Annotated in this window: 41 protein-coding genes and 1 riboswitch; of the genes, 7 read left to right on the forward strand and 34 right to left on the reverse strand. The window is 40.9% G+C overall.

From position 1 onward, the window contains the following. The 7 genes from SOS22_RS09770 to SOS22_RS09800 all read right to left on the reverse strand — a co-directional run. Positions 1–500: ABC transporter ATP-binding protein (locus tag SOS22_RS09770; protein ID WP_320597057.1), on the reverse strand; the 500-nt coding region annotated here is incomplete at its 3' end. Continuing rightward, positions 493–1359 carry an ABC transporter permease gene (locus tag SOS22_RS09775; RefSeq protein WP_320326058.1) on the reverse strand — a complete coding sequence of 289 codons (867 nt, stop codon included), beginning with the start codon at positions 1357–1359 and terminating at the stop codon, positions 493–495. The genes SOS22_RS09770 and SOS22_RS09775, both read right to left, overlap by 8 nt. A 12-nt stretch (positions 1360–1371) precedes the next feature. Then, positions 1372–2340: an ABC transporter substrate-binding protein gene (locus tag SOS22_RS09780; RefSeq protein ID WP_320597058.1), complete on the reverse strand. Its 969-nt coding sequence runs from the start codon at positions 2338–2340 to the stop codon at positions 1372–1374. Positions 2341–2614: 274 nt separating this feature from the next. Further along, complete coding sequence (locus SOS22_RS09785; RefSeq protein WP_320326060.1) at positions 2615–3409, reverse strand: ABC transporter ATP-binding protein; 795 nt, start codon at positions 3407–3409, stop codon at positions 2615–2617. Continuing rightward, entirely contained in the window at positions 3402–4328 is a 927-nt protein-coding gene (locus SOS22_RS09790) for an ABC transporter permease (RefSeq protein ID WP_320326061.1), read from the reverse strand. Before SOS22_RS09790 ends, SOS22_RS09785 begins: the two co-directional genes overlap by 8 nt. A 3-nt stretch (positions 4329–4331) precedes the next feature. Next, the gene (locus tag SOS22_RS09795; RefSeq protein WP_320326062.1) at positions 4332–5306 is read right to left on the reverse strand and encodes an ABC transporter substrate-binding protein; all 975 of its coding nucleotides are present in this window, start codon (positions 5304–5306) and stop codon (positions 4332–4334) included. Between the two features lie 78 nt (positions 5307–5384). Beyond that, a complete protein-coding gene (locus tag SOS22_RS09800; protein WP_320597059.1) occupies positions 5385–6758 on the reverse strand; it encodes a sodium-dependent transporter in 1374 nt (457 codons plus the stop codon). A 99-nt stretch (positions 6759–6857) separates the two neighbouring features. Here SOS22_RS09800 and asnA point away from each other — a divergent pair, with 99 nt between their 5' ends. After that, entirely contained in the window at positions 6858–7865 is a 1008-nt protein-coding gene (gene asnA / locus SOS22_RS09805) for an aspartate--ammonia ligase (RefSeq protein ID WP_320326064.1), read from the forward strand. A gap of 12 nt (positions 7866–7877) precedes the next feature. Here asnA and SOS22_RS09810 read toward each other — a convergent pair whose 3' ends face one another. From SOS22_RS09810 to SOS22_RS09825, 4 genes are all read right to left on the reverse strand, one after another. Then, the gene (locus SOS22_RS09810; protein WP_320326065.1) at positions 7878–8162 is read right to left on the reverse strand and encodes a hypothetical protein; all 285 of its coding nucleotides are present in this window, start codon (positions 8160–8162) and stop codon (positions 7878–7880) included. A gap of 33 nt (positions 8163–8195) precedes the next feature. Continuing rightward, complete coding sequence (gene rpoC, locus SOS22_RS09815) at positions 8196–12029, reverse strand: DNA-directed RNA polymerase subunit beta' (RefSeq protein ID WP_320597060.1); 3834 nt, start codon at positions 12027–12029, stop codon at positions 8196–8198. Then, the gene (locus SOS22_RS09820) at positions 12026–16402 is read right to left on the reverse strand and encodes a DNA-directed RNA polymerase subunit beta (protein WP_320597061.1); all 4377 of its coding nucleotides are present in this window, start codon (positions 16400–16402) and stop codon (positions 12026–12028) included. The genes rpoC and SOS22_RS09820 overlap by 4 nt, the downstream gene beginning before the upstream one ends. Before the next feature lie 114 nt (positions 16403–16516). Continuing rightward, positions 16517–16996, reverse strand: coding sequence for a hypothetical protein (locus SOS22_RS09825; RefSeq protein WP_320326068.1), 480 nt, complete (start codon positions 16994–16996; stop codon positions 16517–16519). Between the two features lie 55 nt (positions 16997–17051). Between SOS22_RS09825 and SOS22_RS09830 the strand changes: the two genes are divergently transcribed. Continuing rightward, positions 17052–17762: a hypothetical protein gene (locus tag SOS22_RS09830; RefSeq protein ID WP_320326069.1), complete on the forward strand. Its 711-nt coding sequence runs from the start codon at positions 17052–17054 to the stop codon at positions 17760–17762. Between the two features lie 31 nt (positions 17763–17793). On the opposite strand, the gene SOS22_RS09835 is transcribed toward SOS22_RS09830, so the two are convergent. The 18 genes from SOS22_RS09835 to glyA form a co-directional block, all read right to left on the reverse strand. Further along, positions 17794–18438, reverse strand: a complete 645-nt coding sequence (locus SOS22_RS09835) for a CBS and ACT domain-containing protein (RefSeq protein ID WP_320326070.1) — start codon at positions 18436–18438, stop codon at positions 17794–17796. 1 nt (position 18439) lies between these two features. After that, the gene (locus SOS22_RS09840; RefSeq protein WP_320326095.1) at positions 18440–19144 is read right to left on the reverse strand and encodes an ABC transporter ATP-binding protein; all 705 of its coding nucleotides are present in this window, start codon (positions 19142–19144) and stop codon (positions 18440–18442) included. Positions 19145–19151: 7 nt separating this feature from the next. Beyond that, a complete protein-coding gene (locus SOS22_RS09845; protein ID WP_320326071.1) occupies positions 19152–19934 on the reverse strand; it encodes an ABC transporter ATP-binding protein in 783 nt (260 codons plus the stop codon). After that, entirely contained in the window at positions 19934–20881 is a 948-nt protein-coding gene (locus SOS22_RS09850; RefSeq protein ID WP_320326072.1) for a branched-chain amino acid ABC transporter permease, read from the reverse strand. The genes SOS22_RS09845 and SOS22_RS09850 overlap by 1 nt, the downstream gene beginning before the upstream one ends. A 3-nt stretch (positions 20882–20884) precedes the next feature. Next, positions 20885–21784: a branched-chain amino acid ABC transporter permease gene (locus SOS22_RS09855; protein WP_320597062.1), complete on the reverse strand. Its 900-nt coding sequence runs from the start codon at positions 21782–21784 to the stop codon at positions 20885–20887. Positions 21785–21834: 50 nt separating this feature from the next. After that, on the reverse strand, positions 21835–23007 hold the full coding sequence (locus SOS22_RS09860; RefSeq protein WP_320326074.1) for an ABC transporter substrate-binding protein: 1173 nt from the start codon (positions 23005–23007) through the stop codon (positions 21835–21837). 182 nt (positions 23008–23189) lie between these two features. Next, the gene (locus SOS22_RS09865; protein ID WP_320326075.1) at positions 23190–23813 is read right to left on the reverse strand and encodes a site-2 protease family protein; all 624 of its coding nucleotides are present in this window, start codon (positions 23811–23813) and stop codon (positions 23190–23192) included. 5 nt (positions 23814–23818) lie between these two features. Further along, positions 23819–24922, reverse strand: a complete 1104-nt coding sequence (gene ychF / locus SOS22_RS09870) for a redox-regulated ATPase YchF (protein WP_320597063.1) — start codon at positions 24920–24922, stop codon at positions 23819–23821. A 2-nt stretch (positions 24923–24924) separates the two neighbouring features. Beyond that, a complete protein-coding gene (locus tag SOS22_RS09875) occupies positions 24925–25125 on the reverse strand; it encodes a DUF951 domain-containing protein (RefSeq protein WP_128519413.1) in 201 nt (66 codons plus the stop codon). A gap of 5 nt (positions 25126–25130) precedes the next feature. Then, positions 25131–25985, reverse strand: a complete 855-nt coding sequence (gene folD, locus SOS22_RS09880; RefSeq protein WP_320597064.1) for a bifunctional methylenetetrahydrofolate dehydrogenase/methenyltetrahydrofolate cyclohydrolase FolD — start codon at positions 25983–25985, stop codon at positions 25131–25133. Then, positions 25982–26434, reverse strand: a complete 453-nt coding sequence (gene dtd / locus SOS22_RS09885; RefSeq protein WP_320597065.1) for a D-aminoacyl-tRNA deacylase — start codon at positions 26432–26434, stop codon at positions 25982–25984. The genes folD and dtd overlap by 4 nt, the downstream gene beginning before the upstream one ends. Continuing rightward, positions 26422–26907, reverse strand: coding sequence for a 2-C-methyl-D-erythritol 2,4-cyclodiphosphate synthase (ispF, locus tag SOS22_RS09890; protein ID WP_320326096.1), 486 nt, complete (start codon positions 26905–26907; stop codon positions 26422–26424). The genes dtd and ispF overlap by 13 nt, the downstream gene beginning before the upstream one ends. A 122-nt stretch (positions 26908–27029) precedes the next feature. Continuing rightward, the gene (locus tag SOS22_RS09895) at positions 27030–28169 is read right to left on the reverse strand and encodes a hypothetical protein (RefSeq protein WP_320597066.1); all 1140 of its coding nucleotides are present in this window, start codon (positions 28167–28169) and stop codon (positions 27030–27032) included. A gap of 168 nt (positions 28170–28337) precedes the next feature. Beyond that, positions 28338–29087 (reverse strand): triose-phosphate isomerase, encoded by a 750-nt coding sequence (tpiA, locus tag SOS22_RS09900; RefSeq protein WP_320326080.1) that lies wholly within the window; start codon positions 29085–29087, stop codon positions 28338–28340. A gap of 23 nt (positions 29088–29110) precedes the next feature. Further along, positions 29111–30298: a phosphoglycerate kinase gene (locus SOS22_RS09905; RefSeq protein WP_320597067.1), complete on the reverse strand. Its 1188-nt coding sequence runs from the start codon at positions 30296–30298 to the stop codon at positions 29111–29113. Between the two features lie 107 nt (positions 30299–30405). Further along, the gene (locus SOS22_RS09910) at positions 30406–30594 is read right to left on the reverse strand and encodes a hypothetical protein (RefSeq protein ID WP_320326082.1); all 189 of its coding nucleotides are present in this window, start codon (positions 30592–30594) and stop codon (positions 30406–30408) included. Positions 30595–30655: 61 nt separating this feature from the next. Continuing rightward, entirely contained in the window at positions 30656–31126 is a 471-nt protein-coding gene (locus tag SOS22_RS09915; RefSeq protein WP_320326083.1) for a 23S rRNA (pseudouridine(1915)-N(3))-methyltransferase RlmH, read from the reverse strand. Then, on the reverse strand, positions 31126–32352 hold the full coding sequence (gene glyA, locus SOS22_RS09920; RefSeq protein ID WP_320326084.1) for a serine hydroxymethyltransferase: 1227 nt from the start codon (positions 32350–32352) through the stop codon (positions 31126–31128). Before glyA ends, SOS22_RS09915 begins: the two co-directional genes overlap by 1 nt. A gap of 152 nt (positions 32353–32504) precedes the next feature. On the opposite strand from glyA, the gene SOS22_RS09925 reads away from it, so the two are divergent. After that, the gene (locus SOS22_RS09925) at positions 32505–33170 is read left to right on the forward strand and encodes an N-acetylmuramoyl-L-alanine amidase (protein ID WP_320597068.1); all 666 of its coding nucleotides are present in this window, start codon (positions 32505–32507) and stop codon (positions 33168–33170) included. On the opposite strand, the gene SOS22_RS09930 is transcribed toward SOS22_RS09925, so the two are convergent. From SOS22_RS09930 to SOS22_RS09950, 5 genes are read right to left on the reverse strand one after another with little or no spacing between them, the layout of a single operon-like run. Continuing rightward, positions 33167–37456 (reverse strand): PolC-type DNA polymerase III, encoded by a 4290-nt coding sequence (locus SOS22_RS09930; RefSeq protein WP_320597069.1) that lies wholly within the window; start codon positions 37454–37456, stop codon positions 33167–33169. The two genes, SOS22_RS09925 and SOS22_RS09930, sit on opposite strands and share 4 nt — an antisense overlap. A 9-nt stretch (positions 37457–37465) precedes the next feature. Then, positions 37466–38152 carry a ribonuclease III gene (rnc, locus tag SOS22_RS09935; protein WP_320326087.1) on the reverse strand — a complete coding sequence of 229 codons (687 nt, stop codon included), beginning with the start codon at positions 38150–38152 and terminating at the stop codon, positions 37466–37468. Beyond that, positions 38136–38624 (reverse strand): pantetheine-phosphate adenylyltransferase, encoded by a 489-nt coding sequence (gene coaD, locus SOS22_RS09940; protein ID WP_320597070.1) that lies wholly within the window; start codon positions 38622–38624, stop codon positions 38136–38138. The genes rnc and coaD overlap by 17 nt, the downstream gene beginning before the upstream one ends. 2 nt (positions 38625–38626) lie before the next feature. Then, positions 38627–39172, reverse strand: coding sequence for a 16S rRNA (guanine(966)-N(2))-methyltransferase RsmD (gene rsmD / locus SOS22_RS09945; protein WP_320326089.1), 546 nt, complete (start codon positions 39170–39172; stop codon positions 38627–38629). Next, entirely contained in the window at positions 39169–40341 is a 1173-nt protein-coding gene (locus SOS22_RS09950) for an FtsW/RodA/SpoVE family cell cycle protein (RefSeq protein WP_320597071.1), read from the reverse strand. Before SOS22_RS09950 ends, rsmD begins: the two co-directional genes overlap by 4 nt. A 105-nt stretch (positions 40342–40446) precedes the next feature. On the opposite strand from SOS22_RS09950, the gene def reads away from it, so the two are divergent. From def to SOS22_RS09970, 4 genes are all read left to right on the forward strand, one after another. After that, complete coding sequence (gene def / locus SOS22_RS09955) at positions 40447–40998, forward strand: peptide deformylase (protein ID WP_320326091.1); 552 nt, start codon at positions 40447–40449, stop codon at positions 40996–40998. A 58-nt stretch (positions 40999–41056) separates the two neighbouring features. Beyond that, on the forward strand, positions 41057–42856 hold the full coding sequence (locus SOS22_RS09960) for a ribonuclease J (RefSeq protein ID WP_320597072.1): 1800 nt from the start codon (positions 41057–41059) through the stop codon (positions 42854–42856). A 48-nt stretch (positions 42857–42904) separates the two neighbouring features. Next, positions 42905–43747 carry a metallophosphoesterase gene (locus tag SOS22_RS09965; protein ID WP_320597073.1) on the forward strand — a complete coding sequence of 281 codons (843 nt, stop codon included), beginning with the start codon at positions 42905–42907 and terminating at the stop codon, positions 43745–43747. Between the two features lie 22 nt (positions 43748–43769). Then, positions 43770–43867, forward strand: a riboswitch (TPP riboswitch). 31 nt (positions 43868–43898) lie between these two features. Next, entirely contained in the window at positions 43899–44411 is a 513-nt protein-coding gene (locus SOS22_RS09970) for an energy-coupled thiamine transporter ThiT (RefSeq protein ID WP_320326094.1), read from the forward strand. The last annotated feature ends 171 nt before the right edge of the window (positions 44412–44582 follow it).

Consider the following 44582-nt stretch of genomic DNA (forward strand, 5'->3'; position numbering starts at 1 on the left):
GGTGGATTTAAAACCGCCATCATCAAAGCTACAGCCTGTCGTTGACCACCTGATAATAAACCAATCGGCGTCTTCATTCGATCTTCCAATCCCATATTCAACGTTTTTAACTTTTCTGCAAAGAAAGCACGATCCTGTTTATTGACAGCCATCGAAAACAAGCCACGATTGGAACGAGAATATGCCAATGCCAAGTTTTCTTCCACACTCAAATGACTCGCCGTCCCCATGGAAGGATCCTGAAATAATCGACCAATATTTCGAGCACGCACATGCTCTTTTTCATGGGTGATATCTTTACCACCCAAAATGATCTTACCCTCACTAACGGATAATTTTCCAGCAATGACATTAAAGAAAGTAGATTTACCTGCTCCATTGCTTCCTAAGATCGTAATAAAATCACCATCATTGACATCTACGCTGACATGCGACAACGCTTTCTTTTCTAATGAAGTTCCTTGATTAAACGTAACCGATACATCTTGTAGACTAAGCATTTTCTGGCCCCTTTCTTTTACGTAAATATGGAATCGAAATGGTAATGGCAACTAAGATAGCAGAAATCAAGTTCATATCGCCAGATGGAACACCAAACTGCAAAGCCAACGTATATAAGAACCGATAAATACAAGCCCCTAAAATTGCTGCAAACAAACCAAAACCAATGGTATGTTTTTGTAAGATGGCTTCACCAACAATGATACCAGCTAAACCAATGACCATCATTCCGGTACCACCAGTCACATCCGCAAAATGATTGTATTGCGCAAACAAAGCACCCGATAAAGCAACCAATCCATTGGATAACGCAAAACCAATGATCTTCATCGTATCCGCATTAATCGAACTGGAACGAACCATCGCTTCATTGTTTCCCGTAGCGCGAATGGCCAGTCCCAAATTGGTCTTAAAAAACCAATACAGCAAGAAACCAATCAAGGCAACGATTGGGATCAATGCCAACAAAGGCTGATCGATCTTATCGAAAATGGTTGCATTGGCCGGATCTAAAGAAATCAAAGGCATATTGGGTAGATTGCCCATGATACGCAAATTGATGGAATACAACCCAGTCATTGTAATGATACCCGCTAATAAAGGCTGAATATGCATCTTGGTCTGCAACAAGGCCGTAATGATCCCACAAACGCATCCTGCCAAAAAAGCCGCAAATAAACCAATCATCGGTGCTCCTGCCATCGTCATGATGGCTACTGTCGCTGCACCCGTTGAAAAAGACCCATCCACGGTCAGATCGGGAATATCTAAGATACGAAACGATATATATACACCCAAAGATAATACCGATAAAACCAATCCCAATTCAATTGCTTTTAATATAACTGCACTTGACATATTTTCTCCCCTCTATCCTACAATTTGTAGCTTCTTATTCTGCGCAACGGAATCCGGCAAAGTGATACCCAATTGTTTTAACGTCTTTTTATTCACATAAATAAATAAATCCTTTTTATAGACTTTTACCGGAATATCACCCGCTTTTTTGCCTTTTAAGATCTGATCGACCATATCGGCGGTTTCTTTTCCCAATTGGGCATAGTCAATCCCGACCGTGGCCAATCCTCCATCTTTTACCATTGAATCGGCACCAACATAATAAGGAATTCCTGCATCCGTAGCCGTCTTGGAAAGAGAAGGCATGGCACTAGCCACCGTATTGTCATTGGGTGATAAAAGCACATCCACCTTTTGACACAAAACCGAAGCCGATGTCTCTAATTCGGTGATGTCTTTTCCGGTTCCTTCAATCAAGGTCAATCCATGACTGGCACAATACGACTTTGCCTTTTTTAAGTTTGCCACACTATTGGTTTCTGAAGCATTGTACAAAAAACCAACCGTTTTCATATTTGGCATTAGCGTCTTGGCTAATTCCAAGATTTGATCGATCTGTACCTCATCACTTGTCCCTGTGATATTTCCACCTGGATGTTTTAGATTGGAAACCAATTGAGCCCCAATCGGATCGGAAACAGCAGAAAATACCACCGGGATATTTTTCGATACACGCGCGGCCATTTGTGCGGTTGGTGTCGCAATGGCCACGATCACATCACTTTGTTTATCTTCAAATTGATTCACGATCGAATTCAAATTGGCCACTTGACCCGAAGCATCGGCATAATTCAATTCAATGTTCTTGCCATCAACATAGCCCAATCGCTTCATTTCTTTTTTGAAATTATCACGAATCAAATTAAGTGATGGATGCGAAACCAATTGAGCAACCGATACGACCGGTTTATCATGTGCCATGGATTGACAACCACTCAAAGATAAGCTCAATGCCAATATGGCAGCTAATATTTTCTTCATACACACCCTTCTCTCTAATAAAAAAGCCTGTATGTAAAAACATACAGGACAAAATACAAATTCTGCGGTACCACCTGAATTGATATCATTCGATATCCACTCATCCATTTAACGCATGGCACGTCTTGGCTACTCTATTCACCTCGCCCTCGGAAGTCCATTTGCGAAATTGTTACCATCTGGCTTGCACCATCCCAGACTCGCTTCGGCACATCTTTTCGTTTGATCTCTTCTTCAACGGTTTGTTTTATCATACCGGATGGTTAAGCGAAAATCAACCCAACATCATCCGATCATTCGCAAATTCATCGCCATGTGCTTCGGCAAATTTTTTCAACAAATCATTCACTGATAATTTTTGTTTCTCTGCACCACGCACATCATAGATGATCTTACCTTCATGCATCATGATCAAACGATTGCCAATCGCAATCGCATCCTTCATATTATGCGTGATCATCAATGTCGTTAAATGTTGGGATTCGACAATTTCGACCGTTAGATCCAATACCTTCTTTGCGGTACGAGGATCCAAAGCCGCCGTATGCTCATCCAGCAACAACAATTTTGGCTCAATCAAAGTGGCCATCAATAAAGTCAAAGCTTGTCTTTGGCCACCCGACAACAAGCCCACTTTACTGGTCAGACGATCTTCCAGACCGAGACCCAGTCGTTTCAATTCTTCTTTAAACTGACTTTCTTCCTCTTTGGTCACGCCCCATTTTAAAGAACGTGATTTACCACGACGATTGGCCATCGCCAAGTTTTCCAGAATGCTCATATTCGAAGCTGTTCCCATCATTGGATCTTGGAAGACACGACCAATCAAAGACGCTCGTTTGTATTCTGGTGCCAAAGAAATATCTTTTCCGGCCACATAGATATGACCACAATCAATCGGATATACTCCCGCAACCATGTTCAACATCGTGGATTTTCCGGCACCATTGCCACCAATGACCGTCGCAAAATCACCAGGTTCTAAATGTAAGTTGAGATCATTCAATGCTTTTTTTTCATTGATGGTTCCCATATTGAACGTTTTAGAGACATGTTCGATCCTAAGCATGATCACCCATCTCCTTTCCGGTCAATTTTTTATACATGGCCAATTGTTTTCGATGATCTAAGATCACCGGAACAGTCAAAGCAATACCAACTAAGATGGCTGTAAATAATTTCAGATCATCCGTTGATAAACCCAGCTGTAAAACGATGGCCACAATGATACGATAAATGATCGAACCAACCACGATTGACAACAAAGCCACAAAGAAATTTCCTTTACCACGAAAGATTACTTCACCAATGACGATCGAAGCCAATCCAATCACAATGGCACCAATGCCCTGCTTGACATCCGCATATCCTTGCGATTGCGTGACCAAAGCACCAGACAAGGCAACCAACCCATTGGAAAGCATCAAACCAAGTAGCTTCGTTGTATTGGTATTGACACCAAGGGCACGAACCATATGTTCATTATTTCCTGTCGCACGAATGGCCGACCCCATTTCCGTTCCAAAAAACCAATACAACAATAAAGAAACAACCAAAACAAAAATGACACCAATGATCAAGACTGACCAAGAAGATAAAATATGGGTCCAATTGTGGAAAATCTTAAACATGGTCGGACTTGCCAATAACGGCAAGTTCGAACGAGACATGATTCGCAAGTTAATGGAATATAGTCCAATTTGCGTCAAGATACCAGCCAAGATAGCCGGAATTTGACATTTTGTATGAAGTAGACCCGTAATACCACCAGCAATCAAGCCAGAAATAAATGCGCATAAAACAGCAATCAATGGATCTACACCATGTAGGATGGCAACCGCACAAACAGCACCACCTGTCGCAAAGGAACCATCCACACTTAAATCGGCAATATCCAACAAACGAAAGGTGATATATACACCCAATGCCATGACACCCCAAAGCACACCTTGACTAATGGCACCTTGTATAGCTAGTAGTATATTCATGCATTATTCTCCTATATCTGTCGCATCTTTATACTCATCGGGAATGGTGATTCCCAATTGATTCGCAACTTTACGATTGATGTACAATTGTAGATCATCCTTCGATTGATATTGGATCTTCATTGTCGCAGGATCTGCACCATTTAAGATCTTCACAGCCATCTTACCGGCTTGTTCCCCTAATTTTTCATAATCAATCGAATACGTTGCCAATCCACCACCTTCACACATATTGGATTCACCAACAATGCAAGGTAAATTATTTTCATTTGTCACCGAAGTCACACTCGAAATACTTTCTGCCAACATATTATCGGTAGGAATATATACCGCATCAACCTTACCAACCATCGATTCAGCTACTTGCTGGATCTGATTTGTTTCACTGACCGTGAAATCTTGCGATTCCATTCCTGCCTTTTCAATCGCTTTACGCGCTAATTTTGCCTGCACGATCGAGTTATCTTCACTCGAACAATACATGATTCCAACCTTTTTGGCATTGGGAACCAATTTCTGCAACAGTTCAATTTGTTCTTCAACCGGATTCAAATCACTCGTACCCGTTACATTTTCACCTGGTTTTTTATTGGATTGGACCAACCCAGCCGCTTTTGGATCGGTAACCGCCGAGATCACGATTGGAATATCATCGGTTTTTCCTTTTGCCGCCTGTGCTGCCGGTGTCGCAATCGCATAAATCAAATCATCCCCATCATTCACAAACTTATTGGCAATGGTCTCACAATTCGATTGGTCATTTTGCGCATTCTTGAAATCAATCTGACTCTTTTTATACCCAGCCTTTTTCAATTGTTTGACAAAACCATCATACGCTTTATCCAAAGCTGGATGCTCAGTGTACTGAATCACACCAATCTTCACGTCACTCTTGTCTTTCGTTGCGGTTCCACTGCTACAAGCAGTCATGGAAAGGCCCAATGCAATCGCAAGGGCAATTTTGCTTATTTTTTTCATTTCCCTTCTCCTTCTTACATTTTCTTACATTTTAACACATACGCTTACATAAAAAAAGCAGATATCCATTTTGAATATCTACCCTGCAAAATAAACGATATAACCCTGCACAAAAATGATGAGGATCAATAAAGGAATAATGACACTACAATACCATCGAACTGATTTTGGAAATCGAATACCCTGTCCACTATTGGCTTCCTGCAAGAAATGCTTCCATCCCCAACCTTTTTTGGCAGTACAAAACAATACATAGATCATTGATCCCAAAGGCAATAAATTATTCGAAACAATAAAATCCTCAAGATCTTGGATGGTTGTACCCGCACCCAAAGGTTGAATAAAAGACCATACATTGAAACCCAATGCACAAGGCAAAGATAAGATCAATACCCCAAAACAACTCACCAATAAATTTTGCGTACGATTCCATCCCGTTAATTCTTTGGTCATGGTCAGGATGTTTTGAAAAACCGCAATAATGGTCGTGAAAGCCGCAAAACTCATAAATAAAAAGAACAAAGCACCCCAAATATTGCCACCCGCCATATTCGCAAAAATATTGGGCAAAGAAACAAAAATCAAACCAGGTCCTTGTCCTGGATCGATATGATACGCAAAACAAGCCGGGATCACGATCAATCCTGCTACAATGGCAACAAACGTATCCAAGGCAACCACCTGCATCGCTTCCGAAGTCAAACGTCGATCTTTATCAATAAAAGAACCAAAGATTGCGATGGCCCCGATGCCTAAAGATAACGTAAAGAAGGCTTGTCCCATAGCCGCAAAAATCACATTTCCAATGCCATATTGTGTCATTTTATGAAAATCAGGCACGAGATAATATCTCAAACCAGCACTAGCACCTGGCAAAGTCACTGAACGAATCGCTAAAATGACCATCAAACCCAATAAACAAATCATCATGGTCTTAGAAACTTTTTCTAAACCGTCTACTAATCCTTTGGATACCACAAAAAAGCCCAGTACGACAACAAAGATCATATACCCAACATTGATACTTGGACTGGCCAACATATGGTTAAACGTCGCCGTGATTTGTTCTGCACTCGCATTTTGAAAAGAACCAATGATCATTTTATAGAAATAATACACCATCCAACCACAGACAGTCGTGTAAAACATCATTAATAAATAATTTCCAATCAAACACCAATATTTCATCCAGTGCCAATGCGTTCCTTTTGGCTCAAGGACATCAAACGATTGCGCCGCACTTTTTTGACTGGCCCGACCTACACTGTATTCCATGACCATGACAGGCAAACCTAAGATCAATAAAAAAAACAAATAAATCAATACAAAAGCAGCACCCCCATATTTTCCCGTAATATATGGGAAACGCCAAACATTTCCTAATCCAATAGCACAACCAGCACTGATCAAGATAAATCCCAATCGGCTGGAAAAACGATCTCGCATATTCAACTCTCCTTACATAACGGTACAATAGTATCAATAATCTGTATTTATTTCAATGATTCATCGTTTATGGTACAATCAAAAGGTATGTAGAAAGGAGTCCTTATGACACTGATATTACCTGAAAATTACGATCCTGTCTTGGATATACGCCATACCCAAGAAGCCATCAAATACATTCGTGACACATTTCAAAGAGAATTCGGCAACGAACTCCATCTTTCCCGCGTTTCCGCACCACTTTTTGTCACCAAAAGCTCGGGCTTGAACGACAATCTAAATGGCGTAGAAACCCCTGTACATTTTGATATGAAAGCTCTTCCGAATGAAGACATTGAAGTTGTGCATTCCCTTGCCAAATGGAAACGATTTGCACTTAAAAAATACGGTTTCCAAATGCATACCGGCCTTTACACCAATATGAATGCGATTCGCAAAGATGAAGACCTCGATAATTTACACTCTGCCTATGTGGATCAATGGGATTGGGAAAAGATCATCACCAAAGAAGAACGTAACGAAGAAACGCTTCGCCAAGTCGTTCGTCATATTTTTAAAGTGATCAAACACATGGAACACGAAGTTTGGTACAAATATCCAGAAGCGGTCAATCATCTACCCGACGATATTCACTTCATCACAACGCAAGAACTATTGGATCTCTATCCTAATCTGGATGCACGCCAGCGAGAAAATGCGATTGCTAAAAAATACGGTTGTGTCTTCATCATGAAAATTGGCGATACCCTTTCCAATGGCGAAAAACATGACGGACGTGCTCCCGATTATGATGATTGGCAACTCAATGGCGACATCATGTTCTGGTTTGAACCCCTCCAATGCGCATTGGAAATCAGTTCTATGGGCATTCGTGTTGATGAAAATTCTTTGGTTGAACAATTAAAGAAAGAAAATTGTACGGAACGCATGGAATTACCTTATCATCAAGCCATCCTCAATCGAGAGCTGCCCTATACCATTGGTGGTGGCATTGGTCAATCTCGTTTGTGTATGTTGCTGCTGAAAAAAGCTCACATTGGTGAAGTCCAAGCCAGCATATGGCCAGAAGATATGATCCAAGCTTGCAAAGCCCACCATATACAGATCCTATAAAAAAAGATCCCCTTAGGCGGGATCTTTTTTAATGCGTGCATTGGAATACGAATACTTGATTTCCATCGATGCGAAAGCAGAAACCGGAACTTCTTGATCGTTTAAATAATAGGCTCCCTTTTCAATTCGAGCATCAGCCCCATACGGTTTGCCTTCATAGACGATGGCCCCACAAAAAGCCAATGCATCCACGATTTCGGTTTCATCAAATGTGTCCGTTACCACATTGACCGAAACTATGGTTTTTGATAACTGTTTTTGACAATACGAATAAAACTTTTGCACTTCTTCAAACATAAAACCTCCAAAAAAAGGAGCTTCAAAAGCTCCTTATTCATCCATGGATGATGATTCTTCAGCTGGGGTATTTTCCGCCACCAACTTATCAAATTGTGTATCTGCTTCTTTTTGATGCATACGCTCTAAACGTTGATCACGTAATTCTTTCGCTTTTGCAGCTACCAAATCATTTTGTGGACGATGTCCATGACAACCGGTTCCTGCTGGAATCAGCTTACCAATCATGACATTTTCTTTCATACCACGTAAATGATCCGTCTTTCCTTTGATCGTTGCATCCGTTAATACTTTGGTCGTTTCTTGGAACGAAGCCGCCGACAAGAACGAATCCGTCTCTACGGACGATTTCGAAATACCCAACAAAATTGGTTTGAATTTTGCAGGTTGTTTTCCTTCCAACAAATATTTACGGTTGATACGCGTAATTTCATTCAACGATTTTTGAACACCAATATTCAGATCCGTATCACCTTTATCCGTCACAATGACATTACGCATCATCTGCATGATCATAACTTCCAAGTGCTTATCCGAAATCTCGATACCTTGTGATTGATATACCTTCTTGACTTCTTTCAAGATATAATCTTGCACTTCACGAACACCGGCAACACGTAATAATTCTTTTGGATCCAATGGACCTTCGGTCAAGGCTTCACCAGCTTCAATATGGTTTCCAACTCGAACCCATTCACGCAATTCCTGGTTGGCATTGATCTTATGCGAAACACTTTCTTTTTCGGAAGTGATGATCACTTCTTGACGCTTTGTACCTTCAATATTTTCAATCGAAGTAATTTCACCGGAAATCTGAGCAATAACAGCCACACCTTTAGGCTTACGTGCTTCGAACAACTCTTCGACACGAGGCAAACCTTGTGTAATATCACCCGTACCGGCACCGGCTACACCACCAGTATGGAAAGTACGCATGGTCAACTGGGTACCTGGTTCACCAATGGATTGAGCGGCCATGACACCAACAGCTTCACCAACTTCAACATCTTTACCGGTTGCCATGTTTTTACCATAGCACTTACGACATACACCTGTACTTGATTTACAAGTAAATACGGAACGAATATACATACCGGTAATACCCGCTTCAACAATTTTCTTGGCCATATCATCTGTAATATATTCATCACTTGCCAAGATCAATTCACCTGTATTTGGATCAACGACATCTTGTTTCGAATAACGCCCCGCGATTCGATCTTGGAAACTTTCGATAACGGTATTGGTCTTGCGATCAACAAGATCTTCGACCCAAGAACCTTTATCGGTTCCACAATCGTCTTCTTGGATAATGACACCTTGGGCAACATCCACCAAACGACGCGTCAAATAACCCGATTCAGCCGTCTTCAAAGCGGTATCGGTCAAACCTTTACGTACACCATGGGTCGAGGTAAAGAACTCACTTACGTTCAATCCTTCACGGAAACACGAATAAATAGGGACCTCGATGATGCTAGGTACAAATTCACCATGGGTTGATTTGGCATGTCCAGGACGCGCCATCAAACCACGCATACCGGCTAACTGTGTAAAGTTCGAACGGTTACCACGAGCACCGGAATCCGCCATCATAAAGATTGGATTCTTACGGTCCATGTTGGCAACCAAGCTATCCGCGATCTCATCTTTGATCGTATCCCACAAACCACTTAAGTGAGATTCCCACTCTTGCATGGTCAACATACCTTTACGTTGTAGACGTTTTAATTGTTCGGCCTTTTGACGACCTTCTTCCACTTTTTCTTCTTTATTTGGAGCCACTTCGATATCACTTAAAGCAACCGTGATACCTGCAACTGTTGAATATTTAAATCCCAAAGCTTTGATTTGATCCAATACTTCTGCCGTTTGATCCACGCTATAACGACGGAATACTTCGGCAATGACTTTACCTAAGTCCTTTTTTTTGACTGAGAAATCTTTACCATTCTCATCACGAATCGGTAAATTCGCAATATATTCTGGAATATCCGTGCCTGGTTTCACGAAATAACGTTCTGGCGTCTTTTCAAAGTTCGCTTTTGAAACTTCTTCGATAAATGGGAAATCACCGGGGAACATACTATTGAAAATGATCTTTCCAGGGGTGGTGACCAAATAATCATCGGCATGCACTGGATCGAAGCTGGATTTACCCACACCACGAACAGGTAAGGCAATACGTGAATGCAAATGAACCAAATGCGATTTATATGCCATCATAACTTCATCCACATCACTGTATACATGTCCTTCGGCTTCCGCAAATGTTTTCCACAAGGCAGCTTCTTTTGGACAATCCGCATCCATATAACGCTGACTTTCCTGCAAGAACTCTTCTTTGGTTTCTTCCATGGTCAAATAATAGTTACCCATGACCATATCCTGACCTGGCGTAACGATTGGTTTTCCATCTTTTGGACCCAAAATATTATGGGAACCCAACATCATGACCAAAGCCTCGGCACGAGCTTCTTCACTCAATGGAACGTGAATGGCCATCTGGTCACCATCAAAGTCGGCATTAAAGGCCGTACATACCAATGGATGCAGACGCATTGCTCGTCCTTCCACTAATTTTGGTAAGAAAGCTTGAATACCCAAACGGTGCAATGTAGGCGCACGATTCATCAATACAGGATATCCATCAATGACTTTTTCAACCACATCCCAAATACGTGTATCTTGTCTTTCAATTAATTTTTCAGCATTTTTAGGATTGGCAGCCAATCCCTCATTGACGATCTCATTAATGATGAATGGCTTAAACAAATTCACTGCCATTTCACGTGGAATACCACATTGATACATTTTCAGATCCGGTCCGACCGCTATAACGGAACGACCAGAGAAATCGACACGCTTTCCTAACAAGTTTTGACGGAAACGACCTTGTTTACCTTTCAATGAATGCGATAAGGATTTCAAAGGACGACCACCCGCACCGGTAATTGGCTTGGAACGACGACCATTATCGATCAAAGCATCTACGGCTTCTTGCAACATACGTTTTTCATTTTGAACAATAATGTTTGGCGTACCCAATTCCAATAATTTATGCAAACGATTATTACGCGTAATGACACGGCGATATAAATCATTTAAATCACTGGTCGCAAAACGTCCACCATCCAATTGCAACATGGGTCTTAGATCAGGCGGAATGACCGGAATATTGGTCAGGATCATCCATTCTGGCTTATTGTCACTATGACGGAATGCATCCACCGTATCCAAGCGTTTGATCAATTTTTTACGTTTTTCACCTGACGCTTTTTCCAATTGTTCTTGAATATCTTGGAACTCTTTTTCCAGATCGACATTTTGTAACAATTTTAAAACAGCTTCAGCACCAGTCTTGGCTTCAAATTTATCGGAACCATAGATTGCCGCAAACTCACGATATTCACGTTCGGATAATACTTGTTTATACGTCAATTCCGTATCTTTTGGATCGGTGACAATATAACTAACAAAATAGACAACTTCTTCCAATTGTTTTGGTGTTACATCCAGCAACAAGGCCATGCGGCTTGGAATACCACGTAGGTACCAAATATGAGCAACCGGCGCAGCCAAATGGATATGTCCCATACGTTCACGACGAACACTGGATTTTGTGATCTCTACACCACAACGATCACAGACAACTCCTTTAAAACGAACTTTCTTATATTTACCGCAAGCGCATTCCCAGTCCTTGGTTGGACCGAAAATGCGTTCACAGAATAAGCCATCGCGCTCTGCTTTTTGACTTCGATAGTTGATTGTTTCAGGCTTCGTTACTTCACCATGTGACCATTCTAGGATCTTTTCAGGACTCGCTAAACGAACCTGAATGGATGAAAACTGGTTTATACTCATTCATCTGCCTCCTGATCTTCTTCTTTTGAATCTGTCTCTTCCATGTCATTGACAAGTTCATCTTTTTCTTCTTCAACAACTGGTTCTACTTTCTTAGGTGCTGGGACATCATCGTCATCATCTTCGGTTGTGATGTCGACTTCTTCCCCATTTTCATCTAAACAACGAATATCAATAGCTAAACCTTGCATTTCATGCATCAATACACGGAATGATTCTGGTACACCTGGTTCAGGGATATCTTTACCTTTGATGATGGCTTCATACGTCTTGATACGACCTTGGATATCATCCGACTTAATGGTCAAGATCTCTTGTAGGGTATGCGCAGCTCCATATGCTTCCAAAGCCCAAACTTCCATTTCTCCAAATCGTTGACCACCATTTTGTGCTTTACCACCCAAAGGCTGTTGCGTAACCAAAGAATATGGCCCCGTTGCACGGGCATGTAACTTATCATCGACCATGTGGGCCAACTTGATCATGTACATGACACCGACACTGATTCGTTCATCAAATGGTTCACCCGTCAAGCCATCATATAAGACTTGTTTTCCATCTTTGGTCATGGATGCTTCTTTCATAACATCCAATAACTCTTCATTGGATACACCATCGAATACTGGTGTCGAGAATTTGATGCCACCTAATTTACGTGCTGCATAACCCAGATGGATCTCTAAGATCTGTCCGATATTCATACGAGAAGGCACACCAAATGGGTTCAAGATGACATCAATTGGTTGTCCATCACCCGTAAATGGCATATCTTCAATTGGCAAGATTCGAGAGATGACACCTTTGTTTCCATGGCGTCCAGACATCTTGTCACCTTCTGAAATCTTACGTTTTTGTACAATATATACTTTCACTCGCGTATTCACTCCAGGAGGTAATTCCGATCCATCTCCCCGTTTAAATACACGGATGGAATGAACGATACCCGCTCCTCCATGAGGCACTTTCAATGAATTATCACGAACTTCACGCGATTTTTCACCAAAGATTGCCAACAACAATTTTTCTTCTGGCGATACTTCACTTTGGCCTTTTGGCGTTACCTTACCGACTAAGATATCGCCTTCTTTCACTTCCGCACCAATCATGATGATGCCATTTTCATCCAATTTCGCTACGGCTTTTTCACCAACATTTGGAATATCACGCGTAATTTCTTCTGGACCTAATTTTGTATCACGACAATCAATATCATATTCTTCAATATGTACAGACGTATATACATCATCGCGAACCATACGTTCACTCATGATGATGGCATCCTCATAGTTATATCCATACCAAGTGGAATAAGCAATGACCACATTTTGACCCAATGCCAATTCACCATTCTGCATACTTGGACCATCAGCTAAAATATCGCCTTTTTCGACTTCTTCCCCCACTTCAACAATCGGATGTTGGTTGATACAAGTGGACGCATTGCTTCGAGCAAATTTACGAAGTTGATACGTATGATCTAAACCATCTTTATTTGTCACGACAATACGTAAACTATCGACATATTTTACGACACCATCTTCTTTGGCGACGATACCCACACCGGAATCTTTCGCAATCTTATATTCCATACCTGTTCCTACATATGGACTATGTGGATTCAATAGTGGTACGGCTTGACGTTGCATGTTGGCACCCATCAAGGCACGCGATGCATCATCGTTTTCCAAGAATGGGACACAGGCGGTGGCAACGGAGACAATCTGTTTTGGACTGACATCGGCCAATTCCACATCTTCACGACTGGCAATGATCGTATCGCCCGCTTTACGAGCAACGACTTTTTCATTGATCAAACGACCATCACGAACCTCGTTGGCTTGGGCAATGATATAATCCGCTTCTTCATCGGCACTGAGATAAACCGCATCTTCCGATACCGTTCCATCTTTATTGACCTTTCGATATGGTGTTTGAATGAAACCATATTCATTGATCTTCGCATAGGTTGTTAAGTTGTTGATCAAACCAATGTTTGGTCCTTCTGGCGTTTCGATAGGACAAATACGACCATAGTGCGAGGAGTGCACGTCACGGACTTCAAAACCAGCACGATCACGCGTCAATCCACCAGGTCCTAAAGCCGAAATACGACGTTTATTGGTCAATTCGGCCAATGGATTTTGTTGGTCCATAAATTGCGACAACTGGCTTGAAGAGAAGAACTCTTTAATAGCGGCTGTCAAAGGTCGAATATTCGTTAATTTACGAGGTGTCAATGTATCCAATTCTTGAATGGACATACGATCATGGACGACACGTTCCATACGACTTAATCCAATACGGAATTGGTTCTGGATCAATTCACCAACCGAACGAATACGACGGTTTCCTAACATATCGATATCATCGGTTGATCCAATACCATCCATGACATTTAAATTATAGCCAAAGAAAGCATACATATCTGGAATAGTAATTGTGTGCATATTCGCAAATGGATCATTACCAATGATCTTGATTTCATGATCATCTTCATCTAAGACATAGACTTCTTGTACACAAGCACCAACGATCCAAAGTGTCAATTCTTCATTGGCTACACGGGAAGCAATCATCGCTTTGGTATCGGCATCTAAACGAGCTGCATCTTCTTTACCAGTCGAGATATCACGACCATTGATATCATAACGATCAATGACCAATTCCATATCGTCATCGACAACATCCAAAGATTTCGCATTGGTCAAACGACCTAAATGATATAAATATTGTCCATAGTCTAATACAGCTTCACAATTTTCGGCTGTAAGTTGTATCGGCTGTGCAATCAAACCGGCATAAATAGGCACTTCTTCTACGGCGCCTTTTAACGCATCGACATCGACTTGAGTCAAAACGGTTCCTTGTTCAAAGAAGATATCACCAGCCGTAATATCATCAGCTAAGATACGACCAACCAATCCTGTATTATAGCTGGTTGGGATGGAAACAATATCCGCTTCATGGAATTCCGTACGGAATGGGAAAGCTTTACAATAGGTACCTTTGGCTAATTCTTCACGCAAAGCATTCCGTTCATCACGATGGATCATCTTGCCTTTTTCCATAAAGACATTGCCATTCACATCGATGATATCATGCGCTAAACGATTGCCTTCGATACGTGCAATCGCATTGAGCTTTTTACGCAATTTGTAACGACCCGCCTTGGTCAGATCATAACGTCGATGATCAAAGAATTTAGCGCGCATCAAAGAAACGGATGCAGATACAACAGCGACCTCATCACTTCTTTGGTTGCCATAGAAACTCAATAAAGCACCTTGGGTCGTGGCTGTATTATCAGCGGAACGACTGTCTTTGGTATAATCATGAAGCAAAGTATTTTCAACTTCTTCATATTTCCCAAAAAAGGCTGTATACAATAAGATATACAAGCTCATATAATCGCGTTTTTCGGTATCAACAGCTAAATAATCCGCCAATTCTGCTTCTACTTTTGCTAGCTTTTCTTCTGCTTGTTCCAATGTCGATTCTAAAGAAGCTAATTTTGCTTCAGCATTCGCATCTTTCGATTTTCCATCACGAATACGTTTTGCCAATGCATCATGTTCTTTCGCAATCGCATTCTTTTCACTTTCATATTCATCACGTTTCGCAATTAAAGATTCTTTGGGTTTGGATGGGAATCGACGACCCATGGCCGCTAAGAAAGTTTCCAATTGCGTCGTATCATTGGGATCATCGATATCGCCTAAGTTAAAAGACATACCAATGGCTTTGAACAAAATAGAGAATAAAATCTTACGACGACGATCGATCGATACATTGATCAAACGACCATTCGTTGATTTCTTTTGTTCTGTCATAAATTCCAACCAAGTACCACGACTTGGAATCAATTCACAGGCATAATTTTGTTTACCACTTTTTTCATCTTCATTTTGCGAAAAATAAGCGCCTGGAGAACGAACGATTTGTGATACGATAACACGTTCTGCACCATTGATGATGAATGTACCTGTTTCGGTCATCAATGGAAAATCGCCTAAATATACTTCTTCGGTCTTCGTTACGATTTCACCCGTTGTGGAATCGGTAATTTCCAGTTCCATGTCGGCATACAAAGGTGCGGCATAGTTGCACTCTCTATACATGGACTCCTCTTTGTCATATTTTGGTTTATCAAAATGATAACGCAAAAAATTCAATTTAATATTCTTACCATAGTTTTCGATTGGATAAATTTCTTCAAAAACTTCTTTAATCCCCTCTTTTGTGAACCATTCAAAAGAGTCTGTCTGGATTTCGACAAGGTTTGGTAATTCTAACTTACCACTTACTTTGGAATAATCGCGGCGCTGCGCTTTTTTGCCACATGCCACAACACGATACGCTTTGCTAGTCTCCATGCATGCCTTCCTTTCATTGACAATATCCAAAAGGGCATAGTACCCCTAAGGAATCTTATGCAATTTATTATATTACCCGAAATGCAAGAAAAATGCAACTCCAATTAAAAAAGTTCATGCTTTTTGACAAGCACGAACCATATCATCCAATTGTTCCAAGCTCGCATGCGGATCTTCGACCAAAGCGATCGCATGACGCATCAAATGTTGATAGTTGGCATCCGTTTGAAATTTTTTCGTATCAATATGTTCAACCAACTCATACAATTCCGTTCGTAAGCTATCGATCTCATAGGCAAGATCAACCTCATCCATCAAATCCCGCAAGGACCAATGGATGTTTTCTGGCGTATTTTGAGCCACTCGACCGATATAAATGCCCTCTTCTTGTAACGATCGGGCCAATAAAGACGCATCTTCTTCATATATATAGAGAAATGGCGGTCGCTTCCCTTTGGATGTGGTTGGATGATGCATCAATTCCTCCATGGTCTTTGAACATTCTTGATCTCCCACCACATGATATTCCATGCCTGTCTTTTGTATCACATCGATTATTTTTGGATCTGCTGTACCTAAATAAATCAATACCATTTTTGACACACTCCTTTTTAGACTATACAATACTACTATTCACAGGAGAAATAAAATGAAAAAAATATTCACATGCTTGCTTGTCTGTGTACTTTCTTTGAGTCTTGTTGGATGTTCTTCATCAAAGAACAATGATGATATTTTGCGTTTCTTCGATGCGTTCCATCATACCTTGGATGCCAAATCTGCCCATGTGAGTGGATCACTTGATATGAAAAACAACAAGAACACTTCAAAAATCAAAGTCGATGCTGCCTTGATCCAAGAAAACAAAATTCAATTGGCTTTACGGCTTGGTTTGGAATCCAATGAAAACACCGCCAATGATTTCATCGATTTTTATATCAAAGATGGCAAGACCTATTTAAAAAATCAAGGAACAACTTCACAAAGTGTTGCTTCCAAGATTGGGATCGAAGATGGCAAGCGCTTATCTTCCATCGATCCATTTTTAAATTATTCCGATGAAGAATTAGAAAGTTTCTTTACGGCCAGTTCAAGAAAAGGCAACACCTATTCATTTACGATCGATCCGGATCAATTATCCCAGCTCTTTGATAATCTTGGTTCGGCCAATGTATCCGAAGCCAATCTGGAAGCTACTTTATCCAAAAAGCACATCACCCATTTAAAACTCTATGCCAAAGGAACAATGTCCGTTTCTTCCAAGAAAACCAATACGTTTGAATTTACTTTGAATGTACAAATCAAAGATTTCAACCAAGTCAAAGAAGTAACGTATCCAAATGATCTCGATTCCTATTAAAAAACTGCTCGGCCCATGACCGAACAGTTTTTTATTGATTACTAATTTGTTCCAATACCTCATAACCAGCGTCTTCCAATGCTTTACATAAAAGCGTTGGATCTGAAGCATCACAACGAATCACGATATTGGCAACATCCCCACTATGAGAATATACACCAATATTGGAAATGTTTACATGTTGAGCTACAAAGATCTTTGATAGATTGCCAATCGCACCGATCTCATCTTTGACACCAACGGTGATACGCGAACCTTTCTTTCCCCAACCCAACATGTTCAAGAAACAAGTAAACACATCATTTTGTGTCAATATACCCGTTACTTTATGATCTTTATCCACAACCGGTAAACAACCAATATCATGTTTCAACATCCGATCGGTGGCATCTTCCATCAAATCATCTTCATTCGCAAAGATCACATCTTTGATCATGACGGAACGAACCGTTGTCTTGGACAATAAATAATTCAATTCATAAATGCTTAAGCTGGTTGCCTGTGTACCCGAATTTGAGATCATTCCTTCGGTGATCAAACCAATCAATTGACCATTTTTCACAACGGGTACACGGTGGATATGTTTCGTATTCATCAAGTCGATGATTTCCGAAATCGTTGCATCACTTTCCGTACAAATGACATCGCTTGTCATGAAATCTTTTACTTTAAACATCTTATCCTCCTAAATATGCTTTTTGAACATTTGGACTATTCAATAATTCTTTTCCAGTTCCTTCCAAGACAATATTTCCTGTTTCCAATACATAGGCCTTATCCGCAATGGATAATGCCATTTTGGCATTTTGTTCGATCAATAAGATGGTCGTCCCATTGCGATTGATTTCTTCAATAATGGAAAAGATCTCTTTAACTAAAATAGGCGCTAATCCCATGCTCGGTTCATCCAATAATAATAGTTTTGGTTTTGCCATCAAGGCCCGTGCCATCGCGAGCATTTGTTGTTCACCACCCGATAGTGTGGCCGCATCCTGGCTCGTACGTTCATTTAAGATAGGAAACAATTCGTAACAACGCTTCAGATCCTTTTGGATTCCGTCTTTATCTTTACGCAAGAAAGCTCCCATCATCAAATTTTCATAAACCGTCATACCCGTGAAGATACGACGTCCTTCGGGTACTTGCACCAATCCTTTTTCAACAATATTTTTCGGCTTTGTTTTAGTGATGTCTTCTCCTAAAAATTGGATCGTACCACTGCTCTTTTTCACAATACCACTGATGGCATGCAACATCGTCGTTTTTCCCGCTCCGTTGGCACCAATCAAAGAGACGATCTTTCCTTGTTCGACTTGCATGGTCACACCTTTCAAGGCTTCGATAACGCCATAGTGTACGTGAAGATCCTGAACTTCAAGCATGGACATACTACATTTCCTCCCCTAAATAGGCTTTGATCACAAATGGATCTTTTTGGATTTCTTCCGGTGTACCCGAAGCAATCAATTTCCCATAATTTAACACATAGATCCGTTCACAAATGGACATGACCAAGGACATATCGTGTTCGATCAAAATAACAGTCAATTTGTATTTATCCCGTACGTGATGAATCAGTTGCGTAAGTTCCGTCGTTTCTTGTGGGTTCATACCAGCTGCTGGCTCATCCAAATATAAGATTCGTGGTTGGATGGCAAGAGCCCGTGCAATTTCCAATCGCCGCTGTTCACCATAAGGTAAATTAGTAGCCATTTCATTTCGTTTGCCATACAAACCAACTTCCTTCAATAAATCACAGGCTTTTTCTTCTACCCATTTTTCTTCGGAATAATAAATAGGCAATCGTAAAATGGCAGCAATCGTTCCATAACGAATATTCTTATGCATTGCCACTTTTACATTTTCCAACACCGTCATCGTTTTGAACAAACGAATGTTCTGGAACGTACGAGCCACACCTAGACCCGTAATCTTATAAGGTTTTAAACCACCAATTTGAATTTGTTGGTTATCTTTGGTCAATTCGATCAAACCCGAGCTTGGTTCATAGACACCGGTCAACAAATTGAACAAAGTGGTTTTTCCTGCCCCATTAGGCCCAATCAAACCAATCAGTTCCCCTTCTTTAATTTCCATATTGACATTGGAGACTGCACAAAGTCCACCAAAGTTCTTTGTCAGGTTCTTGACCTCAAGGATCGTTTCTGCCATTAGTCATTCCCCTTTCGTTCTAATAATTTCTTAAATGAAAATTCGCGATTTCCTAAGATACCTTGTGGACGGAAAATCATGATACAAATCAAAGCGACACCATAGATGATCATGCGAAGTTCAGCAAAGTTTTGTAGGAACATATTCAAAAGACCAATCGCAATGGCGGCAATGACACTGGATGTCATAGATCCCAAACCACCAAAGACGACCATAACCAAAATGTCGATGGATTTATTAAAGTTAAATTGCGTTGGTTTGATGATGTAGTAGTTACAAGCAAAAAGTGCACCAGCCAGACTAGCTAACAAAGCACCAATCACAAAGGCTAAAACTTTATATTTTGTCGTATTGATTCCCATCGCTTCCGAAGCAATTTCGTCTTCGCGAATGGAAAGACAGGCACGTCCAGGTGCACTGCGTGTAAAGTTACAAACAACCAATAGCGTAATGACAACACCTAAATAGAGTAAAGGCCAAGTTGTCAGCTTGGGAATACCGCTTAAGCCCGCTGCACCATTGGTGATCTTCATATTTTGGGCCATGATTCGTACGATTTCGGCAAACCCTAAAGTGGCAATGGCTAAATAGTCACCGCGCAAACGGAGTGTTGGCACCGATACGATGATGGCAAGAACAGCAGAAAGCACAAAACCAACCAGGATTCCAATGATCAAGCCGCCTGTGGTGGGCATCATCTTGGTGATGATACCAGCACTATATGCACCAACACACATAAAACCGGCATGTCCCAAGGAGAACTGACCACAAATACCAATGATCAAATTCAAGGAAACAGCTAACATGATATTGATACAAATATCGTAGAGCGTAACTTGATAGTATAAATTAATGATTCCTGTATTCATCAACAACAAGATGATAAAATAGACCACAACCATTAAAACAGTCCACGCAAAATTAACTTTCGTGAATAGATTGCGCACGATCTACACCTTCTCCCTATCGTTCTTGCCCAACAAACCTTCTGGTTTAATGATCAAGATCAAGATCAAAATGATATATACGATGGCATCTTTCCATAAACTGGATCCATAAGCAACAACCATCGTTTCCGCAATACCAACAAAGAAACCACCAAGCATAGCACCAGGAATACTGCCAATTCCACCAAAGACAGCGGCAATAAAGGCTTTAAGACCTGGCGTAAATCCCATCAATGGATTCATGGTATTGTAGTAAACACCAACCAAGATACCAGCAACACCAGCTAAGGCGGAACCTAATAAGAAAGTAAAAGAAATCGTCGCATCCACATTGATACCCATCAATTTAGCCGCATCTTCATCCACACTGACAGCACGCATGGCACGTCCCATCTTGGTCTTGGAAATAATAAATTGTAGAAGCAACATCAATACTATCTTGATGATAAAAATAAAGATCTGCTCCGAAGTGATGCGAATGCTACCCAAATGGAACGATGTATCCGGCAATAATTGTGGGAATTTGATTGGTTCGGCCCCTACGACATATTGGGTCGTATATTCGATAAAATAAGATACACCAATGGCAGTGATCAATGCCGCAATACGTGTGGCATGACGCAAAGGTCGATAAGCAATCCGTTCAACGACCATACCTAGGACGCCACAAAAAACCATCGCCGCAATCAAGGCAATAAAGAATGTCCCGATACTTGGTCCAGATGTGTAACCAAGCATGAGCGTTACCATATAAGCACAATAAGCACCAAGCATATAAATATCACCATGCGCAAAGTTGATCAACTTGATGATACCATAAACCATGGTATAGCCTAAGGCTATCAAGGCATAAATACTACCGAGTGATAAACCATTGAGCAATTGTTGAATAAACTGGTTCATAATTTCTCCTCCTTTTTAAAAGGGGAGCTTTGATCTCCCCTTTACATATCTTACTTATCTGGTGTAACTGGAACGGCTTCGGTTTGTTTACCATTGACTTGGTTAACGACCATGACTGCTTTCACTGGTGAGTGTTTCTTATCGAAAGTAAATGTACCTGTAACACCTGAGAACTTGATATTTTTAATTTGTTTCTGTAATTTTTCACCACCGGCACCGGATTTATCCAATGCTTGTAAGACCAAATTCGTTGAATCATAAGCTAATGCCGAGAACATATTAGGATCTGTACCATATTCTTTATGATAAGCATCGATAAATTCCTTTAATTGATCAGAAGCATTGACCGTCGTATAGGCCGTTGTATAATACACATCATTCAAATTTTGTGCACCTGCTTGTTTAGCAAGAACTTCCGATTCAAATCCATCTGCACCTAAGATCGTGGCATTGACACCTGCTTCTTTGGCTTGCTTGATGATCAAACCACATTCGGTATAATAACCCGCTAAATACATGACATCAAAATCTTGTTTTTGTACTTTCGTGATGATCGAAGCAAAATCTGTATCACCAGCATTGTACGATTCAGTAGCTACAACTTCACCACCATAGCTTTTGAACTTTTTCGTAAATGTATCCGCTAGACCTTTTCCATAGTCACTGACTTCGTTGATGACAACGGCACGTTTCTTGCCTAAATTCTGACTCGCAAATTTGGCCATCGCACTGGCTTGATACGAATCTTCGAAACATACACGGAATGCATAGTCATAGACTTTTCCGTCATTTTCCATAGCACCTTGTTGTGTTGCCGATGGCGAAATGACAGGTACTTTATTATCGGTTGCGGTTTGATACGTCGCAATCGAAGCACTCGAAGTAGCTGGACCAATCAGAGCGGCTACACCATCTTCTGTGATTAGCTTCTGGGCTGCTTTGGTACTTTCAGCCGCATCACCTTTATCGTCTTGCGATTCATACTTGATCTTATATTTATGACCTTTTTTGGCATTGTATTGCTTGATGGCCAATTTAGCACCGTTGTATTCGGCTTTACCATAGCTGGCAACACTACCTGTCAACTCAAAGTTCAAACCAAGTTTGACCGTATCCCCTTTCTTATACGTTTGTGCTTGCGCACCACTGCCACTTGAACAACCAGCTAACAAGCTTGTTGCCATAGCAGCACTTGCTAAAAGCTTAATAAATTTGCCTTTCATCTTAGAGCCTCCCTCTCTCATAAAAATATACCAAAATGATACAATCAATTTTCTGTGGTTTCAAGCGTAAGACAATATTTTTCATTTATTTTCTGAAAATATTGTCTTATTTTTATCCATTTGGTCTATTAACACTTCCTCTTAAGTAAAAAAAACATCCTCCCCTAGGAGGATGCCTGCTTTTATAAACCCCAAAGGACAATTGCCCAATGAGAAAAAAGATCAATGCTATTGCTTACCATTCGCATCAATGGTCCATCCAGAATGCCCGAAGAAATCAATAAGATGAAAACGATCATCATGACATTGGATCCTTGCGTAAAGCGGATATATTTATCCAATGGTAAAAACGCAAATAAGATCTTCGATCCATCCAATGGCGGAATGGGCAATAAATTAAAGACACCAAAACCAATGGATAATACCGCAATGGATGAAAGAAGCGATAACACAAACGTACTTTCCACATTGGCTTTGACACATCCATAATAAAGGATGATCGATACCAAGGCCAATAAAAAATTGGCAATGGGCCCTGCAAAAGCCGTCCATATCATTCCCGTTTTGGGATCTTTATAATAACGAGGATCTACGGGTACGGGTTTGGCCCAACCAAAACGAAACACCAACAAACACAACAACCCCGCCCAATCGACATGGGCCAATGGATTTAAGGTCAATCGCCCTTCTTCCTTCGCGGTTGGATCACCAAACCAATAAGAAACCAAACCATGTGCACTTTCATGAATGCCCATGGCTAGAATGACCGCGATCACACGAATACATATGGATTGTATCGACAACATATCACCTACACATTAAAGCGGAAATGTACGACATCCCCATCTTGCATCACATAGTCTTTTCCTTCCAAACGTAAACGACCGGCTTCACGAATGGCAGCTTCTGTTTCTAATTGGTCAATATCATCGAAAGAATACACTTCTGCTCGAATAAAACCACGCTGAAAATCGGTATGGATGATGCCTGCACATTCCGGTGCTTTCATCCCTTTTTTAAAGGTCCAAGCACGACATTCATCTTCACCAGCTGTTAAAAAGGTTTGCAGATCCAATACCGCATACGCTTTTTGGATCAAAGCATCCAAACCACTATGGGGTAAACCCAAATCGTTTAAGAATTCATCTTTTTCTTCAGCCGATAAACTCGATAGATCTTCTTCGATCTTGGCACACAAAGGCACGATTTGTGCATTGTCCTTCTGTGCATAGGCTTTTAAAGCTTGATAATAGGGATTGGTTTCGGGATCTACAATGCCTTCTTCATCCATATTGGCTACATAGATCACCGGTTTGGTACTCAATAAATTGTATGTTTTTAAGAAGGCAGCTTGTTCATCATCCACTTCGACACTACGAGCTGGTTGTCCTTGTTCCAAGACCGCTTTTAATCGATTGAGAAGATCCATTTCTTCCAGAGCATCTTTGGTCTTGGTCGTGATTGCTTTTCGTTCTACCTTAGAAATTCGATTTTCCACGGTTTGTAGATCTGCCATGACCAGTTCTAAGTTGATGATTTCCACATCCCGCACGGGATCGATCGAATTTTCGACATGGGTGATGTTCGCATCATCAAAACAACGCACGACATGACAAATCGCATCGGTCAAACGGATGTTGGATAAAAATTGATTTCCCAATCCTTCCCCTTTGCTGGCTCCTTTAACTAGACCCGCAATATCGGTAAATTCAAAAGTTGTATAGATGGTTTTTTTGGGATGAAACAATTCCACCAAACGATCAATGCGATGATCCGGTACCTCAACCACACCGACATTGGGATCAATGGTTGCGAATGGATAATTGGCCGCTTCCACTTGTGAATTGGTGATTGCATTAAATAGAGTCGACTTACCTACATTGGGTAGGCCCACAATTCCTGCAGTTAATGACATAATTATTGATTTCCTTTCGATACAACGCGTTTTAAACGCTTTTCAAATTTTGAACGTGGCATTAAAACACTGGCGCCACAACCTAGACATTTCACTCGAATATCAGCACCCATTCGAATGATTTTCCATTGTTTGGATTTATGACAAGGATGCTCCTTTTTCATTTCGATGATATCGCCTAGATCATAATTTTTTTCTTCCATGATCCTTATCCTCTTTCATGATTCCGATAGGCTTCCAAGGTATTCGCTAACAACATACATACGGTCATTGGTCCTACCCCTTTTGGTACCGGAGAGATTGCCGAAACTTTATCTTTGACAGCATCAAAATCAACATCACCACAAAGTTTGCCGTTTTCCATCCGATTGATGCCTACATCGATCACGACTGCTCCTGCTTTGACCCAGGAAGCTTTCACCATTTTCGGACGTCCCATCGCAACCACAAGCACATCCGCTTGGGAACAGATGGATTCGATATCTGGCGTTTTCGAATGGACGATCGTAACGGTCGCATTTTGATTTTGCAGCAACAACGCAACAGGCTTTCCCACTAGATTGGATCGACCACAAACAACAGCTCGTTTTCCGGCCAGATCTTCTAGGCCAACGGATTTCAACATATACATGATGCCTTTGGGCGTACAAGGAACAAATCCAGGCCGACCTGTTAATAGATTTCCCGCATTGAGAGGATGGAGCCCATCGACATCTTTGGATGGATCAATAGCCATGATCACCGAATCTGCATCTAAATGCTTAGGCAAAGGCAATTGGACCAAAATGCCATCCACCTTGTCATCGGCATTTAATGCTCTGACTGTGGCCAATAATTCGGCTTGTGAAATATCGCCATCCAATGTGATCGTTCGATTTTCCATGCCCACACTGATGCAAGCATTCGCTTTGGAACGAACATACGACTGACTAGCTGGATTGTCCCCCACCAAAACAACCGCTAACACCGGCAAGCGTCGGCCATTGGCTTTGATGTGATCCACTTCGGATCGAATCGAGTCCTTCACTTCTTTGGCTAATTCATTTCCCCAAATTGTTTTCATTTACATATCTCCTCACTGTCTAAAACAATGGTCACTGGCCCATCGTTACACAAATCAATTTTCATATCCGCACCAAATATCCCCGTTTGAACATCAATGCCTTTGGCTTGTAAAGAGGCATTGAAAGAATCATACAGCGGAATCGCGATATCTGGTTTGGCTGCTTTCACAAAACTAGGTCGATTGCCTTTTTTACAATCAGCATATAAAGTAAATTGCGAAATGGATAAGATCGCGCCGTTGATGGCTTGGATCGACAAGTTCATTTTACCATTTTCATCACCAAATACACGTAGATTGATGATTTTATGAATCATTTTATCCACAATGGCTTGGGTATCATTCGGTGCAAATCCAACCAAGACAAGAAAGCCTTCTTGTATGCTTCCGGTAACTTGTCCATCCACCGTACAAGTAGCATGTGATACTCTTTGAACTACGACGCGCATTCTTCCTCCAATAGGCAGATGCTCATGGCGACCATGCCTTCTTCTTTCCCAACAAATCCCATTTTTTCGCCACGCGTGGCCTTGATGGAAATTTGATCCATCGAACAATGTAAACAATCAGATATATTTTGCCGCATCTGTTGAATATATGGTGCCATTTTCGGCTTTTCCGCCAAAATGGTCGCATCTACATTGCCAATATGGTATTTCTTTTCTTTCATCATCTCATAGATCTTGGCTAGGATCTTCATACTATCCATATCTTTATATCGAGGATCCGTATCGGGAAAATGCTTGCCGAGATCACCCAATGCCAAAGCACCGAGAATACTTTCCCCAATCGCATGAACCAAGACATCGGCATCAGAATGTCCCAATAAGCCCTTCTCACAAGGAATGGGAACCCCACCTAAGATCAATGGTCGACCAGCCACAAGTTGATGAATATCAATGGATTGACCAATTCGCATAATAAATTTTCCTCTCTATTTGCGTCCACCCCTATTTTGTGTGTTCGCTTTTCTATTTTTTCATAATTTCTATGATACCACAATCCAAACACAAAAAAAGCCTGGGTGTTACCAGGCCTTATCAATTATTGATTAATGGCAATATAATATTGGGTTCCAGCTGGAACATCAATGTTGGAAGCTGCCACATTGGCTGTATAGCCCCAACCACCATTGACAACTGTATCATTACCAACATAAACGGCAATGTGATCCGGAACGACTACGCCCTCTGAGCCGGCACGGCCATCATTCGCATAATAAACCAAGTTACCTGGTTGCAACAAAGAACGATCGGTAAATACCGTTCCTAAGCTTTGGTATTGATCCGGCCAATATACACCATAAACTTCACTACCAGCTGCTGCATTCAATGCATCCGTTGCCGTATTGGTACACCATTCGTGTTCACCAATCTCAGCTAAAGCAGCCTGCGCAACGCGTTCATTGAAAGAACTATTTTGCGTTGTCTGGGTATTGTCAGCAGGTGTAGTAGGTGTTGTCGTTTGCGTATTATCTGCAGGTTGTACCGGTGTGGTTGTTTGCGTATTATCCGCCGGTGTTGTCGGCGTTGTTGTTTGCGTATTATCTGCAGGTGCTGCAGGTTGTACCAGTGTGGTTGTTTGGGTATTATCAACAGGTGCTGTGGTTTGGGTAGTATCAACTGGCGTTGTTGGTTGCTCTACGATCGTTGTGGTTTGATCGCTGACTGGAGTCGTAATCGTACTTTGCGTATCTTCATTAACTACAGGTGTAGATACAACATCACTGGTAGAAGCTGCTTTCTCCAATAGATTTGTCGAATCTGCTTTGTTTGTTTCATCAACAACAGCAGCAACAACCGTTGTATCTGCAACATCCGTTTTAGCCACCGATTCCGTTGCTTGTGTAGTATCATCTAAACGGCTTGATTCTGTGTCTACAGCTTCTACAGTCGATGCTTTTACACTGTCAGCAACTGTAGCAATAGTATCATTCGAAAGAGCTGTCGCACTTGCATTATATGCTTTTTCGGTGTCGGCTTTTCCATCTTTATCTAAATAAATGGCTTTTTTATTGGAAGTTACCCAACTGTTTTTTGCAATCGTACGATCTTTTTTTACATATTTGTCACCATGCCATCCAGGTTGTGATTCCATTGCATAAATTGTTCCAACAACGGGTAGTGCAGAGGCAACACATAAGATCGCGGCAACCTTCTTTCCATTATTTTCTACAAAGTTCATATTATGACCCCCCTATCGGTTTTTTAATTGTACAGTACCAATTTAACATAGATAGACAATGTTTGCAAGTTGACCAAGAGCACTTCCTGGTTCCATTTTTAAATCAAATTGTTGATAAAGCCAATAAAAAAAGCGGGCTCGACAATTCGCCAAGTCCGCTACTTTCAACTATTTTGTTTTTTCAATAATTTCAATGAAACTATCTTCTTTCAAAGAAGCCCCACCAATTAATGCACCATCAATATCTGGTTGCGCCATATATTCCACAACATTATTTGGTTTTACACTTCCACCATATTGAATACGTACTTCATCGGCTGCTTGATCACCAAACAATTCACGAACAGTATCACGAACTGTCTTGCAGCAATTTTCAGCGATTTCAACCGAAGCACTCTTACCTGTACCAATTGCCCAAATTGGTTCATACGCAATGACCATTTTCGCAACGGCTTCTGGTGCTAAACCAGCCAAAGAACCTTTTAATTCCTCTTTGATAACTTGAGCCGATTGACCTGCATCATATTGTTCTTCCGTTTCACCAATACATAAAATAGGGGTAATACCGGCTTTGATCAAACGATGTGCTTTTTTGTTGACGGTTTCATCCGTATCACCAAACATTTGACGACGTTCCGAGTGACCAATAATGCACCATTTGATACCTAATTCTTCCAACATTGGAACAGATACTTCACCAGTGAAAGCACCAGAATCTTCAAAGTGGCAGTTTTCAGCAGCAACGATCAAATTTTTTGCGTTGTCTAAAGCTGTACGTAAATCAGTGAATGGAGCACCGATTCCATATGTAGCTGTATCGGTTGCGGCAACCGCATCGACTTTTTCAAAGAATGCTTTGGTTTCCGCATTATTTTTATTCATTTTCCAGTTTCCAACAATAATTGGTTTTCTTGCCATGATTGATTCGTCTCCTTTAATAATTAGTCTTTATCGCTAATGATTGCGATACCTGGTAATGTCTTACCTTCCATATATTCAAGTGAAGCACCCCCACCAGTGGATACATGAGAGAATTTGTCTGCATATCCTAATTGTTTTGCGGCTGCAGCAGAATCTCCACCACCGATGACAGTAATTGCATCTGGTAATTCCGAAATGGCTTTACAGATTTCTTCTGTACCTTTCGCAAATTTCTTCATTTCGAATACACCCATAGGTCCATTCCAAACTACGGTTTTGGCACCAGCCAATGTTTCTTTGAACAATTCAACCGATTTTGGACCAATATCCAATCCTTGCCATCCATCTGGAATTTGACCAGCATCGGCATATTGTGTATTTGCATCTTCTGAGAAAGCATCGGCGATCACATTATCAACTGGCAATACCAATTTGTCACCTGCTTTTTCAAGATATTCTTTCGCTAAATCGATCTTATCTTCTTCAACTAAAGAATCACCAATCTTACCACCTTGCGCAGCAGAGAATGTGTAAGCCATTCCACCACCAATGATGACTTTATCGGCTTTCTTCAATAAGTTATCGATGACATCGATCTTGCTGGAAACTTTTGATCCACCAATGATTGCAATGAATGGATGAACAGGATTGTCTACAGCCTTACCTAACATGGTTACTTCTTTTTCTACCAAGAAACCAATCGCATTTTCTTTTAAGTTTGTTGGGATACCAACCGTAGATGCATGCGCTCTATGCACAGATCCAAAAGCATCTTCCACAAATACATCGCCTAAGCTTGCCCAATATTTTCCTAATTCAGGATCGTTCTTCGATTCACCTGGTTCATAACGTGTATTTTGAACAACTAAGATTTCGCCATCTTTCAAAGCAGCTACGGCATTTTCCAATGTAGCCCCTCTCGTTTCTGGGCAGAAACTTACTTTTGTATCTGGCAATAATTCTTGTAAACGAGCAGCAGCACATTCCAAATTGTTCTTTGCTTTGTCTTCTTCTGTTTTTACTTTACCTAAATGTGAGAATAATACGACTTTCGCATTGTTTTCAACTAAATACTTGATCGTTGGCAGAGCCATTTGAATACGGTTATCATCCGTGATCACACCATCTTGTCTTGGTACGTTGAAGTCAACACGTACAAGGACCTTTTTTCCATTTACATCAAGGTCTTTTACAGTTCTTTTTGCCATTTAAACTCCTCCTACTGTATAAATATGCGTATTTATTATAACACTTGATTTTGGGTTTTCCTAGACGTTCGTGTAAAACTTCACAAAAAGAAAACGAGGAGCCATCTTTAACGCTCCTCGATCCATGCATGTACACACCAAATGATATCGATCACACAACCAACGATGCATACGATATCCAATTGCCAAGCTAAACTTGGCTGTTTATGCATCAACCAAGCATAACCAATGATCTCAAATAAGATCAAACATGCAAAAACAATATTGACACAAATCAATCCCCTATATAATTTCATGGTATCCCCTAAACCATAATCCCCTTTCTTACAGCGAAAATAACACAAAACGTATCCTTATTTACTTATGATATTGACGATGATGATTGATCATGAACGCCCGATAGACCTGTTCTAAAACAAGGATCCTTGTCATCAAATGCGTAAACGTTAGATCGGATAATTTCCAACGAAAATCCGCCCGGTCGATCAAAGCTTGCGAAGGACCTAATGATCCCGCAATCACAAAGACCAGATGTGCCCCTTGATCTTGCCACCCTTGCATTTTATGAGCAAAATCAATACTATCCAACATCTTCCCCTTCAGATCCAAAAGAATCACCCAATCCGAAGGTTTGATCTTGTCTAAGACACGCAAACCTTCCTTCTCTTTGATCAATTCCACTTCTTTATCCCGATCGGTATGCACATTCGGTTCATCTTTTACTTCTACGATCTCCATGGTATCAAACGAGGATAAACGCTTTATATATTCTTTCTGTAATTGTTGCAGACTACGATCTTTATTCTTGCCAATGGCAATCAGACGCATTAAATTTGCGCCTCTGCCGGGAATTGACGAGTCAAAGCCACAACATCTTCACGTACACGCTTTGCATAGTCTTCATCATCGTGATCCAAAACATCGACGATCCAATGAATGACTTTTTCAAATTCCGCTTCTTTGAAACCACGAGACGTCATGGCAGCCGCACCAATACGTAAACCAGAAGTCACAAATGGTTTTTCCGTTTCAAATGGAATGGTATTTTTATTCACGGTAATACCAGCCAGATCCAATAGATATTCACCCCGTTTACCAGTCATACCTTTCGAACCTTTTAGATCCACCAACAACAAATGATTGTCACTACCACCAGAAACCAAACGATAACCCGCATCCTGGAAGCCTTTGACCATGACTTGTACATTCTTCAACGTTTGTTCCATATAAGTCTTAAAACCTGGCTGCATCGCTTCATATAAACATACACCCTTAGCCGCAATGACATGTTCCAATGGTCCTCCTTGTAGACCTGGGAAAATGGATGAATTTAATTTCTTACCAAATTCTTCTTTGCAGAAAACCATACCACCACGAGGGCCACGCAAAGTTTTATGGGTCGTTGTTGTTACAAAATCCGCATATGGAATAGGGCTTGGATGCAGTCCACACGCAACCAATCCGGCAATATGAGCCATATCTACCATCAAATAGGCACCACATTTATGGGCGATTTCACCAAAACGCTCAAAATCAATGATTCGTGGATACGCAGACGCACCCGCTACGATCAATTTTGGTTTGATGACCATGGCCATGTGCTCCAATTCATCATAATCAATTCGTTCTGTTTCTTTATTCACATTGTATTCAATGAAATGATAAAGTTTCCCTGAAAAATTGACACTGGAACCATGCGTTAAATGACCACCCGATGTTAGATTCATTCCCATCACAATATCACCGGGTTGTAGGATCGTATTGTATACAGCCATATTGGCTTGTGCCCCTGAATGCGGCTGTACATTCACAAATTCGGCACCAAATAATTTCATGGCACGATCTTTCGTTAATTGTTCAGCTTTGTCCACATTGACACAACCACCATAATAACGATGACCTGGCAACCCTTCCGCATATTTATTGGTCAATACCGAACCCTGCGCTTGCCGAACTTCTCTGGATACGAAATTTTCACTCGCAATCAATTCTACATTGTCCAATTGTCGTTGTTCTTCTTGGGCAATGATATCAAACATTTCATTATCTCTCATTGAAATGACCTCCGTTTTATGAATATTATAACTGATTCCCCTACTTCTGTCTTTACCTTTCCATGAAAGAAATCGTTTTTTTCAGTTGTTAAAAAAATTTAAATTTCATTTAAAGCATATGGGTGTAATATATCCTACATATGAATCAACAAATGAAAAAAATTCTTGTCGTCCTGCTCTGTCTTGTATTGGTCATTGGCATTGGTTTGATCCGCTATCTCGATTATCAAAACAATGCGATCGTTGTATGCATTGATGCCGGACATGGAGGTTATGATACCGGCGCCATTGCGGCAGATGGCACCTATGAAAAAGCACTCACCCTTGCCTATGCCAAACAAATTGGCAAATACATCGAAGCGTCGGATGAAAATATTCGCGTTGTCTATACCCGAACCTCCGATACGGTTTCGTGGCCATCAAACGTATCCAAAGACTTGAAAGCGCGTGTAAAGATTGCCAAAGAACAAGAAGCCGACTATTATATATCTATCCATTTTAATTCGGCCGATGCCTCAGCCTATGGCTATACGGCCTATGTCAAAAGCAGTGACAAAGCATCCAAAGCCATCTATAAGACAATGGCAGAGAATCTATCGCAATCCGGTTGGGAATATGATCGTGGCATCGAAACCACCACCAATTATCCATTGTATGTCGTGGATCAGTTATCCATTCCATCCATGTTGATCGAGGTGGGATTTATCACCAATGAAAACGAACTGAAAGACCTAGAACAAGCCATCTATCGCAAAACCATTTGTAAAGACATTGCGAATGCCTATATTTCCTATATACAAAAACAATCAGATGACTAAAATAACGTCATCTGATTTTCTTCATCCAATCCTTCGGTCACACCCATGCTATCCATGGTCTTTAATAATGAATTCGATAATTGGGTTCGATTGATAAGATCCTCTTTGGATAAGAACGGACGCTCCTTTCGTGCTTTAACAATGGAACGACCCACATTGGCTCCCAAACCATCCAAAGCCGTAAAAGGTGGAATGATGCTCTTTTCATCTTCTGGATCTTGAATAAAGTCTGTCGCGTCACTGCGAGTGATGCTCATATTGGAAAACCGATATCCTCGACAAAACATTTCCAATGCCAATTCCAAGGTCGAATAGATATCTCGATCTTTTTTTGTCACTTCTTTGGGCGCTTCTTTTTCTTTTTTCTTGATTTCCGTCATTTTCTGACGAATGGCCTGTTCCCCACTGATCATAGTCGCAATATCATAGGCATCACAACGAATACTAAAGAACATACAATAATACGCAATCGGACGATGTACCTTGAACCACGCAATGCGCACCGCCATCATGACATAGGCCACCGCATGGGCTTTTGGGAACATGTACTTGATCTTCAAACAAGACTCAATGAACCAATCCGGCACGTTACATGCCTTCATCTCCTTGATCCATTCTTCTTTCAAGCCTTTGCCCTTACGCACAAACTCCATGATCTGGAAGGCCAATTTTGGCTTCATGCCATACCCCATCAATTCGACCATGATATCATCACGACAACCAATGACCTCACTTAATTTGCACGTTCCGGCATCAATCAAAGCTTCGGCATTGCCAAGCCATACATCGGTACCATGACTCAAACCGGAAATAGTGACCAACTCCGAAAAGGTCGTTGGTCGAGTCTTTTCCAAGATTCCTCGTACAAAGGGTGTACCAAATTCAGGAATCCCCGCCGCACCGGTGATTTGATCATATCGCGTCGTATCAATATGCAACGAATCAACGGAACTAAAAATAGCCATGGTCGCCTGATCATTCATCGGTAATGTCGTGACATCGATGCCAGTCATGTTTTCTAACATTTTCATCGCCGTTGGATCCACATGACCTAAAATATCAAATTTCAAGATATTATCATGGATCTGATGGAAATCAAAATGCGTAGTCAACCAAGTCGCATGCGGATCATTGGCCGGATATTGAACTGGCGTAAAATCATGAATATCCATATCTTCAGGCACCACGATGATACCGGCTGGATGCTGCCCTGTCGTTCGTTTGACACCTTCACAACTCTTGGCCAGATCGACTCGTTTGACATCCGAAAACGGTTCGATCTCCATCTCTTCTTCGTATCCTTTGACATACCCATACGCGGTCTTTTCGGCTACCGTACCGACAGTTCCAGCTCGAAAGGCATGATCGGCACCAAATACTTCCTTACAATAATTATGTGCAACCGGCTGATAATCACCACTAAAATTCAAATCAATATCCGGAACTTTATCGCCTTCGAAACCTAAGAAAGTCTCAAAGGGGATATCTTGGCCATCCCCTTTCATGGGATGATGACAAACTGGACATTCTTTATCGGGCAGATCAAATCCCGAACTGACCGTGCCTTCTTCTAAGAATTCATAATGATGACAATGTGGACAATAATAATGTGGGATCAATGGATTGACTTCCGTAATTCCCGACATTGTTGCCGCAAACGAAGACCCGACCGATCCTCGCGAACCAACAATATATCCATCATCATTACTTTTTTTGACCAATAAATGAGAAATATAGTAAACCACATAATAGCCATGGCCAATGATACTATCCAATTCACGTGTCAATCGTTTGTCTACAATTTCCGGCAATTGTTCTCCATACATCGCATGAGCGGTTTGAAAACAAATCTTGCGTAATTTCTCATCCGATCCTTCAATTTCTGGTGGATACAATTTATCATGAATGGGAAAGATCTCATCACAACTTTCCTTTAATCGTTTCGGATTGACGATCACATATTGATACGCTTTTTCTTCACCCAGCCAACTCATTTCCTTTAACATTTCATCGGTTGTACGCAAATGTTGATTCGGGGCCGAAGACATCTTCCGAGCTTGTGTATTATAAACATACAATGGATGTCGTTGCCCACCAATGGCTTTCGCATTGATATAGATATCGCGAATCCGTTTGTCATGCGGCTCAACATAATGGGCATCGCTCGAAGCAAGGATTGGAATATCCATCGCCTCTGCTTTATCCATGATAAAATGCAAGACTTTTTTCAGATCATCCACCGAATGAAGGGCATGTCGATCCAATAAATTCCGGTAACAATCCAAGGGCTGGATCTCCACATAGTCATAAAAAGCCAAGGCCTTTTCTAATTCCGCTTCACTGCGTGTATGGGCCAAATCAAAAATTTCACCATTTTGGCAACTCGTACCAAAGAGCAAATTGCCCTTTTCATGATATTTTTGAAGTTCGTGTTTCACAATACGCGGATGCGCTAAACTCGTATTGGAATTTTTATTATAAGCTAAATACTTTGTATGGGACATGGTCACCAATTCAAATAATTCTTTTAGGCCTGCTTTATTTTTCGCAAAGACCGTAATATGACTGGGATGTTTTTTAAACCATTTATCTTCGCTTGGTATGTGTTCCAATGTATCCAATGTCGCATCGGGTCCCCATTCATTCCACATACAACAAAAACAACGACTCAAGACTTCCGCATCATAATCGGCACGATGGGCCCCTTCCCCATCATAGGCAACACCATAATGACGACAAACCGCACCTAAACGATAGCCTTTCATATCCATCATCAATTGTGCCAATGGCAACGTATCGATCATCGGATTGGTCATTTCTGGTTTGCCACAAGCACGACAAGCCGCATTCATAAATCCCAAATCAAAAGAACCATTATGTGCAACTAAGACGGCATCTCCGATCCAATCCAATAATTCATCCAATACTTGATCGATGGGTTTCGCATTTTCCACGTCTTTTTGCGTGATATGCGTTAAATTTGAAATATCGGCTGGAATAGCCATTTGGGGATTGATAAATAATTGTTTTCGATCCACCACTTCACGATTGACCATCTTTACCGCACCAAATTCAATGATCTTATCCAATCGCTGTGATAAACCAGTTGTTTCTAAGTCAAAAGAGACAATGGTCGTTTGTTCCAAGGATCGATGATCATTATTGGTCACCACTTGAAAATGGGTATCGACCATATTCATTTCACAGCCATACAACATCTGAAACGAACGATTGGGATCTTGTTTCATCAAAGCTTCTACTTTATGCTGGGCAAAAGGAAAAGCTTGCACGACATCGTGATCACATACGCCAATGGCTTCCATGCCCCAGTCATAGGCGGTTTGAATATAATCTTCAATGGCAGCAACACCATCCATTTCACTAAAGTTGGAATGGACATGCCATTCGATTCGTTTTTCTTTGGCTGTATCTTCTCTTTTTTTAGCGGGGATGGCTTCCAATTTTGAAATCATAAAACTATCACATTTGGAATAATTGTCATAGACAACTTCGCCCGTCAAGCGTACGGTCTGCCCATTTTTGACGGCATTGATCTCATCGATCGAACAGCGTTTTCCTTCAAAACGTTTGGCAACGATCGCATCTTGATAATCGCTGATATACAGTTCTTGTAACGTTCGTTTGGATTTCAATACCCGATTTTCAACCGAAAAGATATGCCCTTCTATCGCTACATTGTGCATACCGACACGCAAATCACCAATCGATGAAGCAATCACATCTTTGATGTATTTATTTTTAGGCGTCGAAACAACCGGTTTTTCTATTTTTGGCAAAGCCATCTCTTTGGTTTCGATTTCTTCTTCCTCTTCGCTCAATCGACAGACAAATTCCATCGCAATGCCAAATGTGGCCAACTCGTTTTCTAAGGATGGCAAGCCTCGTTTGAGCTGGGCCAAACGACTTTCATCATGGGTCGCAAAACAAACGACATCCTTTTCCATAAAAGGATGCAAATACCAAAAAGCTTGGTATTCATGATGACTGGCAACAATACGTTCCACATAAAGATCGAGATCACTCATGGCACATACCGGATCTTTGGCTTGAATGTGGAGCGTAATATCGGTATGTAAGGCTACTTTCAATTCATGACACGTTTGTCGATACACCTCAAAAGGCAAGACTTGTTCCACTTGGATCGATAGTTCCAAACAATTCTGGATGGCATGATAGATTGGCGGTTGAAAGCTTTGGGCTTTTTCAAAATAGGACAAACAATCTGGGGACAAATATTTTTCTAACAGTTCATACATATCGGACATGATCTGCCTCTACTTCGCCATTTTTTCAAAGGCATCTTTGGCTGCTTTTTGTTCGGCTTTTTTCTTGGTTCCGGATGTTCCTTTTCCTAATAAAATATCATCCAAGTAGACTCCCATGGTAAATGTTGGCGCATTGCTTGGACCCGTTTCCTCTAATAAACGATATTGAATGGTCTTGCGACTATCGGCTTGGATCACTTCTTGAAGATGCGTCTTATAATCGGTCACATCTTCACTTTTGGGTTGGGAAAATTCTGGTTTCATCACTTTTGTCAGAATTTCATCACAAACCGCATAGCCTTGATCCAAATAGATAGCCCCAATACAAGCTTCAAATTGATCAGCCATGATCGAACGACGGCGGCGACCTCCCGTTTTGATCTCACCAACACCTAAGCGTAAGAATTCATACCATCCCAATTGATCATTTAATTTAGCCAAAGTCGCTTCACAAACCGTTTGCGCTCGTAATGTGGTCATTTGGCCTTCATGCAGTTTTGGCTGCATATGGATCAATTGATCCGAGCTCCATATCTGCAAAACGGCATCTCCCATGAATTCCAATCGTTCATTATTATCAATGGGATCGTTGGCATGTTCATTCGCATAGCTCGAATGCGTACATGCTTCCAAATATAATTCTTCATTCTTGGTTTCATAGCCTTGGCTATGCATCCATTCACTCAATGTCTTCATGGGTTCCTCCTTCTAGATCCCTTCGTACACAATCGGGTACAAAGGCTGAAATATCTAAATGATATCGTAACAATTCACGTACATTGGAACTGGAACAAAACATATGTTCCGGTTTTGTGAAAAGGCAAATGGTTTCCAAATGATCATCGATGGATCGATTCATGGTTGCCATGTTTAGTTCATATTCAAAATCTTGGCTGTTGCGCATGCCTCGGATCAAATATTTCGCATGCACCGATCGAGCCGCATCAACGGTCAATCCTTTTTGAATGCGACAAGAAACGTTGGGATATGCCATACAAGCTTGTTTTAGCCAAGCTAGACGTCTTTCCGCACTAAAGACTTGATGTTTTTCTGAATTTGGTGCCACAAAGACATACAAATGATCAAAGAGCGTACTGGCTCGTTCAATCAGATCTATATGACCCTTGGTGACCGGATCAAAGGCACCACAAAAAATGGCTGTTGGCATGCTTATTTCTCCTTTCGATAATAGGTAATTTTCGTATTGCGATACGATTTTGTTTTCCAAATCACAAAATCAACAATTTGATGGGGAAAGTCATCTTTTTCATCACTTTCCACCACAATGATCGATGTATCTTTTAGTAATTGATGTTGACGCAATTGTTCAATCAACAATGCATTTTTTTGTTTGGCATAGGGTGGATCGATATAGATCAAATCAAACGGCTGACTCAATCGATCCAATACGGAAAAGATATCTCCACGAATGATCTGACACTGTGCTTCCACTTGCAACAAGGCAACATTTTTTTTGATGGTCTGAATGGCTTTGATGTTTTTATCCACACAAACTGCTTCATCCATTCCGCGTGATAAAGCTTCTAAAGCCATATTGCCTGTTCCACTGTAACAATCTAAAAAACGCCCACCATCAAATTGATTGCCTAAGCTTGAAAAAATAGCGCCTTTTACTTTATCAGCCGTGGGACGGGTGCCTTGGCCAGGTACACTTTCCAAACGGCGCGAACCATATTTCCCACTAACGATCCTCATCGATGCATCTCCTTGACACGAATATAGCCAATACAGCTTTGACAAATTCCCAACGCCATACAAACCGACATCAAACTGGATCCACCACTGGAAATAAATAATAAAGGAACACCGGTAAATGGCATCAATGCCGTCACACCTCCAACGTTTAAGAAAAAGTGCATAAAAATATAGGTGGCTGTTCCCCCCAGAATGACCTTATAAGCGAGATCATTGGTTCGAAACGCATAATACAACAAGCGACCTAATAATAAGATATACATAAGAATGATCAGACCCAATCCGATGATACCGGTTTCTTCCAAGACAACGGCCAAGATATAATCGTTATCAGCTTGGGTCAAATAGCCGTATTTCCGACTGGATTCGCCCAATCCTTTCCCAATCACATTGGAAGAGCCAATCGCATAAAGAGAGTTGGCGGGCTGATACCCTTCTCCATAGATATCATTGTAGGGATTCTTCGCATTTTCAATTCGTGTAGCCACATGCGAAAAAGGGGTCTTGGCAATGATATTGGTTCCGAGGTCCGTGACAAAAAAGAGGCCTACTCCCAATACGACCAACACCAACAAAGCGGCAATGATGCGATTCTGTATTTTCTTCAATACCGGAAAGGTCGGGATTTCCACACAAACCAGATAGGTCATGATCAATATGGACAATGTTCCTAAATCTTTTTGAAGGATCAATTCAATGGCGAATAAAGCAATCATGAGATTGGGCACTTTAAAAAGATCGTTAAAAGAGCGTAAGAGTTCTTTTTCTTTTTTGGTTCGATTAATGGCATTGGCTGCCAATAAGACCATAAAGGGTTTCACAAATTCAGCGGGTTGAATGGAAAAGCTTCCCAAGCGGATCCAGGCATGCGAGCCACCCGAGGCACTGAATAAGAAAGGAAGCAACATCAAGCCGAGGAAAAACACCGACAAGAGTGGTTGCAGACGATTAAATAAACGAAAAGAAAAATAGCGAAAAAATATATACATGATGACCAAACTAATGCCGCAAAACATGCACTGATGGGCAATCGTTCGCCAAACGATGTTGGCATCGGATGTTGTTTGACCTACATCCGTAGAAACGATCATGATACTGCCAAAAACCATTAAAGCGACAACCAACCAAGTCAATCGTCGATCCATGGCGATTTTACGAATTCGAGCCATACATCCTCCTTCAGTAACAATCATTCTAACATATTTGGACATGCCTCGTTCAAATAAATTGTCAGGAAGACAAATTTGCTTTAGAATAAGGACGAAGGTGAGAAGATGAAACTAACAATGGAAGATATCATCTTGGATTCCGATCCAAGAATACGTGAAAAAAGCCTACCGGTCGATTTGCCCCTGTCGGATGAAGATCGACAACTGCTTCAAGCCATGTTGCAGTATGTAAAGGATTCGCAAGATGAAGAAATAGCCCAAGCGGAAGGATTACAACCTGCCGTTGGCATTGCTGCGATTCAATTGGGCATTCCCAAACAATTACTGGCCGTGGTCGTTCCCGAAGAAGATGGTATCCATGAAGTGGCATTGGCCAATCCCAAGATCATTTCCGAATCCGTGCAAAATGGATACTTAAATGGTGGTGAAGGTTGTCTATCGGTCAAAGAAGAGCATCCCGGCCATGTCTACCGTCATGCACGAATTAAAGTGCGTGGTTATGATCTGGTCCAGGATAAAAAGACCGTTATTTCGGCCAATGGTTATTTTGCGATTGCCCTCCAACATGAAATTGATCATTTATCTGGCATATTATTTTATGATCGAATTGATCCAAATGATCCTTGGAAGGCAGATCCAGAAGCAGAAGTCATTTAATTCTGCTTTTTTTTCGGCTATACTTGGTATAAAATTAATACAAAAGAAAGAGGTCAACATGCCAAAACTACAAGATTATAATAATCGGCATGCGATCAATCGAAAGACATATTCTGTAGAAAAAAACGACACTTTGATCTATGCCCTTGGTGGCTTGGGCGAAGTCGGTAAGAACATGTACTGCTTCGAACATGACAATGAAATTTGTATCATTGATTGTGGCGTTTTATTTCCAGACGATGATTTGCTCGGTGTCGACTATGTCATCCCTGATTATCATCATTTGATTCGCATGAATAAAAAACACAAGATTTTAGTGATCACCCATGGTCACGAAGATCATATTGGAGGAATTCCCTTTTTATTAAAACAAGTAAAGATCGATGCGATCTATGCGCCTCGGTTTGCGAAAGCTTTGATATTAAAAAAACTCAATGAACACAAAGGTTTGGAACACACCAAGATCATTGAAGTCAATGAAGACTCGAATATTCAAACCAAATATTTCCAAATTGGCTTTTTTAATACGATTCATTCCATACCCGATTCGTTGGGCGTCTTAATCAACACGCCAAATGGTCGTGTGGTAGAAACCGGTGATTTCAAGTTTGATTTCACACCAGTGGGTACGAATGCTGACTATCAAAAAATGGCCTTTATTGGTGCAAGCCAACCGGATTTATTAATGAGTGACTCGACCAACTCGGGAGTAGAAGAAATGTCTATTTCGGAACGTGTTGTTGCCAAAGAAGTATTGGACATCATGCGCAACAATACAGAGAGTCGTTTGATCGTCGCAACATTTGCATCCAATGTGTATCGGGTCGCGCAAATTATGGAAGCTGCGGTCAAGTGTCATCGAAAGGTGATCGTCTTTGGTCGAAGCATGGAAAATGTCGTTGATATTGGTCGTAAGATGGGTACGATCAAGATTAAAAATTCGCAAATGTTGAAACCAGAAGAACTGGCTCATACACCAGATGATAAGGTTTGTATTATTTGTACAGGATCGCAAGGAGAGCCATTGGCTGCCTTAAGCCGCATTGCGAATGGAACCCATAAACATATTCACTTAAAACCAGGAGATACGATTGTTTTCTCTTCGAATCCCATTCCGGGTAATGAAGACAGTGTCAATCGAGTGGTCGATAACTTATTTAGAGCTGGTGCAAAAGTTTTAACCAAATCCATTTTGAATAACTTGCATACAACAGGCCATGCTTCGCAAAAGGAACAAAAATTGATGATCCAATTGATCAAGCCAAAGTATTTCATGCCTGTGCATGGTGAATTTAAGATGTTGATGCACCACCGTCAAACAGCCATCGATACGGGCATCCCATCAGAAAACACGTTTATTTGTGCCAATGGTGATATCTTGATCTTACGAGATCATCAAGTCTTACCAAGCAATTGGCGATTCCAGGGGGATGATATCTATGTGGATGGCAATGATGTTTCGGGTCTTTCCACTGCCGTCTTAAAAGATCGCCGGATCTTAGCGGAAAATGGTATGGTTGCTGTCGTGATCGCAATCGATTCCAAAACCAATACCTTATTGGCACCCCCTGTGATCTTGTCACGTGGTTTTGTGTTCATCAAAGATTCACAAGGATTGATGAAAGAAGCAAGTTTTATCGTTGGAAAATCTTTGCAGGAACAAATGAAAGAAAAAACCACATTTGGTGAATTAAAGAATTGTGTGCGTTCGACATTGGAGCCGTTCTTATATAAGAAGACCCATCGAAATCCAATCGTGATCCCAGTAATCATCAATTCCAGAAAGACCATGGAAGAATTGGCGAAGAAACGCAAATCGCACCGTTCAAAACCGAGAGAAAAAGTGAAAGAAGATTAGCTATGATCTTCTTTTTTTGATAGAATCGATGGATAGGAGGTGGAATCCATGCATCGTTGGCAAAAACGTCTTTTGGCCATCATCGTTGTTTTATTGGTGATCGTCATTGGTTTTGATGTTTCTTTATATCATGCCATTCAATATGAACCCAGTGAATTAGCTGTGAATTATCGAACCATAAAAGATGATAGAATTCCTACTTCCATGAAGGATGTATCCATTCTCTATTTTACTGATCTACAATATGGGTCATTTGAAAACAAAGAACGATGTGATCGTGTGTTTTCCCAAATCAAAGAATTAAATCCCGATATTCTGATCTTTGGCGGCGATGTATTGGACACGAATACGACCTTTGATACGAAAACACAAAACTATATTTTAAAGAAATTTAAGGAGATCCAAGCTCCACTAGGTAAATTTGCGGTTTGGGGCGAAAAGGATCAAAGCCATAAAGCTGAATTAAAGAAGATGTATAAAAAAGCCCAAGTTGAAGTGTTAGATAATCGTCAAGTCAGCTTGTATAATGGGAGCTCTTCAGGGATTCGTTTCATTGGTCTATCCAATACAAATGGGATTTCCAGTGCAACACAAAAACTATCTTCCAAAACCTTTAATCTATTGGTTTGTCACAAACCAGACATTTTGGTCGATAGTTCGTTGGCTTCCAAACATATTTCTTTGGCATGGGCTGGCCATTCCCATGGCACCCAGATTACTTTCCCTTTGATTGGGCCTTATAAAACGGTTTCGGGAGCCTCGAAATTAAATCGGAGTCATTCGACGGATTTGAGTTTTGACTACGACATTTCAACGGGAGTTGGTTGTACCAATTTGGATGTTCGTTATGGAGCCAAACCAGAAATTAATTATTATATATTGAAGAAATAGATAAAATAGCTTATGATATGGACTGTCAAGACAGGGGTGTCCACCAGGACTGAGATGCAGTGCGATCCCTTATGACCTGATCTAGGTAATACTAGCGTAGGGAGTCTTAAAGTCTTTAAGTTCCTTGCGCCTCAATGGAGGTGTTTTTTTTATGAAAGATTTATCAGTGAAAGATCTTGTTTTGATGGCATTTTATGTAGCCCTATTTATGGTATTGGATATGTTTATCAATACCTTGGGTTTCTTACAAATGCCACAAGGTGGTAGCCTTGGTGTTTCTACCATCGCTTTATTATTGGCTAGCTATCATTTAGGATGGAAGAAAGGTACAGTCGTTGCGATCGTCAGTGTATTCTGCCAATTCGTGACTGGAAGGATGTATCTATTGGGCTTTACCCAATTCTTATTGGATTACTTCATTGCCTTTAGCGTATATGGTTTGGCTTGTTTATTTCCCAATTATAAATACTTTTATTCCGGGGTATTGATCACCAATCTCATTCGTTTTCTTTCTTCAACCATTAGTGGGGTTGTCTTCTATAAGACCACATGGATGGGATCCATTATTTATCAAGCCTGGTACATGGTACCAACAACCATTATTGGTTTGATCTTGGTTCCTTTATTGATGGAATCATTAGCACCACGTATAAAAAAAGCATAATGACGCAGAGCAATCTGCGTTTTTTTCATGAGATAAATTATCATAATAAGTGCAACAGCCTATAAGAATTAAAAAAGTCCATGGGTTCAATGATAAAATGTGAGTGAGAAAACAAACATTTATCAAGGAGAATCCCATGAACTACAACCATCTTAACATAAATGAGAGAAC

The sequence above is a fragment of the Absicoccus sp. genome, from assembly GCF_034090965.1.
GTDB lineage: Bacteria > Bacillota_I > Bacilli_A > Erysipelotrichales > Erysipelotrichaceae > Absicoccus > Absicoccus intestinalis.

Coding starts and splice junctions, on each gene's coding strand:
- SOS22_RS09845 (WP_320326071.1), bottom strand. CDS start 19,934: ATGGCAGAAACGATCCTTGAGGTCAAGAACCTGACAAAGAACTTTGGT.
- rnc (WP_320326087.1), bottom strand. CDS start 38,152: ATGAAGACATTGAGTGAATGGATGCATAGCCAAGGCTATGAAACCAAG.
- SOS22_RS09835 (WP_320326070.1), bottom strand. CDS start 18,438: ATGTTTAAAGTAAAAGATTTCATGACAAGCGATGTCATTTGTACGGAA.
- SOS22_RS09915 (WP_320326083.1), bottom strand. CDS start 31,126: ATGCGTCTGATTGCCATTGGCAAGAATAAAGATCGTAGTCTGCAACAA.
- SOS22_RS09795 (WP_320326062.1), bottom strand. CDS start 5,306: ATGAAAAAAATAAGCAAAATTGCCCTTGCGATTGCATTGGGCCTTTCC.
- SOS22_RS09865 (WP_320326075.1), bottom strand. CDS start 23,813: ATGTTGTCGATACAATCCATATGTATTCGTGTGATCGCGGTCATTCTA.
- SOS22_RS09960 (WP_320597072.1), top strand. CDS start 41,057: ATGCCAAAACTACAAGATTATAATAATCGGCATGCGATCAATCGAAAG.
- SOS22_RS09840 (WP_320326095.1), bottom strand. CDS start 19,144: ATGCTTGAAGTTCAGGATCTTCACGTACACTATGGCGTTATCGAAGCC.
- SOS22_RS09930 (WP_320597069.1), bottom strand. CDS start 37,456: ATGTCCGATATGTATGAACTGTTAGAAAAATATTTGTCCCCAGATTGT.
- SOS22_RS09855 (WP_320597062.1), bottom strand. CDS start 21,784: ATGAACCAGTTTATTCAACAATTGCTCAATGGTTTATCACTCGGTAGT.
- def (WP_320326091.1), top strand. CDS start 40,447: ATGAAACTAACAATGGAAGATATCATCTTGGATTCCGATCCAAGAATA.
- SOS22_RS09970 (WP_320326094.1), top strand. CDS start 43,899: ATGAAAGATTTATCAGTGAAAGATCTTGTTTTGATGGCATTTTATGTA.
- SOS22_RS09775 (WP_320326058.1), bottom strand. CDS start 1,359: ATGTCAAGTGCAGTTATATTAAAAGCAATTGAATTGGGATTGGTTTTA.
- SOS22_RS09790 (WP_320326061.1), bottom strand. CDS start 4,328: ATGAATATACTACTAGCTATACAAGGTGCCATTAGTCAAGGTGTGCTT.
- SOS22_RS09905 (WP_320597067.1), bottom strand. CDS start 30,298: ATGGCAAAAAGAACTGTAAAAGACCTTGATGTAAATGGAAAAAAGGTC.
- SOS22_RS09895 (WP_320597066.1), bottom strand. CDS start 28,169: ATGAACTTTGTAGAAAATAATGGAAAGAAGGTTGCCGCGATCTTATGT.
- SOS22_RS09965 (WP_320597073.1), top strand. CDS start 42,905: ATGCATCGTTGGCAAAAACGTCTTTTGGCCATCATCGTTGTTTTATTG.
- glyA (WP_320326084.1), bottom strand. CDS start 32,352: ATGAGAGATAATGAAATGTTTGATATCATTGCCCAAGAAGAACAACGA.
- SOS22_RS09825 (WP_320326068.1), bottom strand. CDS start 16,996: ATGGTATTGATTTATTTAGGTACAGCAGATCCAAAAATAATCGATGTG.
- SOS22_RS09860 (WP_320326074.1), bottom strand. CDS start 23,007: ATGAAAGGCAAATTTATTAAGCTTTTAGCAAGTGCTGCTATGGCAACA.
- SOS22_RS09925 (WP_320597068.1), top strand. CDS start 32,505: ATGAAAAAAATTCTTGTCGTCCTGCTCTGTCTTGTATTGGTCATTGGC.
- dtd (WP_320597065.1), bottom strand. CDS start 26,434: ATGCGCGTCGTAGTTCAAAGAGTATCACATGCTACTTGTACGGTGGAT.
- rpoC (WP_320597060.1), bottom strand. CDS start 12,029: ATGAGTATAAACCAGTTTTCATCCATTCAGGTTCGTTTAGCGAGTCCT.
- SOS22_RS09830 (WP_320326069.1), top strand. CDS start 17,052: ATGAAAAAAATATTCACATGCTTGCTTGTCTGTGTACTTTCTTTGAGT.
- tpiA (WP_320326080.1), bottom strand. CDS start 29,087: ATGGCAAGAAAACCAATTATTGTTGGAAACTGGAAAATGAATAAAAAT.
- SOS22_RS09780 (WP_320597058.1), bottom strand. CDS start 2,340: ATGAAGAAAATATTAGCTGCCATATTGGCATTGAGCTTATCTTTGAGT.
- rsmD (WP_320326089.1), bottom strand. CDS start 39,172: ATGAGGATCGTTAGTGGGAAATATGGTTCGCGCCGTTTGGAAAGTGTA.
- SOS22_RS09810 (WP_320326065.1), bottom strand. CDS start 8,162: ATGTTTGAAGAAGTGCAAAAGTTTTATTCGTATTGTCAAAAACAGTTA.
- SOS22_RS09820 (WP_320597061.1), bottom strand. CDS start 16,402: ATGGAGACTAGCAAAGCGTATCGTGTTGTGGCATGTGGCAAAAAAGCG.
- asnA (WP_320326064.1), top strand. CDS start 6,858: ATGACACTGATATTACCTGAAAATTACGATCCTGTCTTGGATATACGC.
- SOS22_RS09910 (WP_320326082.1), bottom strand. CDS start 30,594: ATGAAATTATATAGGGGATTGATTTGTGTCAATATTGTTTTTGCATGT.
- coaD (WP_320597070.1), bottom strand. CDS start 38,624: ATGCCAACAGCCATTTTTTGTGGTGCCTTTGATCCGGTCACCAAGGGT.
- SOS22_RS09875 (WP_128519413.1), bottom strand. CDS start 25,125: ATGGAAGAAAAAAATTATGATCTAGGCGATATCATCGAAATGAAAAAG.
- folD (WP_320597064.1), bottom strand. CDS start 25,985: ATGAAAACAATTTGGGGAAATGAATTAGCCAAAGAAGTGAAGGACTCG.
- SOS22_RS09785 (WP_320326060.1), bottom strand. CDS start 3,409: ATGCTTAGGATCGAACATGTCTCTAAAACGTTCAATATGGGAACCATC.
- ychF (WP_320597063.1), bottom strand. CDS start 24,922: ATGTCATTAACTGCAGGAATTGTGGGCCTACCCAATGTAGGTAAGTCG.
- SOS22_RS09950 (WP_320597071.1), bottom strand. CDS start 40,341: ATGGCTCGAATTCGTAAAATCGCCATGGATCGACGATTGACTTGGTTG.